General features: G+C 35.8%; 44 protein-coding genes and 1 tRNA gene (1 of these 45 running past the window's edge). 29 read left to right on the forward strand and 16 right to left on the reverse strand.

The window, feature by feature from the left end:
• From AC07UM_RS14970 to AC07UM_RS14990, 5 genes are all read left to right on the forward strand, one after another.
• Positions 1 to 1,106, forward strand: partial view of an aminotransferase-like domain-containing protein gene (locus AC07UM_RS14970; protein WP_494683914.1) — the 3' portion only. 310 nt of this gene lie to the left of the window's left edge; the window shows 1,106 of its 1,416 coding nt (coding positions 311–1,416); its start codon lies off the left edge, out of view; it ends in the stop codon at positions 1,104 to 1,106.
• A gap of 300 nt (positions 1,107 to 1,406) precedes the next feature.
• Complete coding sequence (locus tag AC07UM_RS14975) at positions 1,407 to 1,583, forward strand: BF3379 family histone-like protein (RefSeq protein ID WP_047377485.1); 177 nt, start codon at positions 1,407 to 1,409, stop codon at positions 1,581 to 1,583.
• A 215-nt stretch (positions 1,584 to 1,798) separates the two neighbouring features.
• Complete coding sequence (locus AC07UM_RS14980) at positions 1,799 to 2,971, forward strand: hypothetical protein (RefSeq protein WP_494683915.1); 1,173 nt, start codon at positions 1,799 to 1,801, stop codon at positions 2,969 to 2,971.
• 152 nt (positions 2,972 to 3,123) lie between these two features.
• Positions 3,124 to 4,695, forward strand: coding sequence for a M20/M25/M40 family metallo-hydrolase (locus tag AC07UM_RS14985; protein ID WP_494683916.1), 1,572 nt, complete (start codon positions 3,124 to 3,126; stop codon positions 4,693 to 4,695).
• A gap of 170 nt (positions 4,696 to 4,865) precedes the next feature.
• Positions 4,866 to 6,329 (forward strand): hypothetical protein, encoded by a 1,464-nt coding sequence (locus tag AC07UM_RS14990; protein WP_494683917.1) that lies wholly within the window; start codon positions 4,866 to 4,868, stop codon positions 6,327 to 6,329.
• 102 nt (positions 6,330 to 6,431) lie between these two features.
• Here AC07UM_RS14990 and AC07UM_RS14995 read toward each other — a convergent pair whose 3' ends face one another.
• The 3 genes from AC07UM_RS14995 to AC07UM_RS15005 form a co-directional block, all read right to left on the reverse strand.
• On the reverse strand, positions 6,432 to 7,067 hold the full coding sequence (locus AC07UM_RS14995) for an HAD family hydrolase (protein ID WP_494683918.1): 636 nt from the start codon (positions 7,065 to 7,067) through the stop codon (positions 6,432 to 6,434).
• 38 nt (positions 7,068 to 7,105) lie between these two features.
• Positions 7,106 to 9,229 (reverse strand): Tex family protein, encoded by a 2,124-nt coding sequence (locus AC07UM_RS15000; RefSeq protein WP_494683919.1) that lies wholly within the window; start codon positions 9,227 to 9,229, stop codon positions 7,106 to 7,108.
• 117 nt (positions 9,230 to 9,346) lie between these two features.
• The gene (locus tag AC07UM_RS15005) at positions 9,347 to 11,737 is read right to left on the reverse strand and encodes a hypothetical protein (RefSeq protein WP_494683920.1); all 2,391 of its coding nucleotides are present in this window, start codon (positions 11,735 to 11,737) and stop codon (positions 9,347 to 9,349) included.
• Between the two features lie 287 nt (positions 11,738 to 12,024).
• On the opposite strand from AC07UM_RS15005, the gene AC07UM_RS15010 reads away from it, so the two are divergent.
• Both AC07UM_RS15010 and AC07UM_RS15015 read left to right on the forward strand, forming a co-directional pair.
• Positions 12,025 to 12,336: a hypothetical protein gene (locus AC07UM_RS15010; protein WP_494683921.1), complete on the forward strand. Its 312-nt coding sequence runs from the start codon at positions 12,025 to 12,027 to the stop codon at positions 12,334 to 12,336.
• 109 nt (positions 12,337 to 12,445) lie between these two features.
• Complete coding sequence (locus AC07UM_RS15015) at positions 12,446 to 13,123, forward strand: YceI family protein (RefSeq protein ID WP_494683922.1); 678 nt, start codon at positions 12,446 to 12,448, stop codon at positions 13,121 to 13,123.
• 90 nt (positions 13,124 to 13,213) lie between these two features.
• On the opposite strand, the gene AC07UM_RS15020 is transcribed toward AC07UM_RS15015, so the two are convergent.
• Positions 13,214 to 13,570: a hypothetical protein gene (locus AC07UM_RS15020; RefSeq protein WP_494683923.1), complete on the reverse strand. Its 357-nt coding sequence runs from the start codon at positions 13,568 to 13,570 to the stop codon at positions 13,214 to 13,216.
• Between the two features lie 139 nt (positions 13,571 to 13,709).
• On the opposite strand from AC07UM_RS15020, the gene AC07UM_RS15025 reads away from it, so the two are divergent.
• From AC07UM_RS15025 to AC07UM_RS15055, 7 genes are all read left to right on the forward strand, one after another.
• On the forward strand, positions 13,710 to 13,961 hold the full coding sequence (locus AC07UM_RS15025; RefSeq protein WP_494683924.1) for a DUF1294 domain-containing protein: 252 nt from the start codon (positions 13,710 to 13,712) through the stop codon (positions 13,959 to 13,961).
• A 109-nt stretch (positions 13,962 to 14,070) separates the two neighbouring features.
• Positions 14,071 to 14,277, forward strand: a complete 207-nt coding sequence (locus AC07UM_RS15030) for a bacteriocin-like protein (protein WP_236854176.1) — start codon at positions 14,071 to 14,073, stop codon at positions 14,275 to 14,277.
• Positions 14,278 to 14,412: 135 nt separating this feature from the next.
• A complete protein-coding gene (gene typA / locus AC07UM_RS15035) occupies positions 14,413 to 16,218 on the forward strand; it encodes a translational GTPase TypA (protein WP_103232727.1) in 1,806 nt (601 codons plus the stop codon).
• A gap of 129 nt (positions 16,219 to 16,347) precedes the next feature.
• Positions 16,348 to 17,964, forward strand: coding sequence for a glycoside hydrolase family 10-like protein (locus tag AC07UM_RS15040; RefSeq protein WP_494683925.1), 1,617 nt, complete (start codon positions 16,348 to 16,350; stop codon positions 17,962 to 17,964).
• 282 nt (positions 17,965 to 18,246) lie between these two features.
• Entirely contained in the window at positions 18,247 to 18,798 is a 552-nt protein-coding gene (locus AC07UM_RS15045) for a ferritin (RefSeq protein ID WP_494683926.1), read from the forward strand.
• Between the two features lie 178 nt (positions 18,799 to 18,976).
• The gene (gene ychF, locus AC07UM_RS15050) at positions 18,977 to 20,068 is read left to right on the forward strand and encodes a redox-regulated ATPase YchF (RefSeq protein ID WP_124536966.1); all 1,092 of its coding nucleotides are present in this window, start codon (positions 18,977 to 18,979) and stop codon (positions 20,066 to 20,068) included.
• An 83-nt stretch (positions 20,069 to 20,151) separates the two neighbouring features.
• Positions 20,152 to 21,231 (forward strand): hypothetical protein, encoded by a 1,080-nt coding sequence (locus tag AC07UM_RS15055; RefSeq protein ID WP_494683927.1) that lies wholly within the window; start codon positions 20,152 to 20,154, stop codon positions 21,229 to 21,231.
• Positions 21,232 to 21,491: 260 nt separating this feature from the next.
• Here the strand turns inward: AC07UM_RS15055 and AC07UM_RS15060 are convergent, their stop codons facing one another.
• Both AC07UM_RS15060 and AC07UM_RS15065 read right to left on the reverse strand, forming a co-directional pair.
• Entirely contained in the window at positions 21,492 to 21,650 is a 159-nt protein-coding gene (locus AC07UM_RS15060; protein WP_494683928.1) for a hypothetical protein, read from the reverse strand.
• Positions 21,651 to 21,689: 39 nt separating this feature from the next.
• A complete protein-coding gene (locus AC07UM_RS15065; protein ID WP_494683929.1) occupies positions 21,690 to 21,887 on the reverse strand; it encodes a bacteriocin in 198 nt (65 codons plus the stop codon).
• A gap of 231 nt (positions 21,888 to 22,118) precedes the next feature.
• Here AC07UM_RS15065 and AC07UM_RS15070 point away from each other — a divergent pair, with 231 nt between their 5' ends.
• From AC07UM_RS15070 to AC07UM_RS15095, 6 genes are all read left to right on the forward strand, one after another.
• Positions 22,119 to 23,144: an SDR family oxidoreductase gene (locus AC07UM_RS15070; RefSeq protein WP_494683930.1), complete on the forward strand. Its 1,026-nt coding sequence runs from the start codon at positions 22,119 to 22,121 to the stop codon at positions 23,142 to 23,144.
• Between the two features lie 2 nt (positions 23,145 to 23,146).
• Positions 23,147 to 23,800: an NAD-dependent epimerase/dehydratase family protein gene (locus AC07UM_RS15075; RefSeq protein WP_494683931.1), complete on the forward strand. Its 654-nt coding sequence runs from the start codon at positions 23,147 to 23,149 to the stop codon at positions 23,798 to 23,800.
• Complete coding sequence (locus tag AC07UM_RS15080; protein ID WP_494683932.1) at positions 23,797 to 24,927, forward strand: MBL fold metallo-hydrolase; 1,131 nt, start codon at positions 23,797 to 23,799, stop codon at positions 24,925 to 24,927. Before AC07UM_RS15075 ends, AC07UM_RS15080 begins: the two co-directional genes overlap by 4 nt.
• A gap of 6 nt (positions 24,928 to 24,933) precedes the next feature.
• Positions 24,934 to 25,713: a helix-turn-helix domain-containing protein gene (locus AC07UM_RS15085; protein WP_494683933.1), complete on the forward strand. Its 780-nt coding sequence runs from the start codon at positions 24,934 to 24,936 to the stop codon at positions 25,711 to 25,713.
• Positions 25,714 to 25,772: 59 nt separating this feature from the next.
• A complete protein-coding gene (locus AC07UM_RS15090; RefSeq protein ID WP_494683934.1) occupies positions 25,773 to 26,711 on the forward strand; it encodes a helix-turn-helix domain-containing protein in 939 nt (312 codons plus the stop codon).
• 89 nt (positions 26,712 to 26,800) lie between these two features.
• The gene (locus tag AC07UM_RS15095) at positions 26,801 to 27,565 is read left to right on the forward strand and encodes an SDR family NAD(P)-dependent oxidoreductase (protein ID WP_494683935.1); all 765 of its coding nucleotides are present in this window, start codon (positions 26,801 to 26,803) and stop codon (positions 27,563 to 27,565) included.
• Positions 27,566 to 27,686: 121 nt separating this feature from the next.
• On the opposite strand, the gene AC07UM_RS15100 is transcribed toward AC07UM_RS15095, so the two are convergent.
• Together AC07UM_RS15100 and AC07UM_RS15105 are read right to left on the reverse strand one after the other, a co-directional pair.
• Positions 27,687 to 27,857, reverse strand: a complete 171-nt coding sequence (locus AC07UM_RS15100) for a hypothetical protein (RefSeq protein ID WP_494683936.1) — start codon at positions 27,855 to 27,857, stop codon at positions 27,687 to 27,689.
• 467 nt (positions 27,858 to 28,324) lie between these two features.
• On the reverse strand, positions 28,325 to 29,473 hold the full coding sequence (locus tag AC07UM_RS15105; RefSeq protein ID WP_494683937.1) for a methionine aminotransferase: 1,149 nt from the start codon (positions 29,471 to 29,473) through the stop codon (positions 28,325 to 28,327).
• A 207-nt stretch (positions 29,474 to 29,680) separates the two neighbouring features.
• Between AC07UM_RS15105 and AC07UM_RS15110 the strand changes: the two genes are divergently transcribed.
• The 8 genes from AC07UM_RS15110 (at position 29,681) to AC07UM_RS15145 (ending at position 39,207) form a co-directional block, all read left to right on the forward strand.
• On the forward strand, positions 29,681 to 30,220 hold the full coding sequence (locus AC07UM_RS15110) for a DUF2867 domain-containing protein (RefSeq protein WP_494683938.1): 540 nt from the start codon (positions 29,681 to 29,683) through the stop codon (positions 30,218 to 30,220).
• Between the two features lie 228 nt (positions 30,221 to 30,448).
• Positions 30,449 to 32,335: a DNA topoisomerase IV subunit B gene (locus tag AC07UM_RS15115; RefSeq protein WP_494683939.1), complete on the forward strand. Its 1,887-nt coding sequence runs from the start codon at positions 30,449 to 30,451 to the stop codon at positions 32,333 to 32,335.
• 108 nt (positions 32,336 to 32,443) lie between these two features.
• Complete coding sequence (locus tag AC07UM_RS15120) at positions 32,444 to 32,920, forward strand: hypothetical protein (RefSeq protein WP_494683940.1); 477 nt, start codon at positions 32,444 to 32,446, stop codon at positions 32,918 to 32,920.
• 8 nt (positions 32,921 to 32,928) lie between these two features.
• Positions 32,929 to 35,514: a DNA gyrase/topoisomerase IV subunit A gene (locus tag AC07UM_RS15125; RefSeq protein ID WP_494683941.1), complete on the forward strand. Its 2,586-nt coding sequence runs from the start codon at positions 32,929 to 32,931 to the stop codon at positions 35,512 to 35,514.
• A gap of 6 nt (positions 35,515 to 35,520) precedes the next feature.
• Positions 35,521 to 36,174 (forward strand): rhomboid family intramembrane serine protease, encoded by a 654-nt coding sequence (locus AC07UM_RS15130; RefSeq protein WP_494683942.1) that lies wholly within the window; start codon positions 35,521 to 35,523, stop codon positions 36,172 to 36,174.
• Positions 36,175 to 36,205: 31 nt separating this feature from the next.
• Entirely contained in the window at positions 36,206 to 37,294 is a 1,089-nt protein-coding gene (locus tag AC07UM_RS15135; protein ID WP_494683943.1) for a helix-turn-helix domain-containing protein, read from the forward strand.
• 159 nt (positions 37,295 to 37,453) lie between these two features.
• Positions 37,454 to 38,239: an SDR family NAD(P)-dependent oxidoreductase gene (locus AC07UM_RS15140; protein WP_494683944.1), complete on the forward strand. Its 786-nt coding sequence runs from the start codon at positions 37,454 to 37,456 to the stop codon at positions 38,237 to 38,239.
• The gene (locus AC07UM_RS15145; RefSeq protein ID WP_494683945.1) at positions 38,236 to 39,207 is read left to right on the forward strand and encodes an NAD-dependent epimerase/dehydratase family protein; all 972 of its coding nucleotides are present in this window, start codon (positions 38,236 to 38,238) and stop codon (positions 39,205 to 39,207) included. The genes AC07UM_RS15140 and AC07UM_RS15145 overlap by 4 nt, the downstream gene beginning before the upstream one ends.
• Positions 39,208 to 39,262: 55 nt before the next feature.
• Here AC07UM_RS15145 and AC07UM_RS15150 read toward each other — a convergent pair whose 3' ends face one another.
• From AC07UM_RS15150 to AC07UM_RS15185, 8 genes are all read right to left on the reverse strand, one after another.
• Entirely contained in the window at positions 39,263 to 40,804 is a 1,542-nt protein-coding gene (locus AC07UM_RS15150; RefSeq protein WP_494683946.1) for an L-type lectin family protein, read from the reverse strand.
• 7 nt (positions 40,805 to 40,811) lie between these two features.
• Positions 40,812 to 41,384, reverse strand: a complete 573-nt coding sequence (locus tag AC07UM_RS15155) for a phage tail-like protein (protein ID WP_494683947.1) — start codon at positions 41,382 to 41,384, stop codon at positions 40,812 to 40,814.
• A gap of 536 nt (positions 41,385 to 41,920) precedes the next feature.
• A complete protein-coding gene (locus AC07UM_RS15160; RefSeq protein ID WP_494683948.1) occupies positions 41,921 to 42,280 on the reverse strand; it encodes a DUF4180 domain-containing protein in 360 nt (119 codons plus the stop codon).
• Positions 42,281 to 42,282: 2 nt separating this feature from the next.
• Positions 42,283 to 43,305 carry a serine hydrolase domain-containing protein gene (locus tag AC07UM_RS15165; protein ID WP_494683949.1) on the reverse strand — a complete coding sequence of 341 codons (1,023 nt, stop codon included), beginning with the start codon at positions 43,303 to 43,305 and terminating at the stop codon, positions 42,283 to 42,285.
• Between the two features lie 27 nt (positions 43,306 to 43,332).
• Complete coding sequence (gene prmC / locus AC07UM_RS15170) at positions 43,333 to 44,181, reverse strand: peptide chain release factor N(5)-glutamine methyltransferase (protein WP_494683950.1); 849 nt, start codon at positions 44,179 to 44,181, stop codon at positions 43,333 to 43,335.
• Positions 44,182 to 44,940, reverse strand: coding sequence for a peroxide stress protein YaaA (yaaA, locus tag AC07UM_RS15175; RefSeq protein WP_494683951.1), 759 nt, complete (start codon positions 44,938 to 44,940; stop codon positions 44,182 to 44,184).
• A 4-nt stretch (positions 44,941 to 44,944) separates the two neighbouring features.
• Positions 44,945 to 45,646, reverse strand: coding sequence for a CPBP family intramembrane glutamic endopeptidase (locus AC07UM_RS15180; protein ID WP_494683952.1), 702 nt, complete (start codon positions 45,644 to 45,646; stop codon positions 44,945 to 44,947).
• Between the two features lie 38 nt (positions 45,647 to 45,684).
• On the reverse strand, positions 45,685 to 46,296 hold the full coding sequence (locus AC07UM_RS15185; RefSeq protein ID WP_103235373.1) for an L-threonylcarbamoyladenylate synthase: 612 nt from the start codon (positions 46,294 to 46,296) through the stop codon (positions 45,685 to 45,687).
• Between the two features lie 101 nt (positions 46,297 to 46,397).
• Here AC07UM_RS15185 and AC07UM_RS15190 point away from each other — a divergent pair.
• Positions 46,398 to 46,470, forward strand: a tRNA-Met gene (locus AC07UM_RS15190).
• Positions 46,471 to 46,478 lie beyond the last annotated feature (8 nt).

Below are 46,478 nucleotides of genomic sequence, written 5' to 3' on the forward strand. Positions count from 1 at the left end.
CTTCGGAATTCAGTTCTTTCAATACAGCGGTTCCGGGAGATTTGCTCATTCCGCAGAAGCTTATCCTCAGAACTATGCAGGAAGTGATTCGTGAAAAAGGAGCAGCCTTGCTCAGATATTATCCTTCCAACGGGCTGGAAGGATTAAGGAAACATATTGCAAAACAAATGGGAATTTACGATGGTACCATCAATCCTGATGAAATTATTATTACGGATGGCGCTTTGCAGGCACTCACAATCGCTTTGAAATCGGTCACTAAAGCTGGGGATGTGGTGGCTGTTGACAGTCCGTGTGTATTTTCTGTGCTGGAGGTGATTGCTCATCTGGACTTGAAAGTGATGGAGATTCCCATACATTACAGAAGTGGTTTTGATACCGAATACTTACGGAAAGTGTGCGAAGAAAATGATATCCGGGCTCTTGTCACGACTCCGAACTTTCATAACCCTACAGGAATGATGATGAGCAATGAAATGAAAAAAGAAATCATTCGTATTGCAGAATTCCATCAATTATGTATCATTGAGAATGATATGTATTCTGATCTTTATTTTGGAGAACAAAGACCACACAGTATAAAAAGCTTTGATAAAAACGGGGTGGTAATGACCTATTCATCATTTTCAAAAACATTAGCGCCTGGAATTCGTTTAGGATGGTTGTATGCAGGTCCTTTTTATGCAAAATCAGAAAGAGCAAAATTTGTTTTGGGACGATCTGTTTCTCCTATTTATCAAGAGCTTGTTCTGAAACTATTGCAGGGGAGCAGCTATGAAAGGCATCTGCGATCGTTTCGGAAAAAACTCAACCAGCAGGCTGCTCAGGTATTGGAGGTTTTAAGAAATTCTTTTCCTGAAGATTCCTATTTTCACAGACCGCAGGGTGGATACAGCATTTGGGGACAGCTTCCGGAGAATATAGATCGGGAAAAATTCTATCAGTATTGCGAGAAGCATCAGATTTTATTTACTCCCGGAGATACCTTTTCTTTTACGGATAAATACCACTATCATTTCCGGATTGTTTTTGCAGAGAGAATTACTTCTGAAAGCATTGTTTTACTGGAAAATGCAGGACGAAAAGCAAGGGAATTATTGTTGTAAACCGATAGGAATAATGAAATGGGTAAGAACAGGTAAGAAATCAGATGAATTTTAATAGGAGATTGACTTAATTTTCTTCAATTCTTACAGGTTTTTAATTGATTTTTAATGGGTTAAAATATATTCTGTTTTCAGATTGAAATTGATGCTTAATTTCCATCCATCATTTGATTTTATTTTAAAAATTAAATTGAATTGAAGAAAGACTCAAAAAAAATAATCAAAACCACTATTTTTTTTCAACACAATTAGGCTGGAATCACCATAAAACCTATATTTGCAGCCTAAATTTTTAAATAAATGAAAGAACTAATTGAAAAAATTAACGCAGAATTTGAGGCGTTCACAACTGAGGCAAACCAACAAGCGGAAAAAGGAAACAAAGCAGCTGGTACAAGAGCTCGTAAAGCAGCTTTAGAACTAAGCAAATTGTTCAAAGATTTCAGAAAAGTTTCTGTAGAAGAAGCTAAGAAATAATTTACCTTTAGCCGGCTTTTGAAGCCGGTTTTTTTATGCCTGCATTTTTCGTGGTATTTTCAACAGATATTGATTATACTCATTCTTCAGATTTTCTAACTGCTAAAGGTTTTGAAGGTGATAATGCTTCGATTTGAGTGCCTTTTTAATTTGAATATTAATTTTTTCCTTTTATAATACCTGTCATCTGTATAATTTGTATTTTAGAAATATCAATGACATCGTATATTATGAAGTATTCTTATCTCCTGTTTATCCTATTTTTTGGTTTTTTTTCAGCGCAGAAACTAAAAGTTGTAGATGCAGAAAATGGTAACCCTGTTCTTAATGCAAGAATTCTTTTGCAAAATCAGATTGTTTATACCAATGAAGATGGATTCGCACCAGTTGAACATGGCTCTACAAACTTTGAAATTTCAGCTTCTGGCTTTCAAAAAGCAAACGTTCAGGAATTTCGTTCTGTTATAAAACTGAAGCGGGTTTATAAAAATATTGATGAGGTAAAACTTGAAAAAGTAGATATCAGAAAGCTCTTTGAAGATGTGAATGATCATTATAAAAAAAGATATTATAGTGAACCATCTCTTTATGACGTAGTTTACAAAGAAAAGAAGAGTGATAACAACAAACTTTATTTTTTAGTGATTGCAGAGACTAAATTATGGAGTAAGACTAATTATTACAACCATAATAAATCCTATGACAAAAATCTTCAAATGCAGCTGAATAATGTTAAAAGCTTTAAAAACGTAAAGTCAGACAGTGTTTTTACGGCAGGAATAAAAGAATCTTCTGAGGAATATATGGGAAATTATTTTTTCAATTTTGAATTGAAGCGAGTGGTGGCACACTTAAAAAATAAAGAGTCTAAATATTCAGGATGGATGATTTTCGAAGAAGGCAATGAACAGCTGGTTACATTTACCATTAAATCAGGATTGGGAATTGAAATGGAAGGGGAATTTAAATTTAATAAAGTGGATAAAGTGATCACTTATTTTGAGATCCATTATTTACAGGATCAATATCCCATGATGAAAAGAAAGACTGGCGAAGGTGAAGAATATGATTATCAACTTGGGAATGCAATACTCGTTTTTGACTTTTATAAAAGCGAGGGAGTGTATGTTCCTGCAATGAGCAGACTTGAGGGAAATAGGTATATTGCCTATTATAAAGGAGTTAAACATGAAAGGAAAAGCAGTCGGGAGCTTATTTATAATACTTTTAAAAGATCTGATGAAAAGGGGCTCAATCCTAAAATGGACTTTAATAAAAATATTTGGGATAATATTCCGGTGAAGGAAAATAAAAATAATACAATCTTACTTTCTGAGGAAGAGCAAGCTTTTATCAATAGGAGATTACCTGATTTCGGATCAAAATAGCAGAAATATTTTCTCATATTATAATGTTGATGAATCAATGTATTCAAAAAAAATCTTTTTTTGAATAAAAAGTCTTTAAATTATATTGTTTAAAGACTTTTTTGCTTTCATCTCCCTAATTTCTTTTATCTTTAAACCAATCAATATATATTATGAGGATAAATAGATTTTTTGCAGTGCCTGCCGTAGTGCTGGCTGCTCAGTTTTCCTGGGCTCAGGTAAAGGTTGACCCCAAAGAAAGGTTAAACCCTATCGTAAAAAGTTTTGTAGATGAAGTCAATAATAATTCCCAGTTGGAGAATCTTGCTTATGAGTTGTTAGACGGTATTGGTCCCCGTCTTGTAGGAACTCCTGAAATGCTTGCCGCAAACGAATGGAGTGCAGGTAAACTTCGTTCATGGGGAGTAGATGCTAATCTTCAGCAATTCGGAACATGGAAGGGATGGCAGAGAGGTACCACTCATGTTGATATGACGTATCCACGTATGAAATCTCTATCTGCAACACAGCTTGCATGGAGCCCGGCTACTAAAAAGGCGATTGAAGCAGAAGTCATTATTCTTCCTAAAGTATCTTCAAAAGCTGAGTTTGATCAATGGCTTCCTTCTGTAAAAGGAAAAATAGTGCTGATGGCACAATACCAGAAAATCGGTCGTTCTGATGAGCAGATCAAAGAATTTGCTACTCCTGAATTGTATGAAAAGCTTAAAGCAGAAAAAGAACAGGCTGCTAAGGATTTCACAGCTTATGTAAAGAACATCGGATATGATAACAACAGTCTTCCGGATGCTCTGGAAAAAGCAGGAGCGGCAGGAATTGCTATTTCAAACTGGACTGGAATCATGGGAGCAAACAGAATATTCGGAGCAAAAACAACCAAAATTCCTATGGTTGATATTGATGTAGAAGATTATGGAATGCTTTACAGAATGGCAGAAAAAGGTGCTCAGCCTAAAATCAAAATTGATGCCCAGTCAAAAATACTTCCTGAAGCCAAAAGTTTTAATACAATCGGGATGATTAAAGGAAAAGAAAAACCTGATGAATATGTCATTCTATCCGCTCACCTTGATTCTTGGGACGGAGCTCAGGGAGCTACAGATAACGGAACCGGTACAATTACCATGCTGGAAACCATGAGGATTCTTAAAAAATATTATCCTAATAACAAAAGAACGATCGTGATCGGACTTTGGGGAAGTGAAGAGCAGGGATTGAATGGTTCCAGAGGCTTTGTTGCAGATAATCCTCAGATTATAAAAGGAGTACAGGCTGCTTTTAATCAGGATAACGGCACCGGACGTGTTGTGAATATCAGCGGCCAGGGATTTGTAAAAGCGTATGATTATATCGGGAAGTGGCTTGATGGCGTTCCAAAAGCGGTAAAAAGCCATATTAAAACTGATTTCCCAGGAATGCCTGGTGGCGGTGGCTCTGACCACGCTTCATTTGTAGCAGCAGGAGTACCCGGAATTTCTTTAGGTTCGCTGAACTGGGGGTATTTCGGATATACATGGCATACGACAAAAGATACCTATGACAAAATCGTTTTCGATGAGGTGAAAAATAATGTGATTCTAACGGCTGCATTAGCATATATGGCGTCTGAAGATCCTGAATTCAGCAACAGAGAAAAAAGAGTAATGCCTCAGGATGAGAAAGGAGATACGGTAAAATGGCCGGAACTAAAGGAGCCTAGAAGAAGTTCTAAGGATTATAAATAAAACAATACATACTCAGTAATAAGAGTACATTTTTTATTAAAAGGTTGCCAGATATGGCGACCTTTTTTATATATTGATAAAAAATACGTCAACTTTTGACGTTATCCGCTATTACATTTGTTTTAAGAAGTTCTTGCAAGAATAATTTTATAACTCTTAATTCAAAAATCATGAGCAATACCCTTAATTTGTTGGAAACAAGTGAGTTTTCAACCTCTAATATTAATGTTAATCAAGTTCAACTTGTAACTTTAGTAGACCAATATACCAAAGAAATAGTCAATTTTGTAAAAATAGGCCCATCTTCTTCTACAACAGATGGAATTATGAAGTTGGAAAAAGATGGTGTATTATTCGAAAGAATATATAACGGAGTAATTAATCCTGAGTGGTTTGGGCCTGGAAAAACGCATACTGAGCTTCAGGCTGCTATTGATGCTGCCATAAAAAGTGATACAATTCTTATAAAAGGAAAATACAGATGTTCGGATCAAATTATAATTAATAAGGATTTAACATTGTTAGGACAGAATTATATTAATGGTAATGATACCGGACATAATGAAGGCTCTCGAATTATTTTTAATGATTTTACCAATCAAATTGCCAACTCCTGTATTGAAGCTGTAGCAAGTTTATGCATCAAGAACCTTGTTATTGTAGGAAGTGAGATTCCTGGAAAAATTGGGATAAACTTGATTGGACTTCCTAGTGGTGCTGAAGCTCCTGTTGGAAGCTTAACGTTGGATTCTTCTGTAGTACAAAGCTTTGAGATTGGAGTAAAAGTTACGGAAGGTTATTACAATAGATTTGTTAATTCTTATATTGGATATTGTACCTCATGTCTTGTGTTGGATAAATGTTATAATGCTTTTGCAAGTTCATTATCAATAAGGGCAGGATATTTTAGTAAGAAGGATATAGATAATGGCGAACTGAATGATGGGATTGTACTTATTAATAACACTAACTTGACAATGTTTGGAGGAAGTGTTGAAAGTTTTTCTAATGCTGGTATTACTTTGCACTCATCCAAGGTCTCTTGCTTTGGTGTTTATTTTGAAGGAGAAAAGGCAACTGATAAAACTTCATGTATCAGGCTAATGGATAATAATTGTAGGTCGACTACAATAAGCTGCCATGCTTATTTGGTTCTCAAAGGCACAAGCTCATTTATACATGCTTTACCTGCTGTGGCTTCTGCGCATGTCTATTCTAAAAATAATCATTTTAATTATTCAAATGATTGGTATGTTTCGGTATATAAATTTGAAGCAACTGATTTTACAGGTTATTATGTTGATATTTCAGGAGATAACTATCAGGGTGATCTAATAGCGGGATCTTCATACACTTCAATTACCTCTTCCTTACTTAAAAAAGGAAAAGGAATGGTTAAGATTGTATATCCTTCAGGTCATGAGCTGGCAGGAGTTCAGTTGACTAATTTGAATACGGTTTCTCCATATCAATACAATGCCGTTACGGGAGCCCAAAACGGAATGATAACTACATTTTCCAATTCAGGATATCCCGGTGATGACCCAGCCGGACTCTTCGCTACGATAGGCTATGTGTCTTATACTGCTATTTATGAAAATGGAACATGGAAAAAAATTCCCAAACTAAATTAGTATAAATTTCAGGTGGTAAGATGTATTAATGCTGCTTAATTAAAATCTTATAAGTATAAAAAGTAGAAGGCTGTCTTTTTTGGATGGCCTTCTGCTTTTTAATTAAATACAAGTTTGTAAATCTGAAAATGTAAAAATGGATGGTTCATAAAGAGAATTGTTTAGCTTTCCAAAACCATATTTACAGAAAATAAACGGTAATCTATTAGAACCTGCTGAATCATAATCAGTCTGGGTATCTCCAATATATACAGAATCTACTATTGATAATTGATTTCTTTCCATAAGAAGCTGTATGTTTTCAGACTTTGGCTTTTGGGTTCTTCCGTGAGATTCAAAATCTACAAACAGGTTGTTGAACTGATAATATTCTAAAAAGGATTCAATATAACCATCCTGACAATTGCTTACGATAAAAAGTGAATGTGTATTGGCAAGGCTTTTCAATGTTTCTTGTACACCTTCATATAAAATTCCGCCCTGTATGCGAAGGACTTTATTCTCTTCGGCTACAATTTCAGAAAGAAGTTCCTGGGCCTGCAGATCAGAAATGCCGGGAATTATATCTTTTATAATATCATGAGCTAATAATCCCATATATTGATCCATATCTTCGGGTTTCAGTTCTCTTTGGATCAACTGATGTTTGGCCAATACCTTATTCCATATTTTGATGATGGTTGCTCTGGGATCCCATAATGTACCATCCAGGTCAAAAATTAAGTTCTTTGTACTCAAAACAAATAGTTTGTGGTTTATACTTTACAATTATTAAATTACAAAATCATACTCAGTTGTACTCTTTTTCTGGCTTCATCTACTTCTGTTACCTTTACGCGGACATGCTGGTGAAGTTTTACCACTTCATTGACGTCAGAGACAAATCCATCTTTCAGCTGGGAAATATGAACCAGTCCGCTTTCTTTTATTCCAAGATCTACAAAACATCCGAAAGCTGTAATATTATTGACAATTCCCGGAAGAATCATGCCTGCTTTTAGGTCTTTAATGCTTTTGACATTAGGATCAAATTCAAATACTTTGGCCGCCTTTCTTGGATCCAGACCCGGTTTTTCAAGCTCTTTTAAAATATCTTTTATTCCTAAAATCCCGATTTCACCCGTGATATAGCTTTCCGGTTTTACCAGAGCTATTTTTTCTTTATTAGCGATCAGTTCATCGGTTTTAATTCCTAAATCTTTGGCTATTTTTTCTACAATTCCATATGCTTCAGGGTGTACGGCAGAATTATCCAACGGATTTTTAGCATTCGTAATTCTTACAAAAGCGGCTGCCTGCTGGAATGCTTTCTCTCCGAGTCTTGGAACTTTTTTAAGCTGTTTTCTGTCTTCAAATGCTCCGTTTTCAGCACGATAATTGACAATGTTTTCAGCCATTTTCTCTCCGATTCCTGAAACGTAGCTTAAAAGAGACTTGCTTGCGGTATTTAAATTAATTCCGACAGAGTTTACACATTTCATCACCGTAGAATCCAGTTCATTTTTCAATTGAGTCTGATCTACATCATGCTGATACTGTCCAACACCAATAGATTTCGGATCAATTTTTACCAATTCTGCCAATGGATCAGAAAGTCTTCTTCCGATGGAAACAGCACCACGCACTGTGACATCGTAGGTAGGAAACTCATCTCTTGCAATTTTACTTGCAGAATAAACCGAGGCTCCTGCTTCTGAAACAACAAAAACCTGCAAAGGTTTATCAAAAGCAATCTTTTTAATGAAAAATTCAGTTTCACGGCTCGCTGTTCCGTTACCAATAGAAATCGCTTCAATGTTATAAGCATTGACCATAGAACGGATCTTTTTCATAGCCATTCCGCTTTCATTCTGCGGAGCGTGAGGGTAGAGGGTTTCATTGTGCAATAAGTCTCCTTTTTCATCCAGGCATACCACCTTACATCCGCTTCTATATCCGGGATCAATGGCCAGGATTCTTTTCTGTCCTAATGGAGGAGCCAGAAGGAGTTGGCTTAAATTTCCGGAAAATATCTCAATAGCCTTTTGGTCTGCTTTTTCTTTGGCTTCCTGTAAAGCTTCGTTCGAAATAGCCGGTTCTAAAAGTCTTTTATAACTGTCTTTTATAGCGAGTGCTATTTGGTCTGAACTTTCATTATTAGATTTGATAATAGCCTTTTCAATAAAATCAATGGCTTCTTCCTTATCTATTCCTACATTTGTTTTTACAAATCCTTCCGTTTCAGCTCTTAACATGGCGAGAAGTCTGTGAGAAGGTGTTCTGCTAAGGCTTTCTTCCCATTCAAAATATTGGGAGAATTTTTGGGCATCTTCTTCATCTTTTTTAGCTTTTACTACTTTGGATGTAACGACTGCCTTACGCTGAAAGAGTCTGCGGAGATTCTTACGGACATACATATTTTCATTGATCCATTCTGCCATGATGTCTCTTGCACCCTGAAGCGCTTCTTCCTCGGAGGCAACCTCATTGTTCAGATACTTTGAAGCCAGAAACAGAATGTCGTTGTTTTTCTGGCTCATAATGATTCTGGCTAAAGGTTCCAGTCCTTTTTCTTTGGCAGCATCAGCTTTGGTCTTCTTCCGCTTTTTGAAAGGCAGATACAGGTCTTCCAGCTCCTGGATATCAAAGCTATCCTCAATTCTTTGCTGAAGCTCAGGAGTTAGGGCGTTCTGTTCTTCTATAGATTTTAAAATAGATTCTTTTCTCTTGACAATGTCTTCAAACTGCTTGCTGATTTTTGAGATCTGCTCAATCTGTACTTCATCAAGATTTCCGGTTTTATCTTTTCGGTAACGGGAAATAAAAGGAATCGTGCAGTCTTCTGCTAATAATTGTAAAGTATTGTTGATGCTCTTTTCAGAAATATTGAGCTGTTTTTGTATAAATTCTACGGTCGTCATTGTTCTGTTTTCGGATAGCTAAAATAGGGTTTTGGGATGAGAAAAAATGAAATACAGCCATAAAAAAGCCTGATTACAACAAAATGTAACCAGGCTGTATAATAAACTTGAAATTAATTAAGGCAGTACTTCATTATAATAAAGCGGAATATCATTGTTTTTATCATATCCTATTATAATAATTTTATACTTCTTCGCATCATCATTGTTGTAAAACTGTACTTTTGACGGCTCTTCAGGCAGTGCTTCGAGAAAGGAATTCCAATAAAGAACACTTCGGGTATCCTGTACAACACCTTTAAATTTTTCATTTTCATAAGAAGGAGCCTCAAATGGTAATTCTTTATCATATCCGGTTAATGTAATCTGTCTTAGCTTCGATGATACAATTTTCTCGGAAGAAGCTCCTCGACGGCTATAAATGGCGATTGCTCCATTACCACCACCACCGAAACCACCTGCAAAAAAGCCTTTTATAACTTTTACCATGGCGATGTCTGAAGTAGATATATTGTCTACCTGGCTGGGATCAACAAGCATTTCGTCAAGATAGATATTCACTTGTGCTCCTCTTAAGGCTGCTGTGTAGCTTCCGCGCTGCATTTGAATCGTTAAGCCAGCAACTCTTCCCTGCAGCCACTTCAGAATATTGTTTGAAGTCATGATGGAGGTTTCATTTACAAAATCAAAAATCTGTTCATTAACACTTTTGAATTGGGGACTGCTTAATTCATCATTTAATTTTTTAGTCTTATTCTTGACTTCTCCCTTCAATTTTATTTCTTCAATATTGGTTACACTTTCACTAATGACTTTTTGGGCATTGAGTGCTGTAAGTGATCGGCTGACTTCATCAGAAGGTTTATCATCTGCAGGACGTTGAACCAATTTATAAGAGGTTGATGGCAGATTCTTTTTATAAGGGATAAAGCTGAACGTTGGCTGGAAGTAAACAGAATAATTATTATTAATATCCTTTGGCTCAGAATTTAATTGATAAAAGAATTTCATGGAGTCTTCAAAAACCAGATTATTCAAGGTCAGAAAACCATTGTTGTCAGACTTTATCTGAGACATTCTGGATCCGGGTTCCGAACCGAAAATTAAATTTATTTCAGTATTAGGAGCTGGTTTTCCCTGAATATTTACTTTTCCTTTGTAAGAAAGATAACTTTCCGGCTGATATTTGATCATCGGATAGTTTCCTGTCATGATGGATTTCCATTCAAAGCGTTTCCATTTTTCTGAAATCAGCAATGCATCCAGTGCATCCGTATTACGGGTTTTCGTAAAATATTGGGCAGGATTCGTGATGGATGAGGTAATATCTCCGGTTAGCCATAAAGAACTCAGTAAACTCTGATCTTCTTCGGTACTCTTTGTATTGGCATCAAGCACCAAAACAGTATAATTGGAAAAATTGGAATCTTTGGGAATGTCAAATGAGTCTTTTCCACGAGGTGTATCTCTTAATGAAAGAGATTGCAGTGTGGGTTGTTTGAATTGCAATAACTGAGGCTGAACAAAAGAAAGCCTGTTGGAAACAACATTCTCCTTATCGTCAAAAATAGTAAGCTGCAAAATTCCACTGACAAGTTGGTTGTTGGAAATTGAATATTGAGTCTCGTTATTGATTTTGTTGATCTTCGCTTTGTAAACAAGTTGATTATTAATTGTTCCAAGAACAGTATAATACTGAGATTCCTGAGTCTGATTTTTGGACTTTAAGGTATACTTTACATGGTCTTTATCACTTATCACCTGTAGATTTATCCCTGATGAAGACACTTCAGGCAGCATAATATTTTGCTTTTGTCCGTTTTTATCCTGGACAATCAATTGGTATTTTTTTCCGCTTTTTGGAGTGATGCTGAATAGCCCGATATTTTGGTCAAATCCTTTAAATGTTATGATTTTTGTATCAGGATTATCAGAATCTACTACATATCCTTCCCAGTCAGAAGGTGCTGTTCCGTTGGATTGTAGTCTTACCGCTATTTTTGTAGTGATTCCGTCTATAAAACTTCCGCTTTCCGGATATACTGATGCTGTCCATGGAGTAGGATTGGCTATTAATTTCTCCGGAGATGAAGGATTATAAACAGCAATAGGTTTTATAAGTTGAAAATCTTCATTGAAATTAGCCATCCAGCCAGTATAAGCCCTGATATAATAAACGTCTTCTTTCAAAGAAGCGGGAAGGGCAATGTTTCCACTCCCTTCTCCATTAATTAATGGGACTAATTTTTTACTGATCTGATTTTTGCTGCTGTCATACAACTCTACAAATAAGGTAGTAGAAATAGCAGATGTAGTGTAACCATCAAATACAAAAGACTTGAACCACAGGTTTTCCCCCGCGATATAATTACTTTTGTCCAGTAATATATGTATTTTTTCCTGAGGATACTTCTGTTCAAATGTTTTAAGAGCTTCTTCAGCCTTTGTTTGCGCATTAAGACAATAGATCGTACTTACTGCTAATAGTGTTATTAGTTTTTTTGTCATATTCCATTAAAATTTGCGTTTTTCTTAAGAATCGCCAAAAATACATTTTTATTGTGATGTGTAATAATGAAAATATAAAACAATGAAGATTCTATAAAAATTTGAGTTTAGACAAATCGTTGGAGTAAGTTTATGGTTTTCTGTATTAAATAAATTAAAAATTCATCTTCGGTCTTTATGAATGTAATCTTAAGTAATTGAAAATTAATTTTTAAATTTTTTTTATTGTGGTTTTGTATTTAAATATTTCACTTAGTTTATGTTTTTATAATATCAAAACTAATAACATGAGAAAAATATTTACATTATTCATTTGCTGTTCTTTTTTAGCATCTTGTTATCAAAGAGAGCCTGAAGAACCTAAAACATGCAAATGTAAGGTACAGGAGTATGAGCGGGTTGTTTTATTTAAAAATGAACATGATGGCAGTTATACAGATTATTCCGATACAGGATGGATTGCTAAAGGAGATCTTCAGGAAGACAATGCAGCCGATTGCTTTAGAAATGAAACGGTAAAGAATCAGGAATTTTCCAGCACTTATGACTCGCAGTATAGAAGAGAGGTGTCTCGTAAATGGGTTTACAACTGCAAATAATATGTAATTTTGTATTTCTTGATGTATGATAAGGTACCTCCAAATAGGTTTTTCTATTTTTGTACCCGAAAACAACAAAATTTCAAACAAACTTTTTAAACAGTTCAATATGAAAAAAATTAGCGTAATTGCATTAGTAGGAGTAGGATTGCTTTTAGCATCATGTGATAAACAAAAATCTGCAGATTCAGCAGCTACCGCTCAGGAGCAAACAGTAGCTGAGAGCAAAGGTGAAGTATTAGCAGTAGATGCAGCAGCTTCAGTAGTAAACTGGAAAGCATTCCACAAAGGAGGTATGGCACCTCGTTGGGGAACACTTACTGTAAAATCAGGAGATATCAGTATTGAAGGAGGTCAGGTTTCCGCAGGAAACTTTGTGATTGATATGAACTCTATCAAAGTAGATCCGGCTTCAGTAACAGAAAAAGATAAAAAACCGGCAGAGCTTGAAGCTCACCTTAAAACCCCTGATTTCTTTGATACAGCGAAAAACCCAACTTCAGATTTCAAAATTACAAGTGTTTCAGATTTAAAAGAAGCACCGAAAGATGCAGTAGCAGGAGCTAATAAAACAGTAAGCGGAAATCTTACACTATTAGGAAAAACAATGAATGTTACTTTCCCGGCTAAAGTAGATGTAACAGAAAGCTCAGCAGCTGTTCAGGCTAAATTTACGGTAAACAGAGCAGACTGGGGAATCAAATTCGGTACTTCTGAAGCAGACCCTGCAGAATGGATGATCAGCAAAGATATCGAGATTGCTATCGATGTAAAAGCTAAAAAATAAGTTATTTACATGGTAATAACTACTGAGCTGTCTTGATAAAGGCAGCTCTTTTTATTTTCAGGTTTTCTTTATTTAATACGATAAAAGAAATCAATTCCAAATCCCCGAATTCTGAATTCTCACACAATATTCACTTCCAAGGTACAAAGGATTGCCGTGCTTTTCAGACCAGAATCCATCCAGCACATCTTTACTCAAACAACGGTATACCGCAACTCCTTTATAAATGTTATGATCTTCTCCTTCATAGTTGAAGTTGATCACCAAAATATGATCTTTATAAAAACCTGTGCCATGTTGCAGATGATCACCAATAAGCCATTGGGCAATAATTCGGTTGTTTTCATCAATGGACAAGGTTAATATGCCGTGATAAGAAGCTTGGGAAGACTCTTCCTGATTGCTTCCTTCGATAGAATAACTTCCTACCAGATCCTGTATTGTCATTGATTCGTTTTTATGAATGGCAAATGTAAAAAAATCTTGTTTGGATAGCACTACCAATATTTTCCGTGCCTTGGATTAAATTTTTGAGATTTCCCCATGTATAAATTAAACTTTATTTTTGCTGCAAAATAATTTCAGAATGCTTCCTTTCCTTTTTATCACTAATCTATTTACGTTTGGAGTCTTTGGCTTTGATAAGTGGCAGGCCAAAAAACAACAATGGAGAATTTCCGAGAATACCCTTTTGGGGCTTTCTCTTATAGGGTGCTTAGGAGCAGCCTCCGGAATGATTATTTTCCATCATAAAGTTTCCAAAAAATCATTTCTTGTAAAATTTTTCATTGTGGTTTTAATTAATCTGGTTCTTTTTTACCGATTGATAAGGCATTGATATAAAAAATGTTACAGTTTTTGTGTCAAATGTTAAATGTGATAATAAAATAGTTGTTGTTGTGATTTTTTTATATTTTTATCATGCTAATAACAAATACCAAAACAACATGAAAAATCTCAAAAAAATTTCCAGAATTGAAATGAAATCAGTTCATGGAGGAATTATTAAAGGAATGGTAAGATGTAAAGATGCCGATACATGTGCCGTAAGATGGGGGTGGGGAACCGGATTCTCCAGTAACTGTGGTGAGTTTGACATTATATGTGGAGAACCGCCTGCAGTAGATCCATGTGAAGTACAAATCTGTATATAATAGAATGAAGAGTGTTTTTTTAACACTCTTTTTTATAATATTGTAAATAAGTTATTTAAACAAAATATTAAATATTTCGATAAGTAAATATTTTTTCATTAAAAATCACTACTTTTGCACCCGTAAAAATCTTTTATGCAAAACATTAGAAATATTGCGATTATCGCACACGTTGACCACGGAAAGACGACTTTGGTTGACAAGATCATTCACGCTACCAATATTTTCAGAGAAAATCAGGAAAGTGGGGAGTTAATTATGGATAACAACGATCTTGAAAGAGAAAGAGGGATCACAATCTTATCCAAGAATATTTCTGTTACTTATAAAGACACAAAAATTAACGTAATTGATACTCCTGGTCACGCCGATTTTGGTGGAGAAGTAGAGAGAGTATTGAAAATGGCTGATGGGGTTATTTTGTTAGTGGATGCGTTCGAAGGACCAATGCCACAAACAAGATTCGTACTACAGAAAGCATTGGAATTAGGATTGAGACCATTAGTGGTGATCAATAAAGTAGATAAGCCAAACTGTCGTCCTGACGAAGTTCATGATAAAGTATTTGACTTGTTCTTCAACCTTGAAGCTACAGAAGAGCAATTGGACTTCCCTACATTCTATGGATCTTCAAAACAAGGTTGGTTCAACACTTCATTAGAACAAACTGAAGATATTATGCCATTATTAGATGGTATCTTACAGTACGTTCCTGAACCTAAAATAACTGAAGGAAATCTTCAGATGCAGATTACTTCATTAGATTTCTCTTCTTTCTTAGGAAGAATTGCGATTGGAAAAGTAACAAGAGGAGAGCTTAAAGAATCTCAGTGGATCGGTCTTGCTCAGGCAGATGGAAAAGTGGTAAAAGGAAAAGTAAAAGAATTATACGTTTTCGAAGGTTTAGGAAAGAAAAAAGTAACTGAAGTACAAGCAGGAGATATCTGTGCTGTAGTAGGTTTTGATGCTTTCCAGATCGGAGATTCTTTCGTAGATCTTGAAAACCCTGAACCATTGGAAAGAACTGCAATTGATGAGCCTACGTTGAACATGACGTTCTCAATTAACAATTCACCTTTCTTTGGTAAAGACGGTAAATATGTTACTTCAAACCACCTGAAAGAAAGACTATACAAAGAATTAGAGAAAAACTTAGCATTAAGAGTTCAGCAGACTGATGATGCCAACACTTTCTTAGTTTTTGGTAGAGGTATTCTTCACTTGTCAGTTTTAATTGAAACAATGAGAAGAGAAGGGTATGAAATGACAATTGGTCAGCCACAGGTTATCTTGAGAGAAATCGACGGAGAAAAATGTGAGCCTTATGAATCTTTAGTTGTTGACGTTCCTGAAGAATTTGCTTCAAGAGTAATCGACTTAGCAACTCAGAGAAAAGGTGACCTTCACATTATGGAAACTAAAGGTGAAATGCAGCACATGGAATTCGAAATTCCTTCAAGAGGTTTGATCGGATTGCGTTCTCAAATGTTGACAGCTACTGCAGGTGAAGCTATTATGGCACACCGTTTCACAGAATACAAGCCTTTCAAAGGTGCTATTCCTGGAAGAAGTAATGGTGTATTGATCAGCAAGACTCAAGGTCCAGCTACAGAATATTCTATTGCTAAATTACAGGATAGAGGTAAGTTCTATGTTGATCCGGGTGAGGAGATCTATGCAGGTATGGTTATCGGTGAGCAAAACAAACCGGGTGACTTGGTTGTAAACATCGTTGAAGCAAAACAGTTGAATAACATGAGAGCTTCTGGAAAAGATAAAGATACAGGTGTTGCACCAAAAATCTTATTCTCTCTTGAAGAATGTATGGAATATATCCAAGCTGATGAAGCAATCGAGGTTACTCCAAACTTTATCAGAATGAGAAAGAAATTACTTTCTGAAGAAGAAAGAAAAAGAGTAGAAAGATCTGCAAAAGCATAATAAAAATCTTATACATAAAATCAAAGCCTCGATTTTCGAGGCTTTTTCTATATAAACCCATTAAAATGCTTATTTTGGCATAATAATCTCTGAGAAATAAAAAATAAATTTTAAAGTAGTTTTGTGACTATGAGAATGAATAAATTAAAACTTATCGTTTTATTGGGCTTTTTTGCATCGTACACCAGTTCATGTTCTGTTCAGAACAATGTTGTAAAAACACCCTCCACGAAGAATCCGACAAAATCAGCCAACAATACAACCCCACCAAAAGTAAACCCTGTAGCTGTAAACCCTGCAACAGGAACTTCTGCCTCAACTGAAGATAATTTCAGAACCACGCTTCCGGAAATCAAAAGAGAATTCCGTGGAGCCTGGATCGCAAGTGTTGCCAATATCAACTGGCCCTCAAGAAATGATCTTACGGTGGATCAGCAGAAAGCAGAAGCAATCAGCATGCTTGATATGTTGAAAGATAATAACTTCAATGCTGCTATTTTTCAGATCAGACCTTCTGCAGATGCGCTTTATACAAGTAATATCGAGCCTTGGTCTTATTTTCTGACAGGAGAAACAGGAACCGCACCTTCTCCGAACTATGACCCGCTTCAGTTCTGGATAGAAGAAGCCCACAAACGAGGATTGGAGCTGCATGTCTGGTTAAACCCTTATCGTGCCCATCATACCAATGGAGGATCTGTAAATAGACTTTCAATGGCCAATAAACTGTCCGATATTGTCGTAAGATTAAAGAACGGAATGTATTGGTTTGATCCGGCCAATCCGAAAACTCAGGGTCATGTTTCCAATGTAGTAAAAGATATTGTAAAAAGATATGATATTGATGCCATTCACTTTGACGATTATTTCTATCCATACGCAACCTATAATAAAGGAGCCGATTTTCCTGATAATGCAACCTGGAATGCTTACGTAAGCAGTGGTGGTAACTTATCCAGAGCAGACTGGAGAAGAGATAATGTGAATAAATTTGTAGAAAGAATCTATAAAGAAATTCATGCAGAAAAAAATAATGTGAGATTTGGGATCAGCCCGTTCGGAATATGGAAGCCTGGATATCCTGCGGGAGTTGTTGGATCTTCACAATATGACGAGTTGTATGCAGATGCCAAATTATGGTTAAATAAAGGCTGGGTAGATTACTTTTCACCACAACTTTACTGGCCTATCGATTCTAAAGGACAAAGTTTTGAAGCTCTTTTAAACTGGTGGAAGTCTGAAAATACAATGAACCGACACCTTTGGCCGGGATTGAATACCGTTGAGATCAGAGTATCAGATCGTCCGACAGAGATCAAAAACCAAATTGAGATTTCCCGAAATATCCTGAAAAATGATGCCGGAGAAATTCATTGGAGTATTGCTGGGCTTACCAAAAATCCCAACATGCTTCCTACCCTGAAAAATGGACCATACAATGAAAAAGCATTAGTACCAAAATCCCCATGGATAAAAACGGCTCCATTGCAGACTCCAACATTATTTATCGCAGATAACGGAAGCTTTGCACAGACCAGCTGGAGCACAAAGAATGCTGCTGATGTTTTTCTGTGGGCCCTTTTTACCCAATACAACGGAGTATGGCAAACCGAAATTGTAACGCTGGATACCCTTTCAAAAGATATTCCTAAATTTAAAGACGGCAAAAAACTGAATGCGGTTGCCATTAAAGCCATCGATAGATTAGGAAATGAAAGTGATTATATAGCGAAAAAGATCAAGTAGTGTCTTATCATAAAATAAGCAAAAAAAAGAATTTATAACCCTACAAAATCCATAGCTATTGCTTGCCATGGCGAACTATTAGGTGAAGCAATTTCAATCATAATAATAAAACCCAGTCCTGAAAAGAACTGGGTTTTTATTTTAGAATAACTATAAATTATCAATTTAAAACACTGAAAATCAGCATATTTTTTAAGCGTTCTGTTTATTTTTGCTTAAAATAATAACCGTATCGGAACCATTTTTGCATCATTACTCACATAATCATCAAAATATAAAATTATGAATACTAAAAGACTTTCCGCAAAAATGGAAAAAGCACTTAGTGACCAGATGAATAAGGAAATTCACGCATCACACATTTTTTTATCTTACGGAATTTGGGCTGATGATAAAGGCTATCAGGGAATCGCCAATTTCCTTTACCGCCATTCTCAGGAAGAAAGAAACCATTCGATTAAATTCATGGAATATATTTTAAACCGAGGCGGAAAACCAAAAGTAAATGCAATTCCAGCTCCTCCAGCCGATCCTAAAACTCTTACAGCATGCTTCGATGGCGTTTTTAAGCATGAAGTTGATAATACAACATCCATCTATAAAATTGTAGATCTTTCTATGGAAGAAAAAGACTGGGCAACCTGGAATTTTATGCAGTGGTTTGTACAGGAACAGATTGAAGAAGAAACATTAGCTCAGAATTTAATTGATAAATTGAAAATTGCAGGCGGTGACAGAGCTACAGACGAATCTTTATTTACTTTAGATAAAACTTTACAGGAAGCACCCAATGATGTTCCGCTGGCTCAGAATGCTACGGGAACCAATCCATAAGTTAGATGGTAAACCAATACCTTTTACAATCTGTCAGAATACTGGCAGATTTTTTTATTATGAAACTCCCTCAAAAATCACTATCTTTGCACACTCGTAATTCAAGGTTCAGAGTTCAATGTTTAACGTTGCAGATACCTTGAGTTGCTTCTAAACCTTAAACTTTGAATTTTACAATATGAAATGTGGAATCGTAGGCTTACCGAATGTAGGTAAATCAACTCTTTTTAACTGTCTGAGCAACGCAAAAGCTCAATCAGCAAACTATCCTTTCTGTACCATTGAACCGAACCTTGGAACGGTTTCTGTACCAGACCAAAGATTGTTTGAACTGGAGAAAATCGTAAAACCTGAGAAAGTTTTACCCGCTGTAGTTGAGATTGTTGATATTGCTGGTCTTGTAAAAGGAGCCAGCAAAGGAGAAGGATTGGGAAACCAGTTCTTAGCTAATATTCGTGAGTGCGAAGCGATCATTCATGTTTTAAGATGTTTTGATAACGGAAATATCATTCACGTTGAAGGTTCAGTAGACCCTTTAAGAGACAAAGAAATTATTGATATTGAGCTTCAATTGAAAGACCTTGAAACAGTAGGAAAAGCAGTTGAAAAAGCTAAGAAATTTATTAAGTCAGGGAAGAAAGAAGATCTTCTTACTTACGAAATACTTCAGAATTTACAGAAATTCCTTGAAGATGGTAAGAATGCAAGAGAATTTGCTACTGATGATTTCGCAAAATCAATTATCTCAGAGGTTCAATTACTAACCAACAAACCGGTACTTTACGTTTGTAACGTAGATGAAAATTCTATCAAAAACGGAAACGATTGGATTGGTAAGATTGAAGAAATGGCGAAAGGTGAAGGTGCTGAAGTAGTCGTATTGGCTGCACAGATCGAAGCTGACATCAATGAGCTTGAAACATTTGAAGAAAGAGAAATCTTCCTTGAAGAATTAGGTCTTACAGAGCCGGGAGTAAACCGTTTGATCAGAAAAGCGTATGATCTTTTAAAACTTCAGACTTATTTTACTGCTGGAGTGAAAGAAGTAAGAGCTTGGACTATCGGACAAGGATGGACAGCTCCACAGGCTGCAGGAGTAATCCACACAGACTTCGAAAAAGGATTTATCCGTGCAGAAGTAATCAAGTATAATGATTATATCAATTTCGGTTCTGAAGTAAAAGTAAAAGAGGCCGGAAAACTTTCTGTAGAAGGTAAAGAATATATTGTACAGGATGGAGACATCATGCACTTTAGATTCAATGTATAAGAAAATATTAAAGTTCGTTTATAATAAAAGACGTTTCCATGAATTTGGGAGCGTTTTTTGCTTTTAGGTACTAAACTTTAACGATGAAAATCTTTTATTTTGTAATCCTTATTCTATCTTTTTCCTGTTCAAAATCTAATGAAGATAATTGTTTTGTTGACAAAATCAATGATCCGGATGATGTTGTTGTCTTCGAAATAAAGAAGTCTTACACCATTAAACAAATTCTTGCTGAAAAACCGGATTATCTTGATATTATAAGCCTTAAGAAATATAGAGAATTTAAAAAAGATAGTGTGGAGTCTCATTCTTATACTCAGGATTTTGAAGAAGACATAGTGAAAAATGAAGATGGTTTTAAAATATTAAACGAGAAATTTTTTGATCAATTTTATTTTTTTGCAAAACAGCAGATCGGAAATACTCTGTTTGGACTTGGTAAAAACCAACTAGGGTTTTGGCTGCTTAAAATCGAAAACAATATGCCTAAAGCTTATTTTCTGGGACTTAGCCCCAATCATTATTATTTTAATCAGGCTCAGCAACATCCAATAATTCAGGGAGATGATCTCCAAATTGAAGGAAGTCTGGTGAAAACGGTAGGGGTGGGCGGACGTTCCGGTTATACTGATTATTCGACAATAGGAGATGGTAAGTTATTTAAAATCAAGTTGAAAGATCTGATGAAGGACACTGATAATGATGGCTATAATGATATTTTTGAAAAAAGTTTTGGTCTAAATCCTGATAATAAGGATTCAGATGGTGATGGAATTAACGATTTTGAAGACATGAATCCAATGTTTAAATCTGAAAAGAATAAATTCACTCAGCTTTACGAATTGTTGCTGCCATATTACGAAAATGCAAATCTGAAAAATAGGCATTATACATTCCAGGTTTACAAAAATAATTGTGATTATTTTCACCAGATCAATCCGGAGATCAGAGTTTTATTTGTACCTGAAGAAAAGAATAATCAAACCTACTATACCAGAGTTACAGATCTGCTGGATGAAGAAATTTCCAAAATACAGAAAAATAAAAATAACCCGAACAGTTTCTATATTTATAAAGTTGGAAACAGCTTTAAAAATGATTATTCCGCAGATTATGAAAATGGAAAATGGGTACTCAAAGTGGTAGGAGGATATATTATTTAAATACGTCTAGTTCTATCTAAATAAAAATCGCTTCCAATAAGGAAGCGATTCTTTTTATATTAAATAGGAATCTTATAAAGTATTGAATTATGCCGGGTCATGGATTATATTACACTGTGGTTCGGCACAATCATCACTAATCCTAATACAGACACCTGCCACAAAGCATTTGGGTTTTCCGCCAGCAATAGTTCTCAACATTTTTTTATTAAGTTTTTTCCCTTTGTTTAAGATTTTCATATTTTAATTATTTGTGTTCATTAAAATTCAATACCAGGCTGACACTGTGGTTCTGCACAGGCAAAAGAAATTCTTTTGCAAGTCAGATCAGAGAGCAGACACATTTCTTTTCCACCAGTAATGATTCTTAATTGTTTTTTATTCAATTTTTTTCCGTGGTTTAAATCTTGATTTTTCATAATACTTGATTTTGGGTTTAGTTAATTATTTTGTAAATCTTAAGGCTGTGGTCTACAAATTTTTTGAGCACAACCAACAGAGATGGTGGTACAGTTTCTAATGTCTCCCGGTGGATAAGTCTCACAAGGAAATTCTGTACATAGAATTGGCTCCATACAATCTAACATCCCTCCCTTAATAGTTTTTAATTCTTTTTTGTTTAATTTTTTCCCGATTTGATTGATTTGGTTTTTCATTGGTTTGATTTTTAATGGGTTAGTTGTCACGAAAGTAATAAAAATAATTGAAGTATATCACCATATTTAGAAAAAATATATAATTATTTACCTAATTAATTGTAATATTAACAATTGACTTACACTAAATTAGCAAATCCATTGAACTTTTCAACACAATAAGAATGGACTTTTCAACACATTGATTCAGTGTTTTATGTTGGAAATTTGCCTTACTAATACTTCAGAAAGATGGAAAATAAAGAAACGGTTTTGGTAACAGGAGGTTCAGGTTTTATAGCCTCTTATTGTATGATTGCCCTGCTTAATAATGGGTATAAAGTAAGAGCCTCCCTTCGTTCCCTTAATAAGTCGGAATTGGTAAAACAAATGTTGAAAGAAGGAGGGATCAACTCTTTTGAAAACTTAACTTTTGCGGAAGCAGATTTAGAAAATGAATCAAGTTGGAAAAAAGCTGTTGAAGGCTGTCAATACGTTATTCATACGGCTTCACCTACGCCTCATACCGATGCGAAAACAGAAGGTGATTTTGTGATTCCGGCTAAAAACGGAGTGCTTTTTGTATTGAGAGCAGCTAAAAAAGCAGGAGTGAAAAGAGTCGTGCTGACTTCAGCCTTTGGTGCTGTGAGCTATGGTACATTGAAAAATAGCCCCTATACGGAAGAAGATTGGACGGTACTCAATGATACTGTAGCGCCTTATCAGCGTTCTAAAACCATTTCAGAAAGAGCTGCCTGGGATTTTATCCGAAATGAAGGTAACGGTATGGAACTATCCGTAGTGAATCCAACAACTGTGATGGGACCTGTTTTATCAAATGATTATGCCCATTCTATTCAGATTATAAAACAGATGCTCAATGGGGAAATGAAAGGCTGTCCTAAGCTGATTACAGGCTTTGTAGACGTACGGGATGTTGCAGATCTTCATCTTAAAGCATTAAGTATGCCTGAAGCTAACGGCCAGCGCTTTATTGCTGTAGCAGGCGAAGCTCTTTCTATGCTGGAAGTGGCAGCTGTGCTCAGAAAGAATTTAGGAAAGGCTGCAGACAGGGTCCCTACAAAAGAATTGTCTAACTGGATCATTCGATTGTTGGCTGTTTTTAATCCAAAATTAAAAATGATTGTTCCCCACCTGGGATTGGTAAAAAGAGCGAGTAGTGAAAAAGCAAAAAAATTATTAGGATGGAAGCCAAGAAAAGCCGAAGAAGCTATATTAGCTGCCGCAGAAAGTTTAATTAAATTTAATCAGATTTAACAATGAAAGTCATTATTACAGGAGCTACAGGACTAGTAGGTGAGGGGGTTGTACTGGTTTGTCTGGAAAACCCGGAAATTACGGAAGTTTTGATCGTTAGCAGAAAACCACTCAACCGCCAACACCATAAACTGAAAGAATTGATTGTAAAAGATTTTTCAGAAATAAAAAATCATACGCCAGAACTTAATGCATATGACGCGTGCTTTTTTTGTGCAGGAGCCAGTGCTGTAGGGGAAACTGAAGAAACTTTTACCAGAAAAACCTATAATTTTGTAGTTCCGTTCGCGGAAACGTTGTCCCAGATCAACTCCGGGATGACTTTTATCTATGTTTCCGGAAGCCGTACTGACAGCACAGAGCGGGGTAAGGTAATGTGGGCAAGAGTAAAAGGAAGAACTGAAAACGCTTTGCTCAAACTTCCTTTTAAAGCAGTATATAATTTCCGCCCCGGATTCATGAGGCCCATAAAAGGTCAGAAAAATGTTCGTTTTATTTACCGTATTTTTGATACACTTTCACCATTATGGTACTTGGTTTTTCCCAATTGGATCTGCAGGATGAATGAAGTAGGATTAGCTATGATTCACTGTGTTTCCAAAGGATATCCTCAATCTGTCTTGGAAGTGAAAGACATTAAAATATCAGCCCGATGAAAACATTCTTAAAACTGCTTAAAAGAACTATAATTGCTTTATTGGGTCTTATTCTGATGATGATCTTTATAGGTTGGTTTTATATGAAGAAGCCGCAATTTGGAGCATTGCCGGAAGGAGAAAGATTAGAACAGGTCAAAAAATCAATTCATTATAAAGAAGGGAAATTCAGGAATCTGGAAGAAAAACCCACGATTACCGAAGGATACAGCATGTTAGGTGAAATATGGAGATCGCTGGCCAAAGAATACCCTCATACAGAACCCATTGATGTCATACCTTCCATAAAAACGGATCTGAAATCAATTCCTGCAAACGAAAATGTGATCGTATGGTTCGGACACTCTTCTTTCTTTTTACAGCTGGATGGAGTTAAGATTTTAGTAGATCCTGTTTTTAGTGGTAAGGCTTCACCATTACCCTGGGGAGTAACAGCTTACAAAGGAAGCGATATTTACACAGCAGATGATATGCCGGAGATCGATTATATGCTGCTTTCACACGACCATTACGACCATTTAGATTATGAAACGGTACAAGCTTTACAACCCAAAGTAAAATATGTGGTTTGCGGACTGGGTGCAGGCGCACATTATGAAAGATGGGGCTATACAAAACAGCAGATTATTGAAAAAGATTGGGGCGATAAAGTACAGGTAAAGCCGGATTTTGCCATTTTTGCTGAAAGTACTCATCATGACGGAGGGAGAGGTTTTAAAAGTTCGCAGGCTTTATGGCTCTCATTTTTTATCCAGTCATCCGCTATGAATGTTTATTACAGTGGAGATGGAGGCTATAGCAGCCGTTTTAAGAAGATTGCTGAAAAATATCCTTCCATCGACTGGGCTATCATGGAATGCGGGCAATACAATAAAGCATGGCAGTCGGTGCATGAGCTCCCTGAAGAAGTAGCGCTGGCAGCCACAGAATTGAAAGCAAAAAATTTGCTTCCCGTTCACCATTCCAAATTTACACTGGCAAGACATCCATGGAATGAGCCTTTAGAACGAATTTCAGCACTGTCAGATTCAAAATCTTACCGGCTGGCCACTCCTATGATTGGTGAAAAGGTAAAACTGAATGACAATACACAGCAATTTAAGCAATGGTGGAAAAATATAAAATAATGTACAATGAAAATAACTGAGATAAAGTCCTGTTTTGTAGGTCCCACAATTTCACCGGAACAATTTATAGCTGAACATTTCTTTTTATTTCTGGCAAAAGGGACCATGAACGGTTATGATGGCCATAAACATTATGTGCTGAAGTCTGGTGACAGTTGCATTGTACGTAAAAACCGCCTGGCTCGTTATAATAAGCAGAAAGACAATAACGAATTTGAAAAAGTCATTTTTATTTTTGATGAACCATTTTTAATAGACTTTCATAAAAAGCACAGCCTGTCTTTTCAGAATCATCAGTCAAAAAATGCTTTTATTCCTCTAAAAAAAGATCCTTTGATTAATAGTTTTTTGCTTTCATTGGAACCTTATTACACCGATTCCGGGCAGATAAACAATGCCTTTTCAGACGTAAAGAGAGAAGAATTATTACTCATTCTATTGCAGCTGCATCCAGAATTGTCAGATATACTCTTTGATTTTGGTGCTCCCGGGCGGTTGAATCTTGAAGAATTTATGCAGAAAAATTATAAGTTTAATGTTAATTTAGAACGCTTTGCCTACCTTACAGGACGCAGCTTATCTGCTTTTAAAAGAGATTTTAAAAAAATATTTAACGAAACACCCAACCGCTGGTTAATCAAAAGACGCTTACAGGAAGCAAAATTTCTGATTGAAGAAAAAAAACAAAGACCTTCAGATATTTATATTGACCTTGGATTTGAGGATCTATCACACTTTTCATTTGCATTTAAAAAAGAATTTGGGGTGCTGGCAAGTAATCTTTGATCTATTCAAAGCTGACTGTTTCAGAAGTTTGTATATTTGAATTTTACAAATCATCTGCGATGGAAAAAATAGCACATACTTCGCTTGAAGACTTTTATAAAGAGATGGCCGCCAAATTAGGCAGAGATCTGGAAAGTATTTTTCCTAAAGGTCTTCATAAAGACATTGGGCACTTTAATGTATTCGACATTGCCCAGACGATTGAAAGAGCAAAAACGACTTCTGAAATGCCTTATAACAGAAGGAAATACTATAAGATAAGCTTTATAAGAGGGAGAAACAGGGCAGAATATGCAGACAAAGTAATTTCAATCAAGCAGAACGCTTTATTATTTGCTACCCCTAAAGTTCCCTATCATTGGGTGCCTGAAGATCCGGACCAGTCAGGAAGTTTCTGTGTGTTTACAGAAGATTTTTTCATTAAAGATAAATCCTACTATAACCTCGAAGATCTCCCTATTTTTCAGCCTGGTGGAGTACCCGTCTTTGAAATTGATCATGAACTTGCAGAAGAGATTGAAAACCTTTTTAAAAAAATAAAAAAAGAGATCGATTCAGACTATATATTTAAATATGATCTGATCAGAAACTATGTCCTGGAACTGATTCACTATGGGCAGAAACTACAGCCAGCATCCAAAATATCGGCTTCAAATGATGCTTCCATGAGGGTTGTTTCTTTATTTATTGAGCTTTTGGAAAGACAGTTTCCTATTGAATCCTGGGAACAGAGATTACAGTTGAAAACAGCAAAAGATTACGCAGACAGACTCGCTGTGCATGTCAATTATCTGAATAAAAGATTAAAAGAAAGCACAGGAAAAACAACAACGGAATTTATTTCTGACCGTATTACTCAGGAAGCCAAAATCTTGTTAAAACAGACCAGATGGAACGTTTCTGAAATATCGTATGCTCTAGGTTTTGAAGAAATAGCCCATTTTTCCAATTTCTTTAAAAGAAAAACCACGTTTACCCCATTGGAATTTCGCTCCTGATTTGAATTTTGCAAATTTCAGATTGATTCAAGCAAACACTTCAGTCTGAAAATACCCCAACTTTGTACCATCAAAATAATCAAAATACAATGAACACAAAAACAAATATCGCACTGGTTACCGGAGGAAGCCGTGGATTGGGAAAAAACTCAGCGCTTAAGATAGCTCAAAAAGGACTTGATGTTATCATTACATACAGAAGCAACAAAGAAGAGGCGGAAGCTGTTGTTAATGAAATTAAATCAATGGGAAGGAACGCCGCTGCCTTTCAACTGGATACCAAAGACATGAAAAGCTTTGATGCTTTTGTGAAAGACGTTACGGATCACTTACAGGAAAATACAGGAAGCACTCATATCGACTATCTTGTCAATAATGCAGGGACAGCTTTGTATTCACCGATTACGGAAGTGACGGAAGAACAGCTGGATGATGTTGTGGATATCCATTTCAAAGGGGTGTTTTTCCTGACTCAAAAATTATTGCCATTCATCAATGATGGAGGAGGAATTATCAATGTGTCTTCAGGACTGGCAAGGTTTGCAACGCCCGGATCTTCTATTTATGGATCGATAAAGGCTGGTGTAGAAATGCTTACGAAATATATGGCCAAAGAATTAGGATCAAGAAAAATCAAAGCAAACGTAGTGGCTCCAGGCGCTATTGAAACAGATTTTGGGGGTGGAAGAGTGAGAGACAATGAAGAGATCAATACAATGGTAGCAGGAGCTACAGCTCTTGGAAGAGTAGGTCTTCCTGATGATATCGGTGGAGTAGTAGCATTTCTGTGTACGGAAGATGCCAGATGGATCAATGGGCAGAGAATTGAAGTTTCAGGAGGAATGTTTTTATAAGACTTGATTTTCTGAGATTAATCTTAATTACAATACAATCGGCTGACTCATTTTTTGAGTCAGCCGATTGTATTATTTACTGTTTCTTTTGAGAAGAGTAGACTTTTGACTCTACTTCGATCTATGCATCTGGTTCAAGAGGTTCCGGTAGCTGGCATTCTGCTTCTCTACATCCAGGACCAATATATACACAATATCCTGAAGAATTGGTACATCTTACATTCCCAAAACCTCCATTCACTGTATGTAATTCTTTCCTTGTTAGTTTTTTTCTTTTAATCTCTTTTTTCATGGTTTTATTTTTTAATAAGTTGATTATTATAAATATAGGAAAATTATAATATATAAATCACTTATTGAAGAGAAAAATAATTTATTGTTTCAAGCAACAGTAAATAAAATCGGCGGAGAATAAAATATATAGGTGACTATATACGATTTTATACTAATGTCATTCTGACGAAGGAAGCATCTCATATATAGCTTAGATTCTTCATTTCACTTCATTGCATTCAGAATGACAGAGTCATAATAATTAAATATCATGATTAATGTAAATATATAATTACCAATATATAATATCCTTTGAAAAGATAGATTTCCCGCTGCATTCTTAAAAAAATAGTACAGTTGAGATATACACATCATTTTAGGGAAGTACAATTTTATCGAAGATAAAATCTTCGCGCCTTAAAAACATCTAACTTATAAAATTTCTTTGCGTCTTAGCGTTTACCAACAAAACCATAAAGATCATGATTAAATCCGTGATAAATTCTCAATAGCCCTTTCTAAGGTCTCCTGCTTCTTGGCAAAACACAATCTGATCACATTCTCATTCAGTTTATTTTTATAAAATGAAGAGAAAGGAACACTGGCAACCTTGTAATTAATGGTAAGTTCTGAGGCGAAATCAAAATCATTTTTATCCGATATCTTACCATATTTTACAGCCTGAAAATATGTTCCTTCACAATCCAGAAGTTCAAAAGAAGTTCCTTCAAGGCCTTTTCTCAGGAAATCTCTTTTTTCCTGGAAAAACTGATTAAGATGGGTATAATGCTCTTCATTTTTCATGTATTCTGCCAATGCAAGCTGAATAGGAGTATTTACACAGAAAACATTGAACTGGTGCACCTTTCTGAATTCGTCCGTTAGGATTTTAGGAGCAGCACAGTAGCCGACCTTCCAACCAGTAACGTGGAAAAGTTTCCCAAATGAGGCAACAAGAAAACTTCTTTCTTTAAGCTCAGGATATTTACAGATGCTTAGATGCTTTTTACTATCAAAAACAATATTTTCATACACTTCATCACTTAAAATAAGAATGGAAGTTCCCTTTACCAGTTGAGTAAGCTCTTGGATATCACTTTCTTTCAGGATTTTTCCTGATGGGTTGTTAGGATTGTTAAGAATAATCATCCGGGTTTTGTCACTGATAAGATTTTTTACAGCGGTCCAGTCGATTTCATAATCCGGCGCTTTCATCTCAAAACGTTTTACAATCCCTCCGAAAAGTTCTACAGTAGGTTCATAACAATCATAAGCCGGTTCGAAAATAATCACTTCGTCATCTTTCTTGATAAAAGAGGCAATAACGGTGAAAATAGCCTGAGTTCCGCCTGCTGTAACGGTTATCTCCGAATCAGGATGATAGACTGCCTGATGGCTGTTCTCAATTTTTCTTGCAATTTCTTCCTTTAGACCAATCATTCCTCCCAGTGGAGCATACTGATTGAAACCTTTTTTAATAAAATGATCTACGTAATTCAGCAATTCCGGATCAGGCATAAAATCAGGAAACCCCTGAGAAAGATTAATCGCCTCATTTTCATTGGCAAGTTGAGTCATCTGACTGAAAATGGTCGTTCCAACATTGGAAAGTTTGGACAAAGGAAGTTGTATCATAAAAAAGTTTTGTTGACCGAATTTAATGAAATATTTGAAGCGGTTTGAATTTGAAAGAACAAAAATTATATAAAGTGTAAGTTTAAATCTGATGCTAAAACATTTCCATGCAAAACATGACTTTAAACATATGTTTAGTTTTCTGTTTTGAATCTACAGAAAGATACCTAAATTTGTTAGACAGATAACCCATTAAAACAAATAGCAATGAAGATTAAAAAGACAGAGTTTCCTGAAAACTCTGTATTATCCAAAGGGAAAGAAAAATTTGATTATATCGATAGTTTTGAAGGAGAACTGACGAATAGAAGAATGAATATTGATATTACAGAAGTTGGAAAAGCTTTCTTTACAAGCGGACCGAAATGGGGGAAGAAAATGTTTGTTTTCAGGAATAAAGTAGTTGGATTATTTGGGTTGAAAACCGGTGCTGATACAGAAAATAAGCTGAAGGAGAATGATTTTAAATATGAAGTAGGAGAACGTATAGGACTTTTTAAAGTATTTGATAAAACGAATAACGAAATTATCCTGGGAGAAGATGACAAACATTTGGATTTCAGAGTTTCCCTTTTATTTGACAAAAATATAGATAATCAGGAAGAAAATTCCCTTACAATATCCACTACGGTAAAATTTCATAACTGGCTAGGTGTGTTATATTTTTTACCTGTTCGTCCTTTTCATAAGCTTATTGTTCCTGCTATGCTCAAAAACATTATAGGTACGCTGGAAAGTACAAAATAAAATGCTTATTGATAGGCATAAAACAATATTTTTGTTATATGTGAGATATTAACGAAAATTTTAGGATTTAGAATGAACTTTGATTGCTTTTGTGCTGTGACAAATTTAAATGCCTTAAAATTCTATTGTTATTCTCATACATGAAGGATGAAATTAGTAAAAAATGATTTTTAAAATTCGGATAATTTTGGACAATTTTGTACTTTTGTATGTTTGCTGAAATCATATATGTCACAAGAAATAAATCCAACCTACTCCGAAGATAATATCAGAACCCTCGATTGGCAGGAACACATCCGTCTGCGCCCCGGTATGTACATCGGGAAGCTCGGTGATGGTTCGTCCGCTGATGATGGTATTTATATATTGCTAAAAGAAATCCTTGATAACTCTATTGATGAGTTCAGGATGAGATCCGGGAAAAGAATTGAAATAAAACTGGACGACGGCAAGGTTACCATCCGTGACTTTGGACGTGGAATTCCCTTGGGAAAAGTTGTAGATGCCGTTTCCAAAATGAATACCGGTGGTAAGTACGACAGTAAAGCGTTTAAAAAATCTGTAGGATTGAACGGAGTCGGTAGCAAAGCGGTGAATGCCCTTTCAGACTACTTCAGAGTGCGTTCTTTCCGTGACGGAAAAATGAAAGCGGCTGAATTCTCCCGTGGAGTGATCACAGAAAACTTTGAAGAAAAAGAGACTTCAGACAGAAATGGTACTGAAATTTCCTTTGTTCCTGATGGAGATATCTTCCTGCACTTCAAATACAGAAAAGAGTATATCGAAAGAATGCTCCGCAATTATGCCTATCTGAATCCGGGACTTAAAATTCTTTTCAACGGAGAAACGTATTATTCTGAAAACGGCCTTAAAGACTTGTTGGAAGAAGAATTAGAGAGTGATATCCTCTATCCGATCATTCATTTGAAAGATGAAGATATTGAGGTAGCGATTACTCATTCTGACAAATCACAGACAGAAACCTACTTCTCATTCGTTAACGGGCAGAATACCACTCAAGGGGGAACACACCTTAATGCATTCCGTGAAGCGTATGTAAAAACGATTCGTGAGTTCTTCAATAAAAGTTTTGATGCTTCCGATATCAGGAAGTCTATCATCGCAGCAATCTCGATCAATGTAGAAGAACCTATTTTCGAGTCCCAGACCAAAACAAAATTAGGATCTAATGATATAGGCCCGAATGGACCTACGGTAAGAATATTTATCATAGATTTCCTTAAAAGCAAACTGGATAACTTCCTACATAAGAATCCAGACATTGTAGAGGCGATCCAAAGAAAAATCTTAATTTCCGAGAGGGAAAGAAAAGAGCTTTCCGGAATCCAGAAACTGGCGAGAGAAAGAGCAAAGAAAGTTTCTCTTCACAATAAAAAACTTCGTGACTGCAGGCAGCATTATAATGATCAGAAAGCCGAGAGAAAAGGAGATTCTCAGATCTTCATTACCGAAGGGGATTCTGCATCAGGATCTATCACAAAATCCAGAGATGTAGAAACACAGGCTGTATTCTCGCTCAAAGGTAAGCCGCTGAACTGCTATGGTCTTACTAAGAAAGTGGTGTATGAAAACGAAGAGTTTAACCTTCTTCAGGCAGCATTGAATATTGAAGAAAGTTTGGAAGACCTGAGGTATAACCAGGTAATCATTGCTACCGATGCCGATGTCGATGGGATGCACATCCGTTTGCTGATGATTACTTTCTTCCTGCAGTTCTTCCCGGATCTGATAAAAAACGGACACCTTTATATCCTTCAGACTCCGTTATTCAGAGTGAGAAATAAAAAAGAAACAAGATACTGCTATACAGAAGTTGAAAGAGTAAAAGCATTGAATGAGCTGGGGAAAAATCCTGAAATCACACGATTTAAGGGATTAGGAGAAATTTCTCCGGACGAATTCAAGCACTTCATCGGTAAAGATATCAGGTTAGAACCTGTAGTGATAGGAAAAGACCAGACCATAGAACAACTTCTGGAGTTTTATATGGGGAAAAATACTCCGGACAGACAGGTTTTCATTCTTGAAAATCTTGTAGTGGAGGATGATACGGATATTGATAAAAAAGTGATTCCGGATGAAGCAGAAAATTAAAAAAACTTAAAAATCAAAAAAGGTTGTAAAAAACCATATAGAGACTGAAAAAAACACAATTTTGGATGAAGTAGGAGATTATAATACTTACACACCAAAAAAATCAAAATGAGACTAAGTAACCGTAATAAAGCATCAGTTTATAACTCTTTAACTACCCTGCTGTTGATGATGACCATGTTTGGATTAATTGCATTTGCAGCCAATAAATACAGATTTAATGCACTGGGTAAAGAAAGTTATTTATTGATTATTGTTCCCGTTATGCTGCTGATTATCTTTTATATTTGCGGACGACAAATTTTTGAATATGACAGCGATGGAGAAGCACTTAACTTTAAAAACAGGAATATTATTCCTTTTTTAGACAAGCCTCTTCACGATGAATTTCCGAAATATAAATTGGTAAAATATGATGTGATTTGTATTTTCTTTGTCAAAAGATTATACGTTACAGTTTCAAGTAAGAATAATGGTTCTACCATATTGAAGTACCAGATTTCTTATTTGACCAAAAAAGAAGTAAACGATTTAAAACTCTCTCTGAATAAAGTAGTGAAAGCTAATAAGGAGAAAAAAGATTAACAAAACAGATGACGACAGAAGAATATTCGCATGAGGGTGAAAGCTTAAAGAAAGTTTCCGGTCTATATAAAGACTGGTTCCTGGATTATGCTTCCTATGTAATTTTGGATAGAGCTATCCCTTCGGTGTATGATGGTCTGAAACCCGTTCAGCGAAGAATCATGCACTCTATGCGGGAACTGGAAGATGGCCGTTATAATAAAGTGGCCAATATTGTGGGAAATACGATGAAGTATCACCCCCATGGAGATGCTTCCATTACTGATGCCATGGTGCAGGTCGGGCAGAAAGAATTACTGATAGATACCCAGGGAAACTGGGGAAATATCTATACAGGTGACTCTGCTGCTGCTGCAAGATATATTGAAGCAAGGCTGACTCCTTTTGCCCTGGAAGTAGTTTTTAATCCTAAAACTACAGAATGGACAAAGTCTTATGACGGAAGAAATAATGAACCTATCGATTTACCGGTAAAATTTCCTTTGCTTCTTACGCAGGGAGTAGAAGGTATTGGAGTAGGGCTTTCCACTAAAATACTTCCTCATAACTTTAATGAGCTTATCAACGCATCTGTAGCACATCTGAAAGGAAAGAATTTCGAAGTGTATCCGGACTTTTTAACAGCCGGTTATTTGGATGTTTCCGAATATAATGACGGCCACAGAGGAGGAAAAGTAAGAGCAAGAGCAAGAATTACCCAGACGGATAAACATACATTGGTGATTTCTGAGCTTCCTTACTCAAAAACAACAACCGATCTTATTGACTCTATTTTGAAGGCCAATGAGAAAGGAAAGATCAAGATCAAAAAGATTGAGGATAATACTTCAGATAAGGTAGAAATCCTGATTCATATTCATAATGATGTTTCGCCGGATAAGACGATTGATGCTCTATATGCATTCACGGACTGTCAGGTGACAATCTCTCCGAATGCCTGCGTGATCGTAGGTGACAAGCCCATGTTCATGAATGTTTCTGATATTCTGAAAATGAATACAGAGCATACGGTGTCATTGTTGAAGAAAGAACTTGAAATTGAACTTCATGAGCTTCAGGAAAGCTGGCATTTCTCTTCATTAGAAAGAATTTTCATAGAAAACAGAATCTATCACGATATTGAAGAGGTGGAAACCTGGGAAGATGTCATAAAAACAATCGATGCAGGATTAAAACCTCATACCAAACATCTTTTAAGAGCTGTTACAGAAGAAGATATTTTAAAGCTTACAGAGATCAGAATCAAGAGAATTTCAAGATTCGATTTAGATAAATTTAAAGAAAATATCGCGGCACTGGAAGGTAAAATAGAGCAGGTGAAGCACCATCTTGCCAATTTGATTGCCTATGCCATTGATTATTATTTGAATATTCAGAAAAAATACGGAAAAGACAAGCAGAGAAAAACAGAGCTTAGAATTTTTGATACTATTGATGCTACAAAAGTAGCCGTAGCCAATGAGAAATTCTATGTGAATTTTGAAGAAGGATTTATTGGAACATCCCTTAAAAAAGACCAGTATCTGTTTGACTGTTCTGATATTGATGATATCATTATTTTCAGAAAAGACGGAAGCATGAAGGTGGTAAAAGTAGAAGCTAAAACTTTTGTCGGAAAAGATATTCTGCATGTTGCCATATGGAAGAAAAATGATAAGAGAACAGTGTATAATATGATCTACCGCGAAGGAAGGGAAGGTCCTTATTATATGAAGCGTTTCTCTGTAACAGGAGTTACCCGAAATACAGACTATCCGCTGGCGTCAGACAAAAAAGGTTCAGAAACACTTTATTTTTCAGCAAATCCTAATGGAGAAGCAGAAACAGTGACTGTTCTTTTAAAACCAAACCCTAGAATCAGGAAGAATAAAATGGAGATCAGTTTTTCTGACCTTGCCATCAAAGGACGTGATTCCAAAGGAAATCTGGTGACAAAATATGCCGTAAAGAAAGTAGATATGAAAGAAGAAGGAGTTTCTACTCTGGCCCCTAGAAAGATCTGGTTTGATGATACGGTAAGAAGACTGAATGCAGATGTAAGAGGAACGTTACTGGGAAGCTTTAAAGGAGATGACAGAATTCTGACGATCAATACCAACGGTGAGGTAAAACTGGTATCTTTTGATTTGGGTAACCGTTTTGATGACGAATATCTGATCCTGGAAAAATGGAGACCTGAGCAGCCAATCACCTGTATTTATTATGATGGAGAGAAAGACATTTACTTCATCAAGAGATTCTTACTGGAAAATACAGTAAACGTACAGACTTTCATGCCGTCTGAACATCCAAAATCATTCATTGAAAACATAATCGTTGCCAATGACGCAACCGCTGAAATTATTTTCGCGAAAGATAAAGGAAAAGACCGTGACCCTGAAACCATAAATATCGACGAATTTATAACCGTAAAAGGAATAAAAGCAATCGGTAACCAGTTTACGAAATTTAAAGTAAAGGCAATCAATATTACCATTCCTGAACCGGTAGAAGAGGAACCTGAAGTGTACGAAGATCCGGAACCAACCGGAGATATGGATGAAGATGGTGGAATTATAGGTGACCTGTTCCAGGGTGACGAACCTGAAAATTAAAAAGAAATGAATATTTTAATATTATGTATTGCAATAACAGCTATTATTAGTTTTATCGCTTTTAATAATCCTGCTATTACAGAAAAATATAAATTTAGTGTAGGAGCTATTCTTCAGAGAAAAGAATATATTCGTTTGCTTTCAGCAGGTTTTTTACATGCTGATATTATGCACCTGGTATTTAATATGCTTACATTGTATTTCTTTGCACCCATTGTCATCCAGGGCTTCGGAAATATAGGATTTATCATTGTATACCTGGGAGCAATACTGCTTGGGAACTTTCTTTCACTATACATTTATCAAAAACAACCCTGGTATTCTGCTGTAGGAGCGAGTGGTGGGGTTTCCGGGATTCTTTTTGCCTCTATAGCATTGATTCCGGATCTTGATATTTACCTTTTCTTTATTCCGATTGGGATTCCAGGATATATTTTCGGACTGGTATACTTCGGATATTCCGTATACATGATGCTTAATCCGAAACCGCATGATAATATCGGACATGCAGCCCATTTGGGGGGTGCATTTTTGGGGTTGATTTATGCTGTGATCAATGCTCCGGACCGAGCAATACATAATGGAGTTTATATAGGAATCATGTCACTTCCCTTAATTTATTTAGGATATGAAATATTTGTAAGGAAACGAATAGGATAAAAGACTATTTTTAACTAAAATATCAAAACCAATGAACACATCAGAGTTAAACAGTTTCATCGTGATACTTATCTATGGTTCATTGGTTTTGCTTTCTCTACTAAAGCTGGCCAATCCTTTGAGGGTGAACCGAAAAGCCAATTTCTGGTTTGGGATATTTCTTTTTCTGTGGTCTACCTTCTGGCTGGATGAGGTTTTGTTTCTGATTACAGGCTCAATAGTGGAATTCCATTCTCTATTTTTCGTGAGGTGTATTCAGTTTTTTACCCCCATTGTTTTTTACTTCAGTGTCCTGTTTTATACCAACCCCTCTTTTACTTTCAAGACTAAAGACCTAAAGTTTTTATTACTTCCTGCAGCTTTCGTTCTATGCCTTATATTGGTAAGATTGGGCTATGAGACCCCGTTTGAATATCTGAGTGTTATTTTGATCCTGATTCAAGCCTTATTTTATACGGGACTTTCTTATATTACCATCAGAAAACACCAGCGGAAGATCCAGCAGTTTTCGTCCAATACAGAAGGAATTAATCTGAATTGGCTGGAATATATTATCCTGGTACTTCTTATTGTGAACATTATCTATGTGATTTATAATCTTTTCTATGACCCAAAATCACTGAATTTCTTTATCAATACTGTTTTCCTTTTCGTTATTTATTGTGTAGGATATTATTCTCTGAAGCAGAAGGAAATTTATCCTTTGGAAGAAAAACAAATAGAGGAGTTGATTTCTATGAATGAAGATTCAGATCCTGAAGAAGTAAAAAGAAAACTGATTTCTGATGATGAATTATTAAAAATTAAATCTTCGCTTGAAAACATCATGGAAACCCAGAAACCTTACCTTGAAAGCGAATTGAATCTTATCAAACTTGCAGAAATCCTGTCGGTTTCTACCCATCATCTTTCTTACGTTATCAATACAGGTTTTGGAAAGAACTTCTTCCAATACGTGAATGAATTCAGGGTAGACTATGCCAAAAAACTTCTGAAAGAACCCAACAGTAAATTATCCATTCTGGGGATTGCCTATGAATCCGGATTCAATTCCAAAACCTCTTTTAATACAACCTTTAAAAAAGTAACCGGACAAACCCCTTCTGAGTTCAAAAAATAAGTTCCGGTTTATAAAGTTTTACTTTTTAATTTGTATAAATAATTGATTTTTAATTGATTGTGTATTTTATTTTTCTTGTTTAAAAATCAGTTCGTTCAGATAATCTGGAACATTCAAACTTGTCTATCCCTGTAGCTTTGTACCGTAAAATTTAAACTTATGGATACCAAAGAATCATATGCCGTAGTTACAGGAGCAAGCCAGGGACTGGGTAAAGCATTCGCTGAAAATCTGGCAAAGAAAAACATCAATGTTGTTCTTGTGAGTCTTCCGAATCAGAATCTGAAAGAACTATCTCAGGAACTGAAAGAGCAATATCATATAAAAACCCGTTATTACGAAACAGATCTTTCCGTCAATGAGAATGTGATGAAACTTACAGAATGGATCAACCACTCTTTTGATATTCATATCCTGATCAATAACGCCGGGCTTGGCGGGACTAAAAAATTTACAGAAGCCTCTTCGGATTATATCAATACCATTCTGCAGGTGAATGTAGCTGCAACTTCACTTATCACGCATCAGCTTCTTCCTAACCTTTTAAGACAGCCAAAAGCTTATATTTTAAATGTTTCAAGCATGGCAGCCTTCTCTCCGATAGGTTTTAAAACGGTATATCCTGCAACCAAAACCTTTATCCATTCTTTTTCAAGAGGATTGCATGAAGAATTGAAAGATACCAATGTTTTTGTAAGTGTTGTAAATCCCGGCGCTATGAAAACCAATACAGATGTCTGTAAAAGAATTGAAAAACAAGGGTTTATAGGAAGACTGACACTTTTGAACCCTGATAAAGTAGCTTCATACTGCATTCGTCAATTATTTAAAAAAGATTCCGTAATTATGGTGAATCCAATCAGCTGGCTTGTGATGAAAATTTTACCCATATGGATCAAACTTCCATTGATGACCCAGGCTATAAAAAGAGAAATCGAAGCATGAAAAAAATTTGTGTAACCGGAGCTACAGGTCTTCTGGGAACTAATGTTATCATAAAATTACTACAAAATGGTTATTCTGTTATTGCTCTGGTGCGCAAGAAAAGCACATGGCTGGGCGAAGAAAACGAAAATCTGAAGCTGGTGGAAGCAGATCTTTTATCCGATCTCTCATCATTGCTTATAGATATAGATGGTATCATCCATATTGCGGCAGAAACACGGCAAAATCTCATTCGGTATGATGAATACAGGAAAGTAAATTATGAGACTGTCGTGAACCTGTTTACGCAAGCAGAATCAATGAAGGTGAAAAAGTTTTTGTTGGTGAGTACAGCCAATACTTTAGGATATGGGAATACGGCATTCTGGGGGAGTGAAAAAGCACCCCAGCTTTATCCTTTTACTCGTTCATTATATGCTCAAAGCAAACGGGAAGCGGAAGACTATCTTTTAAATAACTGTAAAAATACAGAAGTCACCATTGTAAATCCCACTTTTATGATCGGAGCCTATGACAGCAAACCGAGTTCCGGAAAAATTATCTTTTGGGCCTGGAAAAAGAAATTGGTTTTCTATCCAAAAGGAGGAAAGAACTTTGTCCATGTAGAAGACGCCGCCAACGGAATAGTGAATGCTATTGAAAATGGGAGAAATGCTGAAAAATATCTTTTAGCCAGTGAAAACTTAAGTTATAAAGACTTTTTTAAGAAAATAAACCGGATTACCCACCAAAAACCGATGATGCTGCCCATTCCGAATACGGTTTTGAACTTGCTTGGATTAATCGGTGACGGACTGAGAAAATTAAACATAAAAACAAATCTCAGTACCTCCAATATGAAAGCCCTGCAGATTTGTAATTATTATAACAATCAGAAATCGGTAGAGGAGCTGGGTATCCGATATCAACCTGTTGATAAAGCAATCGAAGATGCCATCCAATATTTTACTAAAAATAATAAACATTGATTTTCATTCTGTCAATGATAAAAAAGCCAGCTTTTTGACTGCTGGCTTTATAAAATTATGCTGTTATTTTCTGAGTTACGTTTTTATTAGAAATCACACAGGCTTTGCTGCAGTTATTTGAGCTTGAAATATTAACCTGTATCAACCCTGGCATTGATCTGTATTCTTCTGTATTATAAGGAGCTTCAGTACCATTTCTTCCACCGCCTTTGATGTCATATTTTATTTGGGCAATTCCTGTAAATCCAATTGCCGGCTTGAAAGAAAGCTTTCCTGTAGAATACGTATACGTCCATGTACCCTGATTGCTGGTATAGATACCCCCTGTTATATTCGGGATCACCGCACCATTCATATCCAGAAAACGGAATGAATTAAAATCAATGTTGTTATAAGAAATCGTTGGCGGGTTTTGTCCGCCAGCTGAAGTATAGGCTGCATCATTAAGCAAAGGGAAATAATTGGATTTTATTCCCGGACATCCAGTAAAAAGATCGTCCGTTACTTCTGCTGCATAAGGTCTTGTAACCCCTAAGTTTTTTAGTAAATGGATATTTTTAGCAGCTCCGGTAGAGGCCGCAAAACCAATTCTGAAAGTAGAAGGAGGCGAAGTATCCAGAGTTCTTACCGTACTGTTGGATATTGTAGTCTCAGTATATTTCAGAGAAGTTGGATAATAATAATTATCAATTACTTTTTCTTTCACATTCCCGTGCTGTATTTCCAGGGTTACATTATAACCGCCGGAAGGATTGGGAACCAATGTGATATATGCTTTTCTGAATCTCGCGTCATTCTCGTTCTGAGGAATCGTAGTTCCGCCACTTTCAATGCTGAATTGCTGAAGATTGGGATTTTGAATGCCAACATACTTTCCGGTTTGAGTATTCAGATAAGCGGATCGGTTGTTACTGGAAGCTGCAGCATTGGTCGCTGTACTGTAAAGTAATGGATAGCCATTGTATCCTGCCGGCTCAGCGGACGACAGATATTGATTTCCACGCTTTCCTCTTAAGCTGACATTACTTCGCCCGCCCGCTAATGATACCCCAAAAATTCCATTTCTAACCCTTTCTCCCTGATTAAATGCTGTTTTAAAATTTCCGAATTCATCCAGACCTATTCCCAGATAAGCACCTCTCAGCCCTTCTCGGGACTCACCTCCACGCACAAAACTATAGCCTAGTCCTCCTCCAAAGTATCCGAGATTAAGTTGGTCTTTAGGAATAGAACCATCTACCAGGAATATAGATATACCATCTCCTCCGTTAGTCTCTCCACCATAAATGGCAAATTCAAATTCAAACTTAATCCCTTGGTCACTGTTGAATATTTTATCGGCGAGGATAACCCCTCCCGAAATATTATTCACACTTCGGGTAAGCCGCAATCCATCTGTGGTAAAAGTAGCATCATTCTGGATACCGCTGGTGGATACTTTGTAAGCTTCCTGAGGCTGTAATCCTTGTGTAAAGTTGACAAAATACGGGTAGCCGGTTCCTTGCTGATTCTGTGCCTGAATATTTTGGGTGAAAATAATCAATGAAGAAACAATCAAAAATCTTTTGCCCCATATTATTCGAGTACTTTTTATCATAACTCAATTATTTAACTACAAAAACAATATTAATAAATGAACAGTCTGTCGCTGCAGCTTTTACATCATACGTCATTACCCCGTCATCAGAAATAGAAATATTACTGAATACATTAGGATCAGCATCTGTTACATAGTAGTAAAGATCTTTGCTTGACGGGAAAAAAGGGATTGATGCAGGCGCGCTGGTACTCTTTGCTTTTGGAGATCCAAACTGAGTTTTATACAATGTATATAAATCTTTAGTCCGGCCATTGGCACTGGTGGAAGTATCAAAAGAAACACTAGGCATGTAAAACATTTTTACAGCATTACTACTGATACATAGCCAATCAGGCTTGGTAGGGCTTCCAATATTCTGGCTTAAACATTTTTTATCAGTATCATAGATAAGAAGAGAGTTGGCCGGATTAGATATAGCATCTCTTTTTGCAGTACTGAGTCTTGGAATCAGCATTCCTTTATTTTGGCTATAGATATCCAAAGCAGCGCTTCCATCGGGTGTCGGTGTATTGATCCCAACCTGTGCGAAAGAAAATGTACTTATTAAAACAATTGGTAGAAATAACTTTTTAATCATGATGTTCTTAATAATTTTTAATTTGTGAATGTTTTTTTTGGTTTTTTTGAAGGCATTTTTTCAGCCAGGTCGATTCCATAAAAGGAATAAGTATCATAAACAGTTCATTTGAATAATGAATTGTGTCCATAGAATGCCATTAGGAAATCTTTGGATTCCTAAAGCCAATAACAGATATAGCATCATGTCTCATAGAGAACATTCTATGCCTTATCTGAAATAGTCGAAAAAGTAAATTGAATTATGTAGCCGTATAAGCTGTTAAATAAGTAAGATTCATATTCCCTCGTGTTTTTGCAAATGTACAAAGAAATATTCAGATGTTTGGGTTTATAGAATTAATTCTAAATTTCTCTTAATAATTGACGTATTTTAGTTTAAATTTTTACATAGTTTGTAAACCAATAAGATTGTTTTTATTATGCAAATCTTTGTATTGTAGTAAGGAATCTTAAAAAATAGATGGTATTGAGGTTCTGATATTTGAAAATGAAGAAAAATTTCATCTTTTTTGTTAAAAATAATTGAAAAAGAGTTTATTTTGAAAAATTATTCAGCGCATCTTCCAGATTATTTACAAAATTGACGTGTTTTGTTTTGTTGCTTTCAAAAATAAAATCCTTCAGACTTTTACTTTCATATTTGTCAAAATCACCTACAATAGTCAAACCGATGCGATAGTTTGAAAACTTTTGAAGAATATCGCCTGCCATTTTCGTTTTTAAGTCAAAGAACTCAGAGACGATATTTTTTTCGTAAAGAATTAATGTATCAAAACCCTGATAATAGATATTTCCCATAAGATTAAGACCATCTTCAACAGATTGAATGATTAGATTATCGGAAATTACTTCCGCAATTTTTATATTGTTGATTTCATGTGATTGAATAATCATGTTTATTCGAGTGTTTTTTTGATATCATGTAAGAAATTATCTAAAGCAAATGCGTCTCCCTGGTTGGTAAGTGCTATAATACAGCTATTATGATTCAGGTCTCTCCAGAATAAAGCTTTAAAACCATTCAGACCTCCTGTATGCATTGCCGTTTTTTCTCCGTCTTTATTCTCTATAAACCATGCAAATCCATAATTTGATACTTGCCCATTGGATAATTGGGAAGGAGTATACATGATGGTCGTATTTCCCTTGTTGATTAGAGTGTGATTTCTTAAAGCCTGATCAAATTTATAAAGATCTTCAGGAGTAGAGTAGATCCCACCGTCACCCGTGGTCAGGATCGAATAATCATCAGGGTTCCTCTGTTTATTATACCCCAATGCCTTATTCTGAATAACTGTAGAAGATTCATACACAGTGGTGTGAGTCATTTTTAAAGGAGTGAAGATCTGCTCATTGAGAAAAGTTTTATAAGATTTTCCGCATACCTTTTCGATAATCTGGGAAAGGATGATATATCCGCTGTTGCTGTATTTAAACTGACTGTCAGGAACAAAATCTAGTTTTTTAAGACTAAAAAGCCAATCCATTACCTCCCGATTAGTCAATCCCTTTTTTGAAAATAGATTTTCGTAATCACTTATTCCGGAAGTATGGTGCAAAAGCTGTCTGATACTGATGTTTTTAGCATATTCAGGAAGCTCAATGAATTGAGAAGCTTTATCATCAAATTTTAATAATCCCTGCTGCTGCAATATCATAATAGCTGCAGCCGTGAAAGGTTTGCTCAGAGAAGCTATATAAAAAGAAGTATTTTTATCTGTTTTCAGTCCTTTTTCAAGAGTACGGAAGCCCAAGGCTGTATCACATACAATCTTGCCGTTTTTCACGATCAGAACAGAACCGTTGAACGCTCCCTTATTGTAGTATTCATTGACAACATGCTGAGAATTTTGTTTACAGGATGCCAGCTGCAAAATCAGGAAAATACCGAAAACGAAATTCCATATCAAAGTTTTCATAGGTTAGGTGTATGGAAGCAAAATTACTTATTTTCTTCCATACACAAACCTGTCATTTTCGGATAAATCCTTCAATAGTTGAGCGTTAGTAAAATAGTGATACAGTTCCAGAGTTTCAGGACCTAATTTTTGATTGATTTCCAAAAACAAAAATCCGTCCTTATTCAAATGTTTTTTAGCATCTTCAGCTATTTTCCTGTAAAAAATCAAAGCATCTTCAGTAGGAGAGAAAAGGGCCATTTTAGGCTCAAATTCTTTCACTGAATCTGCAATTTCAACCTCTTCCTCAATTCCTATATATGGAGGATTTGAAATAATGATATCATAATTTTCAATCAGTTCAAAATTCAAATAATCAGCATGAATGAATTTAATTTCCAGTTGATGATAATCTGCATTTTTTTTGGCGGTTTCCAATGCTTTTTCAGAAAAATCTATTGATGAAACTTCTGCTTCAGGGAAATATTTCTTTAAAACCAAAGGAATAATTCCGCTTCCGGTTCCAATGTCCAAAATCTTTAAACCTTGAAATTTACATGGTGAAACTTGAATTTCCTTGATGGCAATCTCCAGCAGTTCTTCTGTTTCGGGGCGGGGAATCAGTACATTTTCATCCACAAAAAACTTCATCCCGTAGAATTCCGTTTCGCCCAGGATTTGCTGGTAAGGTTTCCCGGTTTTAAGCTTGGAAACCAGATGACAAAGTTTTTCTTCATCATCGATCAAAAGTTCCTGTTCAGAAAACCTTCTTTGATGAAAGCTGTCGAAACCTACAATCTGATGCATCAATAATGAAGATAAAAAAGCACTTTCCGACTCAGTATAAAGCTCGGAAAGGGCTGTTTTGAAATATTTTTTGAATGCTGATATTGTCATTTATCTTGTAAAAACCAGTTTTGTATCCGTAGACTTCTCTTCATCAATTCTATACCCTTCATAATTAAACGCTTTTACATCTTCCAGGGTTTTGGCATTGGTTTCAGCGCAGAACCTCACTACAAGTCCTCTCGCATGTTTGGTATATACAACAATAGTTTTCAGTTTTCCTTCTTTTAATTCATAGAAATCAAAATCGATCACTGTATGGCTCAGTTTTTTTCTGTCGATTACTTTTCCATATTCATTGCTGGCAAGATGAAGCAGGATTTCTCCTTTTTTCATCTCAGAATTCAATTGCTCAGTGATTTTTTCTCTCCAGAATTCATACAGGTTTTTATATTGCTCAAATTGAAAGGGGCGCCCCATTTCCAGTCTGTAAAGCATCACTTTATCAGAGGGCTTCAAAAGACCATAAAGACCGGAAAGCATTCTGTAGTTTTTCTGCAGATAGTCTACCGCATTTTTATCCAGAGTTTTGGCATCCAGTCCTCTGTAAACCTCTCCTGTAAAAGCAAACATAGCCGGAGCAGATTCTTTTGCAGTAGGTTTGGATTTCCATTTTTGATTTCTTTCCCAGTTTTCATCAGCCAGTTTAGGCGATATTTCCATCAGTTCGGAAAGATATTTTGGGGATTTTTCTTTTAAATAAGAATGTATCAATGCTGCATCTTCAATGAATTTTGGAGTAGTGGATTTCAACAGCTCTGTTGAATTTTCTACGTTCATTAATTTTGCAGGAGATGTTATAATTTTCATAATGTTAAAATGCAGATAAATGTTTAATGTCAATAAAATTCATGGCCATCAGAGAGATAAAGTCAACCATAAAATGACAAATGATCAAAATTTTAATGTTTGAATAAAGTTTATAAAACATAGCAAAAACGGCTCCAATAAAGAAAGGAATAACTACCTGGCCTATGGTTCCGTAAGTACTGTGCAGAATTCCAAATAGAATGGCTGAAACAAAAATACCCAGAAATGGACTGTTATAAAGTTTTTCAATTCTTGGCTGTATATACCCCCGCATTAGAAACTCTTCTACAGCACCTGCTGTAAAGCATGTAAAAATAATTAAAAAATAATCATTTTTAAAGATGGAAGTAAGCTCAAAAAGTTTTTCACTTATTTTTTCCTGAACCAAAAGCTGGATCATTGCATTCAGAAGTGCTCCCCCAATGCTACAGATAAAATATAAGCACAAAATGGCTTTTATATAAAATACGGCAGAATATTTTTTTTCTTCTTTGAGTAAAAAGGTGCTTTTTTCGATAAAAAGGCTGTACAGAAATACAATGAGGAAAACTCCCCATATTGCAACTCTACTGAGGAAAAAGTTGTCTTTTGTGATCCCTCTTATCCCTGTAATCATCGTAACGATAGGAAAAATATAAAGCATCACAGCAGCCAACAGCACAAAAGTGAGTAAAATTCCTATAGAATATTTCCCATTAAGACTCATAATACAATACCTCTAAACTTTGAACCTTACATTTTGAATTAAATAATTCCTTTTCCCTGGCGGATAACTTCCGGTTCTCCTGAAGTAAGATCTACAATCGTGGAAGCAATATTATCTCCATATCCTGAATCAATGACAATATCTACCAAATGGTCATATTTTTCGGCAATAAGTTCCGGATCAGTAGAATATTCAATGATTTCATCATCGTCTCTGATGGAAGTGGAAGCAATAGGGTGTCCTAGTTTTTCAACGATAAGCTGTGGGATTGGGTGATCAGGAACACGGATACCAATTGTTTTATGTCCTTTATATGCTAAAGGTAAACTTTTGTTGGCTTCAAGAATAAATGTAAACGGTCCCGGAAGATGACTTTTAAGAAATCTGAAAATCGAGGTATCAATAGGTCTTGTAAAGTCGGAAAGGTGGCTGAGATCATTACATATAATTGAGAATTTTGACTTCTCAAGCTTTATTTTTTTGAGCTGCGCCAGTTTTTCCATAGCTTTTATATCAAAAATATTACAGCCTAAAGCATATATCGTATCCGAAGGATAGATGATAAGTCCGCCATTTTTTAAAGTTTTAATGACCTCATTCACAAGATTTTCCTGTGGGTTGTCGGGGTAGATTTTTAATATTTTTGCCATTAAACAAAGATACAAATAATAAAATAGTTTTCATGAAAGTCCTTTATTTAAAAGAAAAATTAGGATTTGTGAAAAATATTCGTACCTTTGCAATCCAATATCGCGGGATGGAGCAGTAGGTAGCTCGTCGGGCTCATAACCCGAAGGTCATCGGTTCGAGTCCGGTTCCCGCTACTAAGTTT

This window comes from Chryseobacterium sp. GW821-FHT04C04 (genome assembly GCF_059420365.1).

Bases quoted from the DNA above. Each gene is read 5' to 3' on its own strand.
- AC07UM_RS14975 (WP_047377485.1), top strand. From the start codon at position 1,407: ATGAAAGAACTAATTGAAAAAATTAACGCAGAATTTGAGGCGTTCACA.
- AC07UM_RS14980 (WP_494683915.1), top strand. From the start codon at position 1,799: ATGACATCGTATATTATGAAGTATTCTTATCTCCTGTTTATCCTATTT.
- AC07UM_RS14985 (WP_494683916.1), top strand. From the start codon at position 3,124: ATGAGGATAAATAGATTTTTTGCAGTGCCTGCCGTAGTGCTGGCTGCT.
- AC07UM_RS14990 (WP_494683917.1), top strand. From the start codon at position 4,866: ATGAGCAATACCCTTAATTTGTTGGAAACAAGTGAGTTTTCAACCTCT.
- AC07UM_RS15000 (WP_494683919.1), bottom strand. From the start codon at position 9,229: ATGACGACCGTAGAATTTATACAAAAACAGCTCAATATTTCTGAAAAG.
- AC07UM_RS15005 (WP_494683920.1), bottom strand. From the start codon at position 11,737: ATGACAAAAAAACTAATAACACTATTAGCAGTAAGTACGATCTATTGT.
- AC07UM_RS15010 (WP_494683921.1), top strand. From the start codon at position 12,025: ATGAGAAAAATATTTACATTATTCATTTGCTGTTCTTTTTTAGCATCT.
- AC07UM_RS15015 (WP_494683922.1), top strand. From the start codon at position 12,446: ATGAAAAAAATTAGCGTAATTGCATTAGTAGGAGTAGGATTGCTTTTA.
- AC07UM_RS15020 (WP_494683923.1), bottom strand. From the start codon at position 13,570: ATGACAATACAGGATCTGGTAGGAAGTTATTCTATCGAAGGAAGCAAT.
- AC07UM_RS15025 (WP_494683924.1), top strand. From the start codon at position 13,710: ATGCTTCCTTTCCTTTTTATCACTAATCTATTTACGTTTGGAGTCTTT.
- AC07UM_RS15030 (WP_236854176.1), top strand. From the start codon at position 14,071: ATGAAAAATCTCAAAAAAATTTCCAGAATTGAAATGAAATCAGTTCAT.
- typA (WP_103232727.1), top strand. From the start codon at position 14,413: ATGCAAAACATTAGAAATATTGCGATTATCGCACACGTTGACCACGGA.
- AC07UM_RS15040 (WP_494683925.1), top strand. From the start codon at position 16,348: ATGAGAATGAATAAATTAAAACTTATCGTTTTATTGGGCTTTTTTGCA.
- AC07UM_RS15045 (WP_494683926.1), top strand. From the start codon at position 18,247: ATGAATACTAAAAGACTTTCCGCAAAAATGGAAAAAGCACTTAGTGAC.
- ychF (WP_124536966.1), top strand. From the start codon at position 18,977: ATGAAATGTGGAATCGTAGGCTTACCGAATGTAGGTAAATCAACTCTT.
- AC07UM_RS15055 (WP_494683927.1), top strand. From the start codon at position 20,152: ATGAAAATCTTTTATTTTGTAATCCTTATTCTATCTTTTTCCTGTTCA.
- AC07UM_RS15060 (WP_494683928.1), bottom strand. From the start codon at position 21,650: ATGAAAAATCAAGATTTAAACCACGGAAAAAAATTGAATAAAAAACAA.
- AC07UM_RS15065 (WP_494683929.1), bottom strand. From the start codon at position 21,887: ATGAAAAACCAAATCAATCAAATCGGGAAAAAATTAAACAAAAAAGAA.
- AC07UM_RS15070 (WP_494683930.1), top strand. From the start codon at position 22,119: ATGGAAAATAAAGAAACGGTTTTGGTAACAGGAGGTTCAGGTTTTATA.
- AC07UM_RS15075 (WP_494683931.1), top strand. From the start codon at position 23,147: ATGAAAGTCATTATTACAGGAGCTACAGGACTAGTAGGTGAGGGGGTT.
- AC07UM_RS15080 (WP_494683932.1), top strand. From the start codon at position 23,797: ATGAAAACATTCTTAAAACTGCTTAAAAGAACTATAATTGCTTTATTG.
- AC07UM_RS15085 (WP_494683933.1), top strand. From the start codon at position 24,934: ATGAAAATAACTGAGATAAAGTCCTGTTTTGTAGGTCCCACAATTTCA.
- AC07UM_RS15090 (WP_494683934.1), top strand. From the start codon at position 25,773: ATGGAAAAAATAGCACATACTTCGCTTGAAGACTTTTATAAAGAGATG.
- AC07UM_RS15095 (WP_494683935.1), top strand. From the start codon at position 26,801: ATGAACACAAAAACAAATATCGCACTGGTTACCGGAGGAAGCCGTGGA.
- AC07UM_RS15100 (WP_494683936.1), bottom strand. From the start codon at position 27,857: ATGAAAAAAGAGATTAAAAGAAAAAAACTAACAAGGAAAGAATTACAT.
- AC07UM_RS15105 (WP_494683937.1), bottom strand. From the start codon at position 29,473: ATGATACAACTTCCTTTGTCCAAACTTTCCAATGTTGGAACGACCATT.
- AC07UM_RS15110 (WP_494683938.1), top strand. From the start codon at position 29,681: ATGAAGATTAAAAAGACAGAGTTTCCTGAAAACTCTGTATTATCCAAA.
- AC07UM_RS15115 (WP_494683939.1), top strand. From the start codon at position 30,449: ATGTCACAAGAAATAAATCCAACCTACTCCGAAGATAATATCAGAACC.
- AC07UM_RS15120 (WP_494683940.1), top strand. From the start codon at position 32,444: ATGAGACTAAGTAACCGTAATAAAGCATCAGTTTATAACTCTTTAACT.
- AC07UM_RS15125 (WP_494683941.1), top strand. From the start codon at position 32,929: ATGACGACAGAAGAATATTCGCATGAGGGTGAAAGCTTAAAGAAAGTT.
- AC07UM_RS15130 (WP_494683942.1), top strand. From the start codon at position 35,521: ATGAATATTTTAATATTATGTATTGCAATAACAGCTATTATTAGTTTT.
- AC07UM_RS15135 (WP_494683943.1), top strand. From the start codon at position 36,206: ATGAACACATCAGAGTTAAACAGTTTCATCGTGATACTTATCTATGGT.
- AC07UM_RS15140 (WP_494683944.1), top strand. From the start codon at position 37,454: ATGGATACCAAAGAATCATATGCCGTAGTTACAGGAGCAAGCCAGGGA.
- AC07UM_RS15145 (WP_494683945.1), top strand. From the start codon at position 38,236: ATGAAAAAAATTTGTGTAACCGGAGCTACAGGTCTTCTGGGAACTAAT.
- AC07UM_RS15150 (WP_494683946.1), bottom strand. From the start codon at position 40,804: ATGATAAAAAGTACTCGAATAATATGGGGCAAAAGATTTTTGATTGTT.
- AC07UM_RS15155 (WP_494683947.1), bottom strand. From the start codon at position 41,384: ATGATTAAAAAGTTATTTCTACCAATTGTTTTAATAAGTACATTTTCT.
- AC07UM_RS15160 (WP_494683948.1), bottom strand. From the start codon at position 42,280: ATGATTATTCAATCACATGAAATCAACAATATAAAAATTGCGGAAGTA.
- AC07UM_RS15165 (WP_494683949.1), bottom strand. From the start codon at position 43,305: ATGAAAACTTTGATATGGAATTTCGTTTTCGGTATTTTCCTGATTTTG.
- prmC (WP_494683950.1), bottom strand. From the start codon at position 44,181: ATGACAATATCAGCATTCAAAAAATATTTCAAAACAGCCCTTTCCGAG.
- yaaA (WP_494683951.1), bottom strand. From the start codon at position 44,940: ATGAAAATTATAACATCTCCTGCAAAATTAATGAACGTAGAAAATTCA.
- AC07UM_RS15180 (WP_494683952.1), bottom strand. From the start codon at position 45,646: ATGAGTCTTAATGGGAAATATTCTATAGGAATTTTACTCACTTTTGTG.
- AC07UM_RS15185 (WP_103235373.1), bottom strand. From the start codon at position 46,296: ATGGCAAAAATATTAAAAATCTACCCCGACAACCCACAGGAAAATCTT.